The sequence below is a fragment of the Micromonospora sp. NPDC005806 genome, assembly GCF_042871425.1.
Taxonomy (GTDB): Bacteria; Actinomycetota; Actinomycetes; order Mycobacteriales; family Micromonosporaceae; genus Micromonospora.
Window position 1 is genome coordinate 113007 of record NZ_JBIAIL010000010.1, and the last position, 56639, is coordinate 169645.

A 56639-nucleotide genomic window follows, 5' to 3' on the forward strand; every position below is an offset into this window, starting at 1 on the left:
GACCGGCGGGGTGCCTCGGCGGCCGTGCCGGACGAGGTGGTCGACGCGCTGGTGCTGCACGGCTCGCCCGACGACTGTGTCGCGCAGGTCCGTCGGTACGCGGACAACGGGGTGGACGTACCCGTGCTGGCGGTGCTGCCCACCCCGGAGTTGGCCGCCGGCGGCGCAGCGGCGCTGGCCGCGTTGATTCCCAGGCTGGGTCCTGGCGGCGGGGAGGGGAACTGGGATGAACCTGACCGATCGGGTTGTCCTGATCACCGGCGGGGCGGGCGGCATCGGCGCGGCCCTCGGCCGCCGGTTCGCCGCCGAGGGCGCCGCCGCGGTCGTCCTCGGCGACCTGGACGCCGACGCGGCCCGCGCGGTGGCCGAGGGGATCGGGCCCGTCGCGCACGGGGTCGGCCTGGACGTCACCGACGAGGCGCAGGTCCGCGCGCTGGTCGACGAGACCGAGCGGCGGTACGGACGGATCGACCTGTTCTGCGCCAACGCCGGCGTGGCCACCGGCGGGGGAGTGGACGCCCCCGACGCCGACTGGGAGCGGGCCTGGCGGGTCAACGTGCTGGCCCACGTGCACACCGCCCGGGCCGCGCTGCCGGCGATGCTCCGGCGCGGCCAGGGCTACCTGCTCTTCACCTGCTCGGCGGCGGGCGTGCTCACCGCGGTCGGCGACGCCCCGTACACCGCGACCAAGCACGCGGCGGTCGGCTTCGCCGAGTGGCTCGCCATCACCTACCGCGACGCCGGCATCAAGGTCAGCGCGCTCTGCCCGCAGGGCGTGGACACCCCGATGCTCGCCGACGGCCTCGCCGCCGGCCACCTCGGCGCCCGGGTGATCGCCGCCTCCGGCGCGGTGCTCACCCCGGACCAGGTCGCCGACGCCACCGTCGCCGGGCTGGCCGAGGAGCGGTTCCTCATCCTGCCCCACCCGGAGGTCGCCACGTACGCGCGGCGCCGTGCCGAGGACCCGGACGGTTGGCAGGCCGGCCTGCGCAAACTGGTCCGCAAGCTGCGCGCCGCGGATCAGTAGGAGCTGCCGTGGCCCCCGCCGCCGTCGTGCCCGCCCCCGTGGCCGGCGGCGTCGCCGTACACGCTGTTCTCCAGGATCGCCCCGGAGTAGCGGTCCACGGGCGGGCCACCCCGCTCGAAGGTGTCCCGGTGCGGCCGGGGATCCGACCGTCGCAGCTCGCGCGCGGCTTTGCGGGCCGCCGCCAGCTTCTCCTCCCGGGACGGTTCGGCTCGGGTACGCAGCCGCCGCCGGCGGGCGACGACCAGGAGAACGCCGGTGAGGGCGGCGCAGGCCGCGGCGAGCGCGGCGACGACCGCCCAGGCAGGTGCGGACATGCCTCGACTGTAGGACCGCCTGGCAATCCGCACCGCCCGGAGCGCCGCGGAGCTGCGGTGGAGATGAGGATGGTGCCGCAGCGGTATCGCGCCGCATGATGGCTCAGACTGGTGCGGGCCAAAGGAAAATCGTCGGATGCCCATGCCCCGGGCTGAGAGACTGCGCTCCATGCTCCCCGGACGTGACCGGCCTCCGCCCTGGGCGGAGGCCGGCGTAGCCATGCGTCGCTTACCTGAACCGCTTGGGGTTCGAGTTACCCGGGTTGGCCAGGTTGTGGATCTCCCACCCGTATCCCGGGCTGTCGCTGTCGTGCGCCTGCTGGCGTACGTACTCGCCGCGACTGGTGCCGCCGGGGTAGCAGTCGGTCTGGTTGCAGGCCTTCACTTCCTGGCCCCAGTTGTCGGGCGGAGCGGCCAGGGCCGGGGCAGCGGCGGGCAGCCCCATTCCCACCGCGAACGTAGCGATGACGACTGCTCGCTTGACGGATCGCTTCAACGGTCCTCCTCGGATCCACCTGCATGGACTAGATGTTGTCCAGTCGAAAACATTCTCGGATCCAAACATGTCACCGCCCGCGGTCCGCCCAGACGCGCCGAGAAGCCGGCCGAGCGCTACGTGGGCTGCTACCCGAAGTGATTAGCGGCGCCAGCGCAGCGGGCCGGGGCGCACCGTCCACAGCAGTCGCCGCCACCGGGGTCGGGCGGCGCGCAGCGCTGAGACGTACCGGCCGGCCAGCGCCGCCGCCCGGTCCGCCTGGTCGGGGGTCGCCGTGCCTGGGGCGAACGCCACCTGGTTGAGCAGCCCGGCCAGCTCCTCGACCGCCCCGCCCGGTAGTCCGGCGGCCTCATCGCCGGACCCGGATGCGGCGTCGCCGTCCGCCGCGTCGTTCGGAACTACCGGACCGCTGTTGCCGGCCAGGGCCGCGCGAGCCTCGGCCAGGGTACGGCGGGCCTGCTCGGCCACCTCGGCCGCGGCCAGGTCGTCGCCGACCGGGCGCCCGGACAGCCGCAGCGCGTCGGTCAGCTCCCGCCAGGCGCCGGCGATCCGCTGGCCGGGGTCGCCCCGCTCGAGCCGGGCCCGGGTCAGGTTGCGGCGCAGCCCGGCCAGGGCCAGCAGCACCAGCCCGACCAGCAGCACCAGCCCGCCGGCACCGCCGCCGACCAGCAGCGGCGTACCCGGGCCACCCCGGCCGCCGGTCCGGCCGGGCGCGGCCGCCGCCGGCGGCGTCGGGGTGGGCTCCAGCGTCGGCTCCGGCACCTCCGACGGGGGCGGGTCGTCCGGCGTCGGGCGGAAGTCCTCCTCCACCGGGCGGGGTTCCTCGTTCGGCCGGGGCATCGGGTCGAACGGCACCCAACCGACGCGCTCGAAGAGCACCTCCGGCCAGGCGAACGCGTCCGCGGCGCGGACCGGGCCGTCGGTCCGGGGCACGAAGCCCACCACCACCCGGGTGGGCAGGCCGGCCAACCGGCCCAGCACCGCGAACGCCGCCGCGAACTGCTCCGAGGTGCCCCGCTGTCCGCCGCCGTTGCGCGGTCCGAACAGGAAGAACGCCAGGTTCGGGTACGCGTGCCCGCTCGGCGCGTCCGCGGTCACCCGGTAGTGCCCGGCCAGGAATTCCTCGATGGCCGCGGCCCGCGCGTACGGGGCGCCGTTCTCCTCGGCGAGCTGGGTGGCCAGCTTGCGCAGCTGCTCAGGCGCCCCGTCGGGCACCCGCAGCACCCGGGCCACCGCGTCCCCGGCCGGCACGTTCGCCATGGCGAGCAGGTTCGCGTCGGGGCGCTCCCGCACCGAGGTGACCGTGTACCGCAGCCCCGGGGCCAGCCCCTCCGGCCGGATCAGCGTTCCGGTCGCCGGGTCGTACGCCACCCGGGCGCCGGTCACCTCGCGCGGCGTCGGTACGGCCGGCAGCAGCCGCCCGGTCAGGTCGGCCACGGTGATCTCCTGCCGGACCGTCTCCGTGGTGGCCCCCGCGGCCGGCTCCGTCGCCGGCAGGATCCGCCCCGCGTTCCGGTACGTCGCTCCGACCCGCCAGGTCACCCCGTCGTAGTCGCTGAGCACCGCCAGCCGGATCCGGGTCCCGCCCTGCTCCGGCGCGCCCGTCTCGGTCCGCACGTCGAGAAGCTTCTGGTCCGGGTTCAGCGCCCAGCCGGAGATGCGGATCAGCGGGTTCTCGTCCAACGACTCCACCTGCGGCGGCTCGACGTACCGGCGCGGGTCGACCGGGCGGTCGTCGACCTGGCCCGCGACCACCGGGGCGAGCAGGGCGGCCAGTGCCACCACCACCGCCACCCCGGCTGCGCTCGCGGCGAGCAGTCGCAGCCGCACCGCCGCGCGTACCGCCGGGGCGAGACCGGCGACCGGGTCGCCGGTGGCCGGGGTGTTCCGCCGGGACGGCACCGTCAGGCCGGCGGCGGCGACCGCCGCGAACACCACGGTCGGCGCGATCGCCGGGCCGGCGTTCGGGCCGACCACGTAGACCGCGCCCGCGTAGAGCAGCACCGGCGGCAGGTAGCTGAGCAGCACCCGACCCGCCCGCAGCGCCACCTCGGCGGCGGCCAGCCCGGCCAGCCAGGCGGCGACCACCGGCACCAGCACGGTGTCCGGCGCCGGTTCGATCGGGATCATCGCGGTGAGCAGTCGGGGGATGGCGTTGCGGGCGGCGTCCGCCGCGACGTCGCCGAGGCTGCCCGGAAGCGCGGCGTGGCTCGCCGCCAGCCGCAGCGACAGCACCGTCCACCCGGTCAGGGCGGCCACCGACAGGGGCGCCACCAGCCAGGACGGCAACCGGCGGGCGGCGACGCTGACCAGCACGGAGCCGGCCGCCGCACCCATCATCAGGCGGGTCAGCAGCGGTCCGGCGTACACCCCGCCCAGCACCACGCCGGCCAGGGCGATCATCGTGATCAGTGCCAGCGGCACCGGTACGGCCCGCAGCGCTCGTCCGGTCGGGCCGCCCGTGGTCGGCCCGGGCGGCGCGTCGGCCGCCGGGCGCGGCGGCGTAAGGGTCACCATCGGCGGATCCCGTCCCACTCGGCGGCGAACCCCGCGCCGTCGGCCGCGTCCACCACGACCAGGCCCACCGCGCCGGCCGGTGTCGGCTCCGCCGCGCCGAACACGCCCACCACCACCGAGGGGTACGCACCGCGCAGTGCGCCGACGTGCCCCAGGTCGCCCCGCGCGCCCGGCCCGGTGAGGAAGACCAGCGTGTCGCCCGACCGCTCCTGCCGCAGCCGATTCATCGCGGTGCGCAGCACGTCCGCCCCGCCCTCGGCCAACTCCACCGCGGCGAGCCGGTCCAGCGGACCGACGGAGCCGACCGGGTCCTCCTCGGGCGGTGCGACCAGCAGCAGGCTCACCGGCAGCTCCTCCCGGACCGCGGCGGCCACCACCGACGCGGCCGCCTCGCACGCCGACTCGAAGGACTCGGCGACCCGGTCCACCCGCTCCGGGTGGGCGGTGGCCCGGTTGTCCAGCACCACCACGATCCGGGGCAGGCTGGTGTCCACGTTCTCCCGCACCATCAGCTCGCCCACCCGGGCGCTGGTCCGCCAGTGCACCCGGCGCAGCTCGTCGCCAACCACGTACTCGCGCAGCGAGTCGAAGGTGATCGAGCCGTGGGGCACGCTGTCGGTCCGCCCGTCCAGGCTGCGCCCGGCTCCGGTCGGTACCGCCGCCAGCGGGTGGATGCGGGGGTGCACCCAGACCGGCACCGGTTCTCCGTAGGAGCGGGCCAGCGCGACCAGCCCCAGCGGGTCACGTCGGGTCACCCGCAGCGGCCCGACCGGCACCACGCCCCGGCGGTGGGTCGGCACCTCGTAGCGGACCTCGGTGTCCCGACCGGGACGCAGCCGCAGCAGCGGGACCGGCACCAGCCGTCCGCCGCAGCGGTCCTCGGCGACCAGGTTCGCCGCGCGCAGCCGCCCGGTGTTGCGCACGGTCAGCGTCATGGCGGCTGGCTCGCCCCGGGCCACCCGGTCCGGGTCGGCCACCCGCTCGACCGTCAGCCGGGGCCGCCAGGCGGCGGTGACCAGGGCGTGCCCGACGGCCACGGCGGCCGCCGCGCCGAGCACGGTCAGCTCCGGGTACGCGAACCGGAAGCCGACGCCGAGCAGGGCGACGGCGGCGGCGAGCAACCCGACGCCCCGGGTGGTGATCCCCACGGTCCCGCCGACCGGGTCAGACCTGCGCCGGGGTGGGCTGCCCCGACGGCAGCGGCACCGGCACCGAGGCGACGGCCTGGCGCAGCACCTCGGCCGCGCTCACCCCGCGCACCTGGGCGTCCGGGGTGAGCAGCAGCCGGTGCGCGAAGACCGGCTCGGTCAGGGTCTTCAGGTCCTCCGGCATGATCCAGCCCCGCCCGTCGATCAGCGCGTACGCGCACGCCGCCCGGGTCAGCGCGATGACACCGCGCGGGCTGACCCCGACCCGCACCTGCGGGTGGTTGCGGGTGGCCGCGGCCAGCCGCACCGCGTACGCGTAGAGCGGCTCGGCGATGTGCACCCGCCGGGCCATCCGCACCATCTCCCCGATGGTGGCGGTGTCGGTGACCGCGCTGAGCGAGTCGGGGGAGCGGACGGCGGCCCCGCGCAGCACCTCGATCTCGACGGCCTCGTCCGGGTAGCCGACCGACAGCTTCACCAGGAACCGGTCGAGCTGAGCCTCGGGCAGCCGGTAGGTGCCGTCCATCTCCACCGGGTTCTGGGTGGCCACCACCAGGAACGGCTGCGGCACCGGGTGGCGTACGCCGTCCACGGTGACGGTCCGTTCCTCCATCACCTCCAGCAGCGCCGACTGGGTCTTCGGCGACGCCCGGTTGATCTCGTCGGCGATGACGATGTTGGCGAAGACCGGACCCGGGTGGAACTCGAAACCCCGGGTGGCCTGGTTGAAGATGGTCACCCCGGAGACGTCCGACGGGAGCAGGTCCGGGGTGAACTGGATGCGCCGCCACTGACCCTTGACCGTCGCCGCGATCGCCCGGGCCAGGGTGGTCTTGCCGACCCCGGGCACGTCCTCGAGGAGGACGTGCCCCTGGGCGAACAGCGCGGTCAGCGCCAGCCGGACCACCTGCGGCTTACCCAGCACGACCGCGTTGACGTTCTCGGCCAGCCGCGCGGCGAGGGCGGCGAAGCCCTGCACCTCCGGCTGGGTGAGCGGTTCGGGGGTGTTCACGTGCGCGAGTGCTCCTCGATCGGGTGGCGCGGTCAGCAGGTGGGCAGGAGGTTGATGTTGTCGCCGCCCTCCAGGTTCAGCCAGGCCCACGGGATGTAGTTGCGTCCCGAGTACTCGACCTGCACCCACCAGCTGCTCTGCTTCTGGTTGTTGTAGATCCAGGAGTCGACGTTCTCGCCCTGCCTCTTGCAGTACGCCCGCAGCCGGGTGCCGGGCTTCGCCCAGCCGACCTGCTTGGCGTTGAGCTGCTGCGGGACGGAGAAGATCTCGTTGCCGTTGCGACCGGACACGTCGGCGTCGCAGTAGGTGCGCTGGTCGCCGCTGGGCCCGTTGTTGCAGGTGGCGATCCCGTACAGCGGGTCGGTGCCCTGGGCCTTGGTGGCGGTGCCGTTGCCGGCCGCGTTGGTCGCGGTCACCGTCACCGTGTACGCCGTGCCCGGGGTCAGCCCGGTCACTCGCAGGCTGGAGCAGCTCCCGCTGGCGGTCTTCCCGCCGGTGGCAGCCGAGCAGGTGGCGTTGCCGCCGCCGGCGTCCACGGTGAACGACACCGTCACCGAGGTGGTGTCCGCCGACGAGCCGGTCACCGTGATCCGCGGCGCGGCAACTGTCCGGGCGGTGGTGCTGGCCTCCGGGCCGGGACCGGCCTCGTTGACCGCCTTCACCTTCACCGTGACGTTCTGCCCGTTGCCCAGACCGCCGACCGTGGTCCGGGTGTCGGTCACCTCGCTGGCCTTCCCGCCGACGTCCACCAGGTACCTGGTGACCGGGCGGCCATTGTCCACCGCCGGCGCCCACTGCACCGACACGGTGCCCGGCTGGTCGGCCACCGTGGCCGCCTTCAGCTCGGTGGGCGCGCCGGGAGCGGCGAACGGCACCACGGTGTTGCTCACGGGGGAGGCCTTCGAACCGGCGCCCTTGTCGTTCACCGAGACCACGGTGAAGGCGTACTGGGTGCCGTACTCCAGTTGGCCGGCCGGGACCACCAGCTCGGTCTTCCTCGACTCGCCGGCCGGGGCGGCGGCGCCGGCCGAGGTGGCGGTGATCGCGTACTTGGCGATGGTGTTGCCCTGGCCGTTGGCCGCCGGCCACCTCACCAGCACGGTGCCGTCGGGCCGCGCCTGTGCGGTGACGCTGGCCGGCGGGTCCGGCACGGCGGCCGTCGGGGTGACCGGGTTGCTCCTGCGGGACGGCCCGTCGCCCTTGGCGTTGACCGCGTGCACCTCGAACGTGTACGTCTCGCCGTTGGTCAGCCCGGTGATCTCCACGGCGCGCTGGTTGGCGCCCACCTCGTGGCGCTGGCCGGCGCCCTCGACCACGTACTTGGTGATCTGGGCGCCGTTGGCGGCCGCCGCCTGCCAGCTCACCCGCGCCGACGCGTTGCCGGCAGCGGCGGTGACGCCGCGCGGCGCGCCCGGCTTGCCCACCTTCGGCTTCTTCGGCGGGGGCGGCGGCACCGGAGCCGGCGGCGGATCACCGCCGAGCACGTCGTTGGCGTACTTGTTGACCTCGCGGACCTGGTTCCGGTCGTCCACCACCTGCGCGGTGGCCGAGTTCGGCGGGTTGATGAAGAGGTGGTTCTCGCGGACCTCCAGCTCCATCGGGCCGGGCCGCCCGGAGCCCTTGATGGTGTCCACCAGCTGCCCAGCGGCGTCGAACGAGTAGACGGTGCCGGTGCTCTCGTCGGCGCAGTAGAACCGGCCGGCCCAGGCCACCGCCGGGCTCAGCCGGTCACCGGCGCCGGGGACGGTGAACTGCCGCACGTCGGCCCCGTCGTGCACCACGTGCACCTTCCGCTCGCCGGGCACGGTCACCGGGACCTGCGGTCCACTGGTGCGGGGCGGGAGGCTGCCCGGGGCGGACATGGTGAGGCTGGCCCGCTTCGTCTGGCCGGCCTGCACGGTCACCAGAGAGGCGGAGGTGCGGTCCAGCACCGCGACCCCGTCGTCCAGGGTGGACACCACCAGCTCGTGGCTCGGCTCGGCGACCTCGTACGTCTCGACCTGCTTCGGGCTCAGCCCGGCGGGCGGCGCCTGGCCCGGCGTCTCCGGCAGCTCGGCGGCGGTGACCGCCGACACCGTGCCCTCGCTCGGCACGGCGACCCATAGCCGGCCCGCACCGTCGAAGGCCCCACCGGTGATGCCCGGCGGGTAGCGGACCGGCTCACCCACCGGGGTCAACGCGCGTGGGTCGAGCTGCCGCACGATGCCCTGCACGGCGTCCACCACGAACGCCGCGTCCTCGTGCAGCGCCACGCTCACCCCGAACCCCGGGGCGGTCGGCGTGGTCGCGGTGATCTGGAGGGTGGCCAGATCCAGCGAGCTGACCTGGCCGGTGTTCAGGTCGCGCAGGATCAACAGCCGGTCGGTCTGGGCCACCTGCATCTGGTGCCGGCGCCCCCCGGGAACCTCCATCCGGGTGTCCACCCGGGCGCTGACCCCGTTGATCCGCGCCATCTCGCTGCGGGTCGTGCTCCACAACCAGGAGCTGGCGTCGTAGTTGGCCACCGCGTTGTCGGCGGCGCCCAGCCCGAGCACGGTCAACCCCATCGCGGCCAGCAGCGCCGCCACGGTGCCGATGGTGACCAGTCCGCCCCGCATCCGCCGGGGGCGGGGCGCGGGCGCTTCCACCCCGGTGCTCGTGACGTCCTCGATGGTTGCCACAGCCGGCTGCCTCCCCATGTCGGTGGGGGAGGCACCGCGCACGAGTGGTCGACCCTCCCCAGAGCCGGGAGCCATCATAGGGGCCGACCGACGAGCGGGGAACCCGCACCGTCCCGCTGTGGACACCGAGCGTGTCGTGGGTGAAGGCCCGGTCAGTTGGGCGCCGTGCCACCCTCCCGGTCGGTGCAGACCTGCCCCGAGGTGGCGTAGGTGTCCGTCGAGTACACCGCCAGGACCGTGAAGCAGTAGTCCAGCTTCGGGCTCAGCCCGTTGACCGTGTACCTGGTCGTCCCCGGGTCCACCGTGGCCATCACGCCCAGCTTCTGGCCCGCGCGCCCGCCGGCCACCACGAACGGCACACCGCCGTCGGTCGGGTCGGTCCAGGTGACCGTGATCGTCGTGGTGCCGTCCTGGAGCCGCAGGTCACCCGGGGGAGGGCCGCTCACCTTCGGCCTCGCCGCGCTCTGCGCCGGTGTGGGCCCGGGCGCCGGCGCCGCGTCGCGGTTCAGCACCACCGCGCCCACGCCCACGGCGGCCGCCACCGCGACCACCGCGGCACCGACCACCACGGCCACCGTCGTCCGGCTCCGGCCACGCGGCTCCGGCTCCTGCGCCACCGGGTACGCGGGCGGCTGGTGGAACGGGGCCGGCACCGCCGGCCACCCACCCTGGTCGGGGTACGTCTCCGGGCCCGGCGTCGGGTGCGTCGGCTCGGGAAACTCGAGCAGTTCGTCGTAGACCGGCAGCGACCGCGCGCCACCCTCGTCCGCCGCCGGGCTGGCGGGCTCGGCCGGATCCGGCCGCGGTTGGTCGCCCTCATCGGTCGCCGGCTGCAGCCGCGGACCGGCCGGCCGCTCCACCGGCTGCGGCGGGGCGGCGCTGCTCCACGGCGGGGCGGTCAGCCCCCACGGCGGCACCGGGGACGCGCTCACTGGCGCGGCGGCCGGCGGCCCGCTCACCGGCGGCGGCGCGACCGGCGGGTACCCACGCCCCGGCGGTGCGCTCACCGGGTACCCAGGCCCCGGCGGTGCGCTCACCGGCGGCACCGGGGCGGTCGGCGGACCGCTTACCGGCGGAGGGTCGAACGGTGAGCCGTTCTGCGGTGGTCCGCTGACGGGCGGTGCGCTGAACGGTGCGGCGCTGACTGGCGGTGCGGCCAAGGGAGCAGCGCTGACCGGTGGAGTGCTGAACAGCGCCGCGCTCTGCGGTGGTCCGCTGACCGGCGGTGCGCCGAGCGGCGGTGAGCTGACCGGGTGCGCGCTGACGGGCGGGGCACTGACCTGGGGCGCGCTGACCGGCGACTCGGGCGGGCCGCTGACGGGCGGGCCGTCGACCGGAGCGGGCGCCGGGGGGTCGGCCGCCTTCGACGCCGCGTGCTCCGTCTCCTCCCGCAGCAGCGGCCCGATCTGCTGGACCTGCACGGTCGGCTTCGCCCAGCCCGGCGCGGGGGCGGCATCGCCGGACGGGCCGGACCCGGGCGTCTCGGCCTGCCGCCCGGGGGATGGCTGATCGGCCGTCTGCTGCGAGGGCATCACCGACCCTGCTGGCGGTGCCGAGGTGGGGGCGGGGAACAGCGGCCCGGAGGTCGGCGTGGTGACCGCAGCGGGTGGTGCCGGAATGGTCGGGGCCGGGGGAAGGACACCGGATGCCGACGGGGCGGAGGTGGGTGCCGGGACCTGTGGCGACGAAGGCACCGGCCCGGCTGCCGAGGGTACGGCTGCGGGACCCGGCGCGCCGGAGGTCGGCGTCGCCGGTGTGGGCGGGACCGGGATGACCGGTGCCGGCGGCAGGGGAGCCGACGGCGCGGCGACCGGCGGCGCCGGGCTCAGCGTGGGCGGCGCCGGGATCACCGGGGGTGGCGGCAGCGGGGTGGAGGCAGGAGCCGCGCTGGTCGGGGCCGGCGCGGGAACCATCGGCGGTGGCGGCAGCGGAGTGCGCGTGCGGTGGGCCGGTGGCTCCCAGGGCGACGGTCGCGCCGGACCGGGTGGCGGTGCCCACTCCGTACCGGTCGCGGGCGACGCGGCGCGCGGGGCGGCCGGGGGCACCGCGCGGGGAGGCGGCGGGACAGCTGGCCCGGGCGGGGCGGCCGAAGGCTGGTGCGGCACCCGCACGGCCGGCATCGAGACCGTGGGCCCGGACAGCGCGGCCGCGCCCGACTCGGGGGCGGGAGCGGCGGCGGAGCCGCCGAGGTACTGGCGGGCCGTGCGTACCGCGGGATGGTCCGGACCGAGCACCGCGGGCCCGGCGGTGGCCACGCGGGCGTAGTTGCGACGGGCCTCGTGCCGGTTGCCGAGTTCCTCCGCCACCCCGGCGAGGTCGAAGCTGAGCGCGAGCATCAGCGGGTCGGCCTCGCCGCGACGACGCTCGCCGGCCGCGTACGCCTCCTCCAGCACCCGCCGAGCGGCGGCCGGGTCGTCGGCCTCCCGGTGCAGCCGGGCGAGCAGGTGACCGGTGGTCAGCACGTCGGGGTGGTCCTCCCCGTATGCCGGCCGGGCTGCCGCGATCGCGTCGGTGAGGAGGCGGCGGGCGGTGGCCAGATCACCCGCCGAGCGCAGGGCGAGGGCCTGATGTTGAGCGGCGGTCAGGGGGGAGGGGTGGGACACGTGAGCAATGCTGCCCGGAAGGGGTGCCAGGGCGCTACCCGGCCCGACATACCCGGGATCGCCTTCCGTGGGATGTCTCTGGTCAAGCCTGCTGACCTGCGGAAACGCGGCACGCGGATGGCGATGTGCATGATCCATCTGCGCCGTGTACAGTAATCCCCCGTGCGGCCCACCGGGGCGGCCGACCGGTGAGAAGATCGCCTCGGCCGACAGGGTAGGCTGGACGAGCAAGTCCGGGTGGCGGAATGGCAGACGCGCTAGCTTGAGGTGCTAGTGCCCGTATAGGGCGTGGGGGTTCAAGTCCCCCCTCGGACACCAGCAGAACTCCGCATACAGAAGGCCGCTGACCAGGCGTTATTCAGGTCAGCGGCCTTGATCGTTTCTCGGGCAAGATCCGCCGTGGGAACACCGTGGGAACACCGGCTCTGAATCGCCCCGTCCGCGCCAGCGGCCGGCGCGATCTTGTGCCCGGCGAGCACGACGGTTACGGTCCCACTGTTGCGCATATAGGTGCGTCGGCGGTGGAGCCCGCAGGACACCGGGTCGAGGCCGCCTACGTTCACGTGGAGGAACGGTGGCGTCAGTCGAGAAGAGGACGACGAAGGACGGCAAGAGCAGCCGGTGGCGGGTGAAGTGGCGGAACGGCGGCCGTCGCGAGAACCCCTGGAGCAGCCGCACGTTCGACTACCAGACGGACGCGAGGCGGTTCAAGACGCTGGTCGAGGCGGCCGGCGAGCGGATGCCGAACCAGGACCAGCTGGCCGAGCACGGCTTCGCCCAGCTCGTCCCGGCGGGTGTGGTTATGGCGCCCGAGCCGGCCGAGGGGCAGCTGACGTTCCGGGCGTACGCCGAGGAGTGGCTGGGCCAGCTGGTGAAACCGCACCCGGAGACGGTCCGCAAGTACCGGGAGCGCCTGGAGAAGCACGTCTTCCCGCGGCTGGGCGACCGGCCGATCGTCGATATCACCCGGCGGGAGATGCGCGAGTGGCAGCAGGGCCTGCGCGACGCCGGCCTCTCGGCGAAGACGATCGCCAACATCCGGGGCGAGAGCGTGGTGCCGATCTTCAAGGCGGCGTGCCGGCCGGGCGAGGACGGCGAGCCCGCCGTGCGGACGTCGAACCCGATGGACGGCCTGGCGCTGCCCGAGGGCCCGCGCGCCGAGCGGGACATCCTGGAGAGCCCCGATGAGGCCCGGCTGTTCCTCGAGGCGGCGTACGCGGTCGACCCGGAGGCGGCGGACCTGCTGCTGTGCAAGCTGTCGACCGGGCTGCGCTGGGGCGAGGTGTCGGCGCTGCCGCCGAGGGCGGTGAGTGTCGCCCGGGGCACGGTGTCCATCGTGCAGGTCCTGCGGAAGGTGAACCGCCGGTGGGTGGTCGAGCCCAAGCCGAAGACGAAGCAGGGCTACCGGGAGGTGCCGCTGCCGGCGTCGGTGATGCGGATGGTCACCGACCGGGTGGCCGCCGCCAGCCGAGAGCCGGGGCGGCAGTTCGTGTTCGTGGCGCCGCGCGGCAACCACTGGCGGTACGAGGACTTCTACACGGACCGGTGGGTGAAAATCCGCGACCTGGCCCGTGAGCGGGGCCTGGCGCGGCGGATGACGATGCACGGACTGCGGCACTCGCTGCTGACGCTGCTGGCGACCGAAGGCGTCGACCTGGCGGCGCTGCGCACGATGGCCGGGCACGCGAGCGTGACCACGACGATGAACGTCTACGTGCACGCGACGCGGCGGCACCACGAGCCGGTGCGGCGGATCGTCGGGGACTTCCTCGGCGTCGATGCGCTGACCACGGGCTCACCCGTCGGATAGCGAGACCCCCGACAGGAAGCGGGCGGTGGGTCACCCGCCGCCCGCTCGGGCGTCATCGACCAGCGTGCTGCACTGGCATCGGGCAGGCAAAGGAGCGCCCATCTACCGACTCAAGGTTGCGGCAGTGGGGCATCATGCCCAGCGTGGAACCGTACCCCGAGGACAGCGACCGAAAGCAAGGGCTTGCGAAGTCCGCCGAGATGGCCATTTCGTTCGTGCCCGTCGCGGGCAGCGCCCTCCAGGTCGCCTTCAACGAACTCGCTGGCCGGCGCCTTGCCGACCGACGCACCCGATGGCTGAACGACCTCGCCGCGAAGGTGCACGAGCTCGAAGAGCAGGTCGGAGACTTCGCACGGCTCACCGGCGAAGACGCGTTCATGGACGCGCTGACCACGGCCGCGCAGATCGCCGACCGCACCTCACGGGCCGAGAAGCTCGAGGTGCTGCGCAACGCGGTCGTCAACTCCGTGATGCCCGACGCGCCCGACGTCGACACTCAGCAGCTCTTCTTCGACATGATCGACCGGTTCACCCCGACCCACGTGCGAATGCTGAAGCTCCTGTCCGACCCGCCTGGCTGGTTCGACCGCCACGGCATACCTCGGCCGAACACCTCCATGGGCCCGAAGACAGGCATCATCGAGGCCGGCATGCCGGAGCTTGCCGGCCGCCGCGATCTGATCGACCGGTACGCCGGTGCGCTTACCACTGCTGGCCTGATCAACCAGTCGCTCACCGGGATGATGACGGAGAACGGACTGTGGGCGCCGGCGACGACTCCGCTCGGTGTCGAGTTCCTGGCCTTCATCGCGGACCCCGAGAGCAAGGTCGACTAATCCTCGGGCCGCCGCGGGCCGGCCGCGGGTTCGTCGCGCGCGGCTATGGCCACTGCTGCTGAAGGATCGTGATCGGGCACGCCGCGCCGGGCCCGTGCAGGCGAGAGCATGGAGGAGACGCAGGTGACGAGTACGGCCTCGGACGGAGGGGCGGCGGAGGCGTCGATCGACCCATCGTGGTGGGCTCCCGCGGTGGTAGATGAGAACGGCCTCTCACGCGGGAACGAATGCCCCGAGGTGCTTTCGCTCGACCTCGCCCGCCTGAGGGCTGAAGCTCAGGTAGATGCAGGAGAGGACAGCCTCAGGACGCGCGTGCTGGACGTGCTGGCGAAGGCGGCGTCCCCCATGCTGGTTCCCGACAACTGGGCGGAGCCGTACGCGCCCGCCATGGAGATCGGGAATCGTCGATCGTTCGTCCCAGACGACTTGAGCAAGCCGGAGCTCGAGTTGCTGGCCCGCCTCGTGCCCCTCATCGAGGAGCCGGCCCTGAGGGCCAGGGTCGCTGACATCGCGTGGTCCTACGGCAACCGGGGCAACATGGACCTGCTGTCCGCTGCGGTGGATGCGTACCGCTCGGTGCCGCTGGAGCGCGACGCCTGGCTTGATGCGGGTCGTGACGGCTGGCGACGGGCGCTTGAGCTGTCGCTGCGCCGGGGCAAGGCCGGCCGCCAAATTGTCATGGAGATGACGACGGAGCTGGCCGAGTTTCTGCTTGCCAAGGATGGCTCTGCGGGTTTCATGCTGACCGAGATTTCGGACCTGCTGCGCAAAGTCAGGTCCGTTGATCAGGCACCTCGGGATCTGGCCGACCACTTCGTGTCGCTTGCCGCTACGGTCGCCGGGAACCATCGGCTCAGGCGCGCGTACGAGCGCCACGCCTGTACCTGGTTCTCGCGGGCGGGCGAGACAGACCTCGCCAATGAGTGCATCGAGCGCGTCGCCTTGGCGTACATCGACGAGGCGGACGAGCGACTAGCGCAGGACAGGGGCGCGCTCGTTGCCGGCATGTTCATCGAGAAGTCCATCGCGACCATACGTGGTCTTCCCCGGAAGTACCGCTCCGCACGCGGTCTCGACGGGCAACTCCAGCAGCTGCGGGACCGGCTCGCTGACATGCGAGAGCTCTCGCTAGAGGAGATGATGCTCATCCAGTCGGACCCGATCGACATCACTCCCTTTGTTGAGGATGCGCGCAAGAGGGTGTCTGGGAAGGAGCGACTCGAAGCACTCGTGAGTCTCGCAGGAATCGTGCCGCTGATCGACGCGACGAAGGCGATGGCCGCCGCGCGAGAGCGTATGCAGGGGAGCGTGTCGCATCTGTTCGGCAGCTCGACGTTCAGCACGGATGCACGGAAGGTCGCCACCCGGGCAGGGCTTGGCGTGGGCGAGCCGTCTGACGAGGCAGTCTTCGCCGAGGTGGTCCGGTCATTCACGTGGGGGATCGACCTCCACGTCAAGGCATTCATCTACCCTGCCCTCGAGGCGCTGATGCTCGAACACCGCTTCGACATCGGATTCCTCACAAACATCTGCTACGAATCGCCGGCCGTCCCCCCAGGGCACGTCGGCCTGTGGGCGCGTGGGCTCTGGCACGGGCTTTCCCGTGACTTCCCGTCGGCCATTTCGATGCTCGTGCCCCAGGTCGAGCAGCTGGTGCGCGTTCACCTGAAGGCCCACGGGATCTTCACACTCTTCGTGGACGAGAACGGCGTCGAGACGGAGAAGGGGCTCAACACCCTGCTTGAGATGCCGGAGTCGTTGCAGCTGCTGGGACCTGATCTCACCCTAGAACTGCGTGCCCTGCTGTGCGAACAGCTCGGCCCAAACCTGCGTAACGACCTGGCGCACGGGTTGCTCAACGACCCCAAGTCGTGGAGTGCTGCAGCGGTCTACGCGTGGTGGTTGTGCCTGCGACTGGTGGTCGTGCCCTACTACGGCATGCTCATGAAGGCGCAGGCAGAGAACGGTTCTGCGGGTGAGACAACGGACGTGGAGCGACCGAGCTGAGGGCCACTGCGGGAGCGTCAAGTCAAGGTGTCGCACGGACCACAGCAGCAGCACCTAGCAGCGCGGGCGGCGTGCCAGGTGCAGTGCTGGCCGCCCGCTTTGAAACCGATCCTCCTAGGACGGTCTAGGGGTGGTGCGGGGGGGCCACCGGGTGCCGGCATCTGACCGGCGAGAACCGATGAGTGCGATGTAGCGATCGCTGTGCCGGTGGCCCCCACGATCAGCGCCGGGCCGTAGCGGGCGCCGGCTTGTAGGCGGCGGCTAGGTCCTCGTCGGTGAACCGGACGAGCCGGCCGAGCCGATGGCAGGGGACGCGGCCCTTGGACACCCAGCGCCGCAGGGTGGTCTCCGCGATGCGCAGCTTCTCCGCGGCCTCGGCGTAGGTGTACTCCTGCACGACTCCTGCCTTCCATGGTCGGCACCTCTATACGGCCACAGTAAATCATTGCGGCCGTATAGAGCTACAAGGAGGAACGTGGAGGGAGTCATGGCTTCATCGGGGGCTTGCTCTCGTGTGGGCTCCGCCTGTTACCACGCCGCGATCTAGGAGTTGACGGCTGCCCGGCGGTTCCGCCAACGAGTCACGCTGACTAGAGTGACGGCATTGGAGGTGTGATCGTACGCACGTTCGATCGCGGCTCCCGGTTACGCCCGAACGGTTCGCTCGTTGCGCACTGCGGGTGGAGGTCGCGTCACGCACTGTGCGGGTCGTTGGTCAAAATTGAATCATCAGCGCGAAGGGGGACCAATGACATCTCGGCAACGAGGCCGTTGCCTCCCCTCCCGCTCTACCGCCCCATGCATGGAGAGGGCTGCAGAAGCCCTCGGATGGCTAGGCGTGGTCGTGCCCGACGTGTCGCTACTTGGCACCCACGTCTCGGTGGTCCTGGTCCCTGATGTCGCCGCGCACGAGTGGCGCTTGGAGAACCGGTGCGCCGAACCGCTGCTCGATCCTGACTCTTTGACCATGTGGGAGTGGCCGGAGGGCCGCGGGCTGTTTCCCCCATCTGCGGTCTCCATCCACGGAGTCCTCACCGGTGTAGGCAGGTCGGTCCGCAGCGCGCTTTCCGGCGCCCGGAAGTGGCGGGGTTTCGCCGCTACCGCCGTGGCGTTGCCATCTGGCGAAGCGGCAAGTGATGATCTCCTGCTGGAGTGCTCGTACTCAGGTATCGCCGTTGTCTGCGAGGACCAGGACGGGGCGAAGGTCATCCAACCTGGGCATGACGGCCGGCTAGCCACCGCCCGTCGAACAACCGTGGACCGCTGGATCGAGGAGAAACTATATGGACGCCTCTTGGCGGACGCGGACCTAGCGGACGCGCTCCTGTAGCGTCGCCGGCTCCAGCGCCTTGAGCCAGCCCGCCAGGAACGGGGGTGGTTCCCACTTGTCGGTGTTGTTCTCCACCTCGTAATGGCGGACCTGCGCGTTCCAGCACTTCGCGCGCCAGCTGTCCGTCCGCGCGGCCCTCGTCGATCCGTGAGGCAGGAGTTCGTCGCGAAGGTCAAGCAGCACCTCAAGGGAGTGCTCGAACGCCAGCCGCTCCTGCTCGGGCCATGGGTGGATGGCCAGCTGCCCCAAGGGCCGGGAGTGGCACGCCTCGCAGGTGCATTGCCAAAGTCCATCGTCAGGGTCCGCCTGTGCGGCAAGCGCGATCTTGTCGACGCTGATGTAGGCCAGGCACTCCTTCACCATCGCGGCAATCTGCGGATCGTGCCCACCTCCGCCGCCTCCGTCCTTCATTGGGTAGAGGTGACGAAGGCTGGTGGATGTGCCCACCGCGGCTGCAAGGGCGCCCATGCAGAGCGCCCCAAGGGCGGACACGTCGCAGCGGAGCAGCATCACCGGAACGGGGCAGTTCAACAACCGCAGCAGCGAGCGGACCATGTTCTTCAGGCCGAGCGGGTCCTTCTCGTGCTCCAGGACGACCGCGATGGGCACGCCCGCCTGCTCGACGGAGGAGAGAAGTGTGTCGAGCGCCGCCGGGGAACGTAGCCAGGAGATGTGAAGCGGCAGCAGGGCGATCGCATCCTTGAGGTCTGCTGCGCGACGAAGAATGTCTCGAAGTCCAGCTTCGTCGCCCTCGCCCACGTAGCCGGAGTCCGTGAGAACCGGAAGTCCGAGGTTCCGCTGATCTCTGATCCAGGTGTCGTTAAACGGGGCCCGCGCGGCCACGCGGTTGGCGCCGGCATATCGGGCGGCGTCGAGCAGCAGCGGCTGGCGGAAGCTGTTGTGCTCCCGCAGGTGTCGTGCGGCCTGGTAGACACGGGACACCGCGTCCGTGGCCCTGAAGTTGCCCTTTCTGGCGGTGATCACGAGACCCGCGTTATCCCGACGCGCCAGTCTGGCAACATCAAGCGCCTCGTCCGAGTAGCACTGGATGAGGAGCGCTTCCTGGAAGGGGTGCAGCGGAGCGGGCATCCGGCTGTCGCTGTGCTGGCGGGCGTTATCCAAGCTCACTGCCCCGTGCCTTCCTGGTGATTCGGCTCTGTGTCCGTTCGGTCCGTCAAGTAGTGGCGTGCGAAGGGGCCCGGCAGCATCAGGGCCGTCGACGCGACCTTGTCCAGTGTCCTGCCCAGACTGTCCAAATGGGCGTCGACGACTCGCGTCATCAGGTGCGGCCTTTCCTCGGCGACGGCGCCGGGTTCGACCTTCGCCCAGCCGAGCTGATTCAGCCTGATCCGCAAAATGCGGTGTGACTGGTCGTCGATGAGCCCGAGGCGGAAGGCTTGCTGGATCAGGGCGGCAATCGACATGCCCCAGGTGACCTTGAGGTCGAGCAGGCGTCCGAAGTCCCGTGCGGTCAGGCGGGAGAGGTCCTGACGGATCGCGGCAGAGGGCGCGATGAGTTCGCCGGCGAACTCGAACGCCTCCTGTTCGACCGCTTCTTCCCCAGTGGCGACCTGCCAGCCGTGTAGCACCAGATGGCCTAATTCGTGGGCGACGCTGAGCCGCTGACGGTCGCCGGGAAGGGCGGTGTTGACCACGATGATGGGCCGCCGCTCGGGCAGGTTGAGGCTCACTCCGTCCTGCGCATCGGTCCCGAGGTCTCGACGGATCACGGCAACCCCGAGTTGTTCGACCAAGCGAATCAGGTCGTCGATGGGCGCGTCGCCAACGCCAAGCAGCGCGCGCACGCGCCGAGCGGCCTCGGGCGGGGCGACCGCGCCCACTGGCAGCTCGGGCAGACCGATTTCTGGCCTGTGTGGTAGCTCCTCGATCAGTCGGGTCGCGGTCAGGCTGATCAGATGTGTCAGCCCCTCGATGCGCTTGGTGGCGAGGGCGGTGAGCTTGCTTCGACGTCGACGGTGATGGACGCAGGAGACGTTGGCACCGAGGCTCGGTTCGCGGACAGCGAGTAGTTCGCCGGGAACCTCGAGGACCTCGGCGAGCTGGGCAAGCTGTTCGCCCTCAAGCTCCAGCTGTCCGCTCTCGATCTTAGATACATAGCCTTGGGATACGCCGGCCTTGGTGGCGAGTTCGGCTTGCGTCCACGCCCGCGACTGGCGAACTACGGTCACGGCCGCTCCATTGCCTCGCATGTCGCCTCTCCTCCGTCGTGTGTGGCCACAGTAGCACGTTGGTGCATGAAATATTCCTGGGTCATTCCTAGATCATTCCGATGTGATCCCGGGGGCGAAGACCAGTACGGCTACAATGCCGTATTGCGTTCCCATACGCTCTGCGCTGGAAGTGCTGTTGGTGGCACACCGCCGTTCCACGGTGGAGGCCCAGGTTCGAGTCCTGGCCGGCGCTCAACGCCCGGCCACAGGGGAAGGTGGTGAGCGGCGTGTTCCACGGCAGCATCCCGGCGGACCTGCGCTCGATCATCTACGAGCACGCCGAGTCCTGGCCGGACACCGACCTGTACGTCGGCTGCTCGGGGAACTTCACGATCGAGCGGACGCTGCACAGCCGGCCCGGCGAGCGCCGGGCGATCCACGGCAACGACGTGCAGGCGTACAGCTCGGCGCTCGGCTGGTGGCTCGCCGGCCGGGAGCTGGACTACCGGCTGAAGGACGAGCACCGCGAGGAGCTGGCCTGGCTGGAGCCGTACCTGGCCACGTCGACGGACACCCTGGCCACGCTGATGCTCGGCACCCGGTTCCTCCAGTACGTCGGCCGGCAGGGCGTCTACTACGAGCGGATGGTCCGGGCGACCGTCGGGCAGTTCCCGACGATGCACGCCAAGACGGTGGCGAAGCTGAACGCGCTGACGCTGCGCCTGGCGGACTACTACTGCGGGGACGTGCGGGACTACCTGCGCGACGTCGTGCCGGCCGACGCACCCGTGGCCATGTTCCCGCCGTTCTACGCCGGCGACTACGAGGCGCAGTTCGCCGGCATCGACGAGTTCTTCGACTGGCCGGCGCCGAGCTACGACCTGCTGGACGAGGACGGCAAGGAGGAGATCATCGGGGCGGTGCTCGACCGGCCGCACTGGATCCTCGGCCTGCACATCGCCCGCGACGAGCTGCGCCCCTGGCTGCGCGGCGTCGTCCAGACCTCCAACCGCGGCATGCCGATCTACGTGTACGCCAGCTCGGGCGCGCGGCGCGTGGTCGCGCCCGCCCAGCAGGTCGCGCCGATCCTGCTGCCGAAGATCGGCCCCGACGAGGACCTGGGCGACCGCATGGCCATCCACGTGCTGACCGGCGGCCAGTTCTCGGCGGTGCGGTCGCAGTTCATGAGCAAGACGATCCTGCCCGGGTCCCCGCTGCTCGCGTGCGCGGTGTCCGTCGACCGGAAGCTGATCGGGGCGTTCGCGTACCTGCCGCCGAAGTTCGACCCGAGCACCGCGTACCTGATGAGCGACTTCCCGGTGTCGTGGAGTCGGTACCGGCGGCTGGCGAAGCTGATCGTGATGGCGGCCGCCAGCCGCGAGGCGCAGCTGCTGTTGCAGCGGTCCCTGTCGAAGCGGCTGACCGGCTGGTCGACCACGGCGTTCACCGACCGGCCGAACAGCGCGAAGTACGGCCGGGGCATCCCCGGCGTGAAGCTGCAGAAGCGCAGCGAGCCGGCCGCCGACGGCATCCACCGCTACCAGCTCCAGTACGGCGGCCCCCTGGGTGACTGGACCCTGCAAGAGGTGCTGGCGGAGTGGAAGCGCCGCCACGGGAAGGACGAGCGACGATGAGCGACGAGCACCGCGGCGACCCGCCGGCCGCCGAGCTGCCCGGCTGCCCGAAGACGCTGTGGGACGGGCTGACGCCCTACCAGTGCGACGAGGGCGCCGAGACGGGCGTGTGCCCGACCCACGGCCGGTTCCGGATGCCGCCGCCGTCGGCGGACCCGGACAAGCCGTGCGAGCACGTCGACCTGCACCTGGACGCCGACGTGCAGCGGCTGACCGCCTCCGACGACGACCCCACGGTGGTGGCGTACATCGTGGAGCTCTCGATCCGCTGCCTTGGCTGCCAGGAGCGGTTCCGCTGGACGGGCGTGCCCGCCGGACTGATGCCGAACCGGCCGGCCTGCTCGGCGGACGAGTTCGTGCTGCACGCGCCGATCCGGCCGGCGTCCGCCGACCCGGACTTCGGCCTCGGCATCCCCGGGTTCGCCATCCAGTACCGGGCGGGAGGTGGCCGGTGAGCGACGTCGACGAGCTGCCCCTGGACCCGCGGCTGATGACCGTCCGGCCGCAGGACCTGACGCTGCTGGAGGTCAACGCGCGGTACATGCGCAAGGAGCAGTACGACCGCCTGGTGGCGAACATCAAGCGGGACGGCTGCCTGACGAGCGTGCCGCTGGTGTGGCACGACGTCGAGAACGACCGGAAGGTGGTGCTGTCCGGCAACCACCGGGTCACCGCCTCGATCGACGCGGGCCTCACCGAGATCACGGTGATGGTGGTGCAGCAGAAGCTGTCGCGTGCCCGGCAGGTCGCGTTGCAGCTGTCGCACAACGCGATCGCCGGCGAGGACGACCCGGCCACGTTGAAGCAGCTGTACGAGGAGCTGGACGACGTGGACTGGCGGGCCTACTCGGGCCTGGACGACAAGCAGCTCGACCTGCTCGCGCAGGTCGACCTGGAGGGCCTGTCCGAGGCGAACCTGGACTTCGCCACGGTGCAGCTGGTGTTCCTGCCGCACGAACTCGAGGCGGCCCGCGCCAGCTTCGACGAGGCGCGGAGGCTCACCCAGGCGGACGCCCGCTGGCTCGCCGGGTACGGCGACTACGAGTCCACCCTGGACGCGCTCGCTACGGCCCACGGCGCCCACAACGTCGGCAACGTGGCCACCGCGCTCGGCCTCATCCTGGCGGTGTTCGAGCGGCACCTCGGCGAGCTGCGCGACGGCGTGTGGCTCGACGAGGAGAGCGGCGAGCCGATCGGCCATGCGCACCGCCTGGTGCCGATCGAGACGGTGCTGGAGACGCGCTCCATGCCGGCCGACGCGGCGGCGGTGCTGCACCGCGCCGTGGACAAGCTGGTCCGCTCCGGCGAGGTGCCCGCCGACCAGCGGTGGCGGGCGCTGGAGCTGCTGGCCGCCGACTACCTGGCCGGGTGACCGCCGTGCGCGTGCCGTACGCCCTGACGATCGCCGCCGTGGTGGTGGTCGTCGGCGGCCTGCTGGTCGGCTGCATCGCCCACTGGCCCGGCTGACCCGGGCACCCCGAGCCCCCCGGCCGGCAGCCCGCCGGACCGGAGATGCGGCCGCAGTACCCGACCGCGGCCCGACCCCCTGGAGGAAGAGATGACCGGACCCGCCCAGAGCGGCGAGGACCTGTACGCCGGCCTCGACGAGCGCCAGCGGTACGAGCTGGACCGGCGCTGCGACCACCACCCGCCGGTGAACCTGGAGCAGGCCGAGGCGCACGCCGCGTGGCGCCGAACGATCAAGGCGGCGATGGCGGCGGCAATGCGCGACCTGCCCGCTGGCCGGGAGACGTCGATGGTGCTGACCAGCCTGGACGACGCCCTGATGTACGGCAATGCGGCGATCGCCCGGCCACCCATGAGCGGAGGACGCCGAGGCGGGCACTGATCGGGGAGCGGCCCGGCCTGACCAGGGCCGGGCCGCCCGCAGCTGGAGGAGGTGACCATGAGCGAGCCGGAGCTCCTGGCGTGGGACCGGCAGCGCAGCGAGCCCGAGAAGGCGTACGGGTACTTCGCCCTGTACCGCGACCTCGGCCGCACACGCACCGTCGCCAAGGTCGCCGAGCAGGTCAACAAAAGCCGGGACTACCTCCACAAGCTGGCGACCCGCTGGAAGTGGGTGCAGCGGGCGTCGGCGTGGGACCGGGAAGAGGACCGGCTGTACGCCGAGGGCTTGGCCGAGCAGCGGCGCGACATGGCCCGGCGGCACGCCCGGATCGCGTCGGCGCTGCAGGGGAAGCTCGTCACCCGGTTGCAGAACCTCGACGCGTCGAAGCTGACCCCCGGCGACATAGCCCGGTGGCTGGAGGTGTCGACGCGGGTCGAGCGGCTGGCCCTGGGCCTGCCCGACTCCACGACGGCGCACACCGGGCCGGACGGCGGACCGATCCGCGCCGAGGTCGAGCAGATGACCGAGCAGCAGCGCGCCGACTTCTTCCGGGCGCTGATGGCCGAGGCGGCGGCCCGCGCCGGGCAGGCCGCGCCGGGCGCCGAGGAGCGCGACCCGGCCGGCGACGACGACGAGGACGAGGACGGGGAGGGGGCCGATGGGCCAGAGGGGCAAGGCTGACCAGCAGGCGTGGATCGCGGTGGAGATCCGCGCGCCGCGCTGGGCGGTGTGGTGCGTGTCGGTCGGCGCGCTGCTGGTCGGCATGTGCGGGGTGGCGCTGGTAGTGCTGCGATGGTGAGCGGCGGGCCCCGGTCGGCGCGGCTGCTGACCGGTCACCGGACGCCGGCCGCCGCCCCCGCGTACCGGCAGGGCGGCCCGGTGGTCGGCCCGCAGACGTGGGAGGCGCTGCGGCCGGCACCGCGGCTGAGCGTGCCGCCGCCGGCGCCGCTGACCCGCGAGCAGAAGCGAGCTCTTACCCGACGGGCGTGGGGCTGGCGGGCGCTGCTCGGCGCGTGGCTGCTGCTGATGGCGGCCGCCGCGTGGGCCGGGCTGCGGTGGGCCGGCCCGCGGTCGCTGGGCTGCCCGGCGGTGATGACGGCCGTGCTGGCGGGCCTGGCCTACGCCGGCTCGGCGGACGTGCGCGAGCACGAGCGCGAGCTGCGCGGCGAGGGCTGACCGATGCTGCTGGCGTACCCGGACCCGGCGCTGATGACCGACGCCGAGCTGGCGGCGTACCTGCGCGAGGTGTCGGAGGTCCAGGGCCTCGTCCGGTACGACTGGCGGCGGCACGCCCGGCCCGAGCAGATGGAGCCGGCGTACTACCGGATCTGGATGCTGCTGGCCGGTCGTGGCTTCGGCAAGACCCGCACCGGGGCGGAGACGGTGCGCGGCTGGGCGGGCACGCGGCCGGGCGGGCACTACGCGGTGATCGCGAAGACGCACCGCGAGGTGTACAACGTCTGCTTCACGGCGCGGCGTGCCGGCCTGCTGGCGGTGATCCCGCCGAAGGAGGTGCGGACGTTCAACAAGAGCGAGCCGTACCTGGAGCTGACCAACGGGGCGATCATCCGCGGGTTCGGCGCGCAGGACCCGGACACGCTGCGCGGCTACGACTTCGACGGCTGCTGGCTCGACGAGTACGCGGCCTGGCCGTTGCAGACGGCGCAGGGCGTGTTCGACATGCTGTGGTTCTGCATGCGTGAGGCGCCCGACCCGCGCATGGTCGTCAGCACGACGCCGAAGCCGCTGCCGCACGTGAAGAAGCTGCTGGCGCGGGCGAAGAAGCAGCGGGCCCGGTCCCGCCGGCCCCGGGTGGTCATCACCCGAGGGCGGACGCTGGACAACGCGGCGAACCTCAGCCCGGAGGCGCTGGAGGAGCTGCTGGAGCAGTACGGCGGCACCCGGCTGGGCCGGCAGGAGCTGGACGCCGAGCTGCTGTCCGACGTCGACGGAGCGCTGTGGAAGTCGGCGTGGATCGAAGCCGGCCGGGTCGACAAGGAGGACGTGCCGCCGCTGGTGCGCACCGTGGTGTCGGTCGACCCGGCGGACACGGTGTCGGAGACGAGCGACGAGACGGGCATCGTGGCGGTCGGCCGGGGCGAGGACGGCGAGCACTACGTGCTGGCGGACCGGAGCATGAAGATCGCCGGTATGGCGGCGGCCCGCCGGATCTGGCAGTGCTACCTGGACGTCGACGCGGACGTGGTCGTGTACGAGGGCTCGTCGGCGTGGCTGCGGGACATCCTGGTCGACGCCTGGGTGGCCATGCAGAAGGAGGGCCTGGTCGGCGGCGGTGACCCGCCGATCGACGTGGTGCAGGCCCGCCAGTCGAAGCGGGTGCGTGCCGAGCCGGTGGCCGCCCGCTACGAGGTCGACCCGCCCCGGGTGCATCACGTCGGGACGTTCCCGACGCTGGAGGACCAGCTGACGACCTGGACGCCGGAGTCCGGCGACAGCCCAGACCGGCTGGACGCCCTGGTGCATGGCGTGACGTACCTGCGGTCGAAGGAGTCCCGGCGCGCGGCGTTCGCGTCGCCGCTGCGGAGCAAAGCAGCAGGTCAGGGCGGCTCCTAATTGGACGGTGGATGATCTTGACTGATACAATGTTTATGTACGCCAAGCGGCGTATCTCCGTGTTCACGTGGAAGAGGAGAGACAGGAAGTGACAGCACCAACGAAGACGCGGCGCGCGAAGAAGAGCACGCCGTACCTCGCCCAGCTCGACCCTCGCGAGCTGGTCGCGCACCCGACCAACCTGCGCACCCAGCTCGGCGACCTGACCGAGCTGCGCGCCTCGATCGCCGCGAGCGGCGTGCTGCAGGCGCTGACCGTCGTCCCCGAGGACGGCGGCATGCGGATCGTCGCCGGGCACCGCCGCGCGGCGGCCGCCGCCGAGGCGATCGAGGCCGGCGAGTGGCCGGACGGGACGCCGCAGACCGTGCCGTGCCTGGTGCGGCCCGACCTGGAGGGCCTGGCCCCCGCCCAGGTCGTGGCCATGCTGATCGAGAACGACCAGCGCGCCGACCTGACCGAGAGCGAGCGGGCCAACGGCTACGCGCAGCTGGAGCTGTTCGGCCTGGACATCGCCGAGATCGCGCGGCGCACCGGCCGCAGCCAGAAGCACGTCAAGTCGGCGTTGAAGCTCAAGACGCTGGGCGACGTCGCCGCCGAGGCGGCCGACGCGGGCAAGCTGACGCTGGAGGACGTCGCCGCGCTGGAGGAGTTCGAGGACGACCCGAAGGCGATGGAGCGGATCCTCAAGGGCGTCGAGTCCGGCTGGGGCGTGCGGCACCGGGTCCAGGAGGAGAAGCGCAAGCGCGACGACAAGAGCGCCACCGAGCAGCTGACCGAGGAGCTGACGGCAGGCGGCGTCCGGGTGTTGAAGAAGCCGAAGGACTGGCCGTGGAACTGCGCGGCGACCAAGGTCGAGGACCTGGTGGACGCCGACGACCAGCCGCTCGACGTCGAGCAGGTCAAGACGCTGGAGGGCTTCGGCGCGATCATCGAGGGCTCGTACGGGAACATGCGGGCCGTCATCGTGTGCGAGGACCCCGACGCCCACGGGTACAAGCGCACGAAGTGGACGCAGTACAAGAGCCCCGCGGCGAAGGTGGCCGAGGAGCTGAAGAAGCGGGAGGCCGAGGAGCGGCGACAGAAGCTGCTCGACGCCGGCGAAGTGCGGCGGCGGTTCCTCGTCGAGACGTGGGGCAGCGCGAAGGCGGCGAAGGCCCTGCTGGTCGACGCGATGCGCGCCGCCGTGGTGATGCCCGGCTGCTACGACCGGGCCGAGACGGAGATGGTCGAGGCCCTGGCCGGCGGTGACGTGAGCGACGCGCAGACGGCCGGCATCGACCGGCTGAACCGGCTGCTGGTCGCCCGGTTCGTGGCCGCGCACGAGGCCAACACGTCGACCGTGGCGGCCGGGCGGTACTCCAACCGGGAGCACCTGGTGCTGCCGTGGCTGGACCGCCTGGTGGCCGAGGGCTACGAGCTGTCGGACGCCGAGAAGACCTGGCACGCCGAGCTGGTCGAGGAAGAGGCCGAGCGGCAGCGGGCGATGGAGGAGGAAGAGGCCGAGCGCGCGGCCGAGCTGGAGTACGACGAGGCCGAGGGCTACGTCGAGGACGCCGAGGGTGTGCGGCCGATCGAGGACGTGCACCTGCCCGAGGGCGACGACGAGCCGGCGGCCGAGCCGGACGCCGACGGCGACGCCGAGCCGGAGGCCGACGCCGAGCCGGAGCCGCAGGCCGAGGCGGACGAGGCCGAGCCGGACGCGAAGGGCGACGAGTGAGCGTGACCCCAGCGGGTCAGCCGGAGGCGCGTACCGACCTGGTGCGCGCCTCCGGCGCCGGCCCGACCGACAGCATGGAGGAGCTGCCGCGCGGCACCTGCCCGGCCTGCCAGGTGGCGATCGGCGAGGCGCACCGCGACGACTGCGACGTGGCCGAGTGCCTGGCCACCGGCCGGAAGCGCATGTGGTGCCGGGCGCAGCCCGACACCGCGGGCCACGACTGCGGCCCCGCGGACTGGACCGGCCGGTGGCCGGCGCACGCGGAGGCCCGCGAGTTCGGCTGGCACCTGCGGTGGGACGTGGAGGCGCGGCGGTTCGTGCGCTGCGCCCCCGACGTGGAGGGCTCCGGGCCGGACCTGACGCGGCTGTATGAGCACGCGCGGTGGGACCGGGAGGCGCGGCGGTGGGTGCGGCGCCGGGCAGTGCTGTTCTCCCGGGCGGTGCGCGGCGGCCGGGCCAAGCTGGAGGAGCTGACGAAGGCGGCGCAGCGGTACTGCGCGGAGCAGGGCTACGAGGTGGTCGGCGAGCACGTCGGCACCCGCGGCTGGCGGGAAGCCGTCGCCGACGTCGACGAGGGCAAGGCCGACGTGGTGGTGGTGCCGACGCTGGACCGGCTCGGCTTCGGCAAGCAGGTGTTCGAGCGGGTGGCGGCCGTGCGGCGTGCCGGCGGAGACGTCGCCGGCCCCGGTGTGCGGATCGACCGGGACGGCCGCATGGTCGCCGGTTCGACGAGCGAGACGTGAGGAAAGTTCACGACTGAGCGAGAGAAGCTAGTCGGCCACCCGGACTACCCGTGGGGCTAGTCCGTGAGGCGGACCAGCCGGGGCGGGTCACGGCGACGCCGTGGCCCGCCCCTTGGTCGTGTCGCAGCCGGCGGCGACCGGCGGGTCCACTGCTCGACCCGAGCTGCCCGCGTCGGGTGCCGACGGCTGCTCATGGTGCGGAAGGCCCCGTTCTTGGGGGTGAACGGGGCCTCCCTGTGCGCCACACGGGAACCCCGGGGGGCGAGGGGCATACCCGCTCCGGATGGTGGCCGCGCACCCCGACCTCTCAAACCGGTCACCGGCGCATCGGAGGAACATACTAGGCAGGCCTAGCGTCATGGTGCAGAGCGGGCATGCGTTTGAGGCAGCCGTAGCCAAGCCATGAAGGCGGTCCCACCCGACGCCCCATCACATGCAGTGGTCCTTCACCAGTTGTACGGTGCCCAGGTGAGCTGGCGTGGCCGCGTCGGGGGCGGTGGGGGCGATCCGGACGATGTCCGGGGCGTGGTGACTCTACTGTCGGACTCGATCACGGAGGTCGCGGTGACGCGGCTGCGGCACGCCGTCTCCGCGGCCGCCAGCGCGGCCGGTCTCGCTGGAGACGCGTTGGAGGACTTCGTCTTGGCCGTGCACGAGCTGGTCACCAATGTCGTGCGCCACGGCGGCGGCAGCGGACGGCTCCGCCTGCTGCGCGACGCGGTCTCCCTGTCGTGCCAGGTCATCGACTACGGTCCCGGAGCGGAGCGTGTTCCGATCGCGCTGCCGCGCCCCGGAACCCCGGGCAACCGGGGCCTGTGGCTGGCCCAGCAGCTCACTGACAGCCTGGTCATCGACAGCGGGCCGGACGGGACGACAGCAACGGTCACCGCCCGCCTCCCCGGCGTACGGTCGAGCGGGAAGGAGTGAGGTGCGGCGTGGAGCAGACGTGGCAGTCGGAGACGACGGTGAGCGACGGGACCGCCGTCGTGACGCTGTTCGGCGAACTCGACATCGCCGCAGCCAGCCCGCTGGGGGACGTCCTGCAGGCCGCGATCGCCCGCGCGCCCCGCGTCCAGGTCGACCTGGCGCGGGTCAGCTTCATCGACTCCACCGTGCTGAGCGCATTCGTCAACGCCCACGGCCGTGCCACCGATTCGGGCGTCAGCCTCGCCTTGGTCAATCCCACCGGCCATGTCCGGCGGGTGCTGTCGATGACCGGGATCCTGCCAACGCTCGGCACGCCCGACTCCGGCGACTAGTCCGTCAGGCGGACTAGCTGTCGGTGCGGCGCGGGGTGCAGTCGGCGCTGACGACCGGGTCCACCCGGACGTCCGGGCACATGCGGCAGCGCAGCACGAGGTGCCCGCCGCAGCGGCACGGCCACCAGTCACGCACCGCCCGGGTCGCCGACCCGCCGACGTAGCTGTGCCCGCGCCGGCAGCGGTCCGGCTCGGCGCCGACCAGCTCGCGTACCTGCCGATACGGGAAGGCGACGACGTGCCGGTCGGCGCGGGCCCGCGCGACCAGATGCCGCAGCTCGGCGGGGGAGTCCACGACGTGCTCGACCACGGTCACGCCGGCGGGCGAGTTGCCGGCCCGGTCCCACCGGATCGTGATGTGCCATCGGGTACGCCACTCCACGGAGAGCAGGCTACTAGAACACTTGTTCGATTGCGTCAGACCCGCCAGGAAGACTGGCTGGATGTCCGGACGAGATCCGGTATGCCGAGCGGGCCGGGTAGCAGAAGCAGAACCGATGTGTGAGGCGCTTTCCCCATGCATTCGTTGTGCCTGATCTGCACCCGGGGCCTGCTCCAGCTCCCCGACGATGGCGGGGGAGGGGCAAATATGAGTGGCGCTCACTATCTGGACGGATGGGGCTGGAGGGGGTGAGCCCGGCCTGGCGGTGGGAGACGTCGCCAGGTGGGCTGGTGCTACGCCGGCCTGTCGCCCCGATGCTGGCCGCGGCGGTTGATGCGGTGCCTGAGGGTCCGAACCTGGTGTATGAACCGAAGTGGGATGGGTGGCGGGCGCTGGCCTTCCGGGGAGCCTCGGACGTCTACTTGCAGTCGCGCGCCGGCAGGAATCTGACGCCGTACTTCCCGGACATCACACGGGCGGTCCGGGCTTTCGTTCCGCCCGGTGCGGTGCTCGACGGGGAACTGGTCGTCTGGGAGCGCGGGCGGACGAACTTCGCCCTGCTGCAGCGGCGGGTCACCGCCGGCCGACAGCTGCTGCGCGAAGCCCGGGAGCACCCGGCCTACTACGTCGCCTTCGACCTACTCGTCGACGTTGGTGGAGAGCCGGTGCTCGACGCGCCACTGGTCGAGCGGCGGGCACGGCTGCTGCGGCTGCTCGCCGGCGCCCCGCCGCAGCTGGCGGTCACTCCGCAGAGCGCCGACCTGTCCGAGGTCAGCGAGTGGCTGACCACCTGGACCGCGGCCGGCGTTGAGGGTGTGGTGATCAAACGCCTCGACAGTCGGTATGAGCCTGGCCGGCGAGGGTGGGCGAAGTTCAGGGTTCGTGCCACCACGGAGGCGATCATCGGCGGCGTCACCGGCAGCATCCGCAACCCTGAGACTGCTCTCCTCGGCCGCTTCGACCGGCGGGGTCGACTGCGATACACCGGCCGCACACACCCGCTGGCCGCGCCGCAGCGTCTGGAGCTGGCTTCGCTGCTGTCGCCGCCACGTCCGGCCGAGCGCCGTGTTGCCATTCACCCCTGGCCCGATCCGCTGCCCGCCACATGGTCGGGCCAGTTCGAGCGGCCCGAGCCGCTGCGCTACGTCCAGGTCGAGCCGACCGTCGTGGCCGAGATTGAGGTGGATACGGCCTACGAGCACCATCGGTGGCGTCACCGCGTGCGGTACGCGCGGCCCAGGCCGGACCTGTCGGTGTACGACGTGCCGCTGATCCTCGGCGAAGGCGAAGGCGAAGACCCCTTCTCCGACTACGCCAGGAGCGCCTGATTGACCGCGGCTGAAGTCCTGCTACAGCAAGGGCGTCGCAACGAATCGGGCCATGCAAGAGAGCGGCAGGCGCGGTGCCTTGATCGATGAGCAGCTACGGGACGGCCGGCTACAGCGGCCAGTCAGTAATCTCGGCGAACAGGGCTTCCGAGTCGATGTTGAAGTGTCCCCAGCCAAGGGCCAGCTCGTCGAGACCCTCGGCCACCATTCGGCGTTGTGAGGCTCGATTGAGTCCGAAGGGGCCCACGACCCGCAGCCCAGTCTCTGATCGGAATGCTTCCGACGTCTCCCCGAGGATCGAAAGATCAACGGCGTCTGTGAGGCTCAGTTGGCGATAGCCGCCACCACTGTCGGCGCGGGTGCCTGCTCGCAGGTGCATTTCGATGAACGGCGGTGCAGCCAGTGGCAGATCGTCGTAGGACACCGCTAGGGCAGTCGGCAGGACAAGCGCGGTCTTCCATGCCGAGGTCAACACCTCGATGACCTCCGGGAGTGAGAGCCTAATGTCCGCGTCCTCTGGTAGGGAAGCGCCCCCCTCCACGAGGGCATTACGCCACGCAGCCACATTGACACTCAGATCCACGCATCCGGTTACCGACGATGGGGAGCGAAGGGTGCCGAGTTGGAGGATCGCGTTTGCTGCCAGTGCTGAGGCACCATCAGGTGCAGCAAGGCGGGCGCGCATGTGCGAACTGGTGCCGGAGTGGTAGGTGTGTTGTCCGCCCGCCGGCTGCCAAGGCGGTGGGGCGATCCTGGCGCCACGACGCGCGGAAAGCGTTGACAGCACCTTTGCGAACCCGGTGCCAGGCAGCAAAGCTTGGTGGTCCGCCCGAACGGCCCTCGACAAGGAACGAGATCGCTGCGGATACCCTTGCCACGAGATGTCGAGAACGGCGCGGACGACGACGTCTACGTGACCGCCTTCGCGCCAATGGCTGTTGTAACTTATCTGGAAGTCAAGCTGCGGGGTGGGGCGCCAGGTCCACGGCTCGTGCGGCGATGAGCGGGTAAGGCGGCCTGCTCCCCAACTTCCGCCGTCGAGTTCCACTACCGTGGCATCACGGTCAATAATCAACGGTGTCCCGTCGGCTGGCGTCTTTGGCAACCCGATTTTGGTGATGCTCGATTCTTGATTCGCGTCGCCTCCGGCGCGGCACAAGCTCTCCCAGATCTGATCCGGCACGACCGCGCACTCGTGTCCGGGTAGCGCGGACAGGATTGCCGCGGGTTGCTCTCTGTTTCCGGAGAGTGGCTGTATGAAGCCGGGGCCACACGAGGTAACCGCGTCGGTCGGATGGCCAAGCACTGATTCACCGCCTGCTGCGGCATATGCGGTCTCGAACTTGCGCCTCACCGCGCCTGACCCAACGCCGACAAGCGGAACCTGTGGTTCCTTCCGCGTGGGTAGCGCTGAGGCGACGGCTTCGTGAAGTGCTCGGAGGATGTTCTCGCGCGGACCGTCCGACGCGTTCCAACCTGCCGAGAGCAGCTGGTGAAGGTTGCTGTGCGAGAGCCACTGCGTGGCGTCGCCGTCCCGAAAGGGGGCCGCCACAGCCGGTGCTCTCCTCCCATCGAAGATGTCCACAATAAACGGCTTGGCCGATTCGTGCTGACGCGGAACATCGATGACCAGGACGCCCCTGTCGCCATCGGTCGAGTAGAAGGTGATGTCGAGTCCTCTGACGTGCGGCTGGACCCGTTCCCGCGCCAGCTTGCGGTAGCGGTCAAGGTCCACGAGGCCGCTCGGCACCGGCCGAAGCTTCTCGATGATTTCGCGGCTGCCCTCGCGCCGGGTTGAAAACCCGACTATGAGTAGGCCACCGCCTCCGTTCGCGAACGCGGCAACGTCCTTGGCCAGTTCTGCTGCGCTTCCGGGATCATCGAGTCGGTAGGGCCCTGACTTGACATCAAGCCAGGCAGACTCGGGCAAGCCAACAAAGCGGGCCAGCTGCCCTGTCAACAGCCAAGTTCGAGCGGACTCAATCCCACCAGTCTCCACCGCACCAGTGTGAATGCTCGGCCCGGTTGACGGGTGCAAGGGGCCCAGGGGCGGGTAGCAGCGGCATGCGCGCCGCCGGTCGAGCGTCGTGCCAGGCTGGTGCGGCTGCTCGCTGGCGCCCGGCCGAAGCCGGCGGTCACCCCGCGAAGCGCCGACGGCGCCGAGGTCAGGGAATGGCCGACCACCTGGACCGCAACTGGTGTGGAAGGGGTGTGGTCAGGCGGCTCGACAGCCGGTATGAGCCTGGCCGGCGAGGATGGGCGAAGTTTCGAGCCCGGGCGACCACGGAGGCCATCATCGGCGGCGTCATTGGCAGCATCCGCAACCCCGAGACGGCTCTGCTCGGCCGGTTCGACCGGCGGGGTCGACTGACATCGAGTGATCGCTATCTACATCGAGCCTGCAGGACGATCTCCAATCGGACTAAAGCCGCAGACCAAACCAAAGATCTTCGAATCGCCCTCTCAGAAGCCCCTCGGCCGGCCGGCGTCGCTGCCCAGGATGCTTGAGAGCCTGATCTCGGAGGATTGGCGGGCGCTGTGGGCGAGTACGGGAAGCGGCGGTAGCTCAGAGGCCAATATTTCACCGAGTCTCGCCGATCTGCGTCGATCTTTAACGCTCCCTGTTGACCATGATACGTTCTTGTCGCGTCTGACGAGGGCGCGAGCGGGAGTCTGCCTCTACGCCCTGTGGGAGCCGGATAGTGCACGAGCATGAGCCCTGGGTATCGGTGGAGGAGGTCGGGAAGCACCTTGGCGTTGCCAAGGACACGGTCTACCGCTGGATCGAGTCAAAGTCCCTACCCGCGCACCGGGTGGGCCGTTTGTGGAAGTTCAAGGTCTCGCAGGTCGACGCTTGGATTGAGGCGGGTGGAGCGGCCGACTCGGACAACGAGAAGGTCGAGCCATGAGCATGTTCGATGTCGAGAACCTACCGACCGGGAGTGAACGAGCGCCGATTCCGATGTCGGACATCGACGCGGCGCTCACCTCCCAGCTCGTGGTGGCGTGGGCGGGCGAGACGGGGGAAGAACGCGGGCTTGGTTGGTGGCGCTCCGACCTCGTTTCCGAGTACGGGGGCGAGGATCTGTTCCGCCGGCTGTTGCCGGGCACCTGGCGCTGGGCTGTGCTTCAGGGCGCGAGAGAGGCTGCCCGACGGATGGACGCGGACTTGCGGCGCCAGGACCACGACCCCGACCGAATCGTCTCGCTCTTCAGTCTGGGTTTCGAGCTGGACGAGCGAATCGAGGAGCGCTTCCAGGATCTGAAGCGTTCGGGCCGCGCGCCGGACGAGGCGCTACCGGGCCTGGCGGTTGTCAGTGACGGCTGGTGCCGGGATCAATTCTGGGACTGGGTCGTCGGCCACGGTGATGCTGATGCGGCGGCTTCACCGGTCGGACGGCGACTCAAGGGGAACCCTCCGATCGCCTTGGATCAACGGGTGCGGAAGCTCGTCGCGGGGCTCGCCCCAGCGGCCGATACCTACCCGCTTCCCCACTACAGGAGAGCATCATGACGGGCCGCCCACGAGAGGCGACGGAACCGCACACGCGCCTCTCCAAGTGTGCCCTCGAGCTCGATGACTCGCGCGCCTTCTGGGCGCACGCCGACGAGACCACCAACGTGAACGCCCAGCGGGCCTTCGACGAGTACTGGTTTGGCGCTCGGAGTCTGGCGCGCGTCGAGGTGCTTCTCACCAACATGCGTGCCCGATTCAGTGCGTTTCCATCGGCGCTCGCCGTGCTCCACAGCTGGCAACACATGTCGCCGGACACGCGCAGAGCCATCTGCCACTGGCACCTGCAACTCACCGATCCTTTCTATCGGCGATTCACGGGTGGGTATCTGAACGAGCGTCGCTCTGGGCCTCGGCCCGAGGTGACTCGCGATCTCGTCGTCGCCTGGGTGGGACAGCAAGGGCCGGGCCGCTGGACGATGTCGATGCGAATCCAGTTCGCCAGCAAGTTGCTCTCCGCGGCGTACTCGGCTGGTTTGGTCGCCTCGAACCGCGACCCTCGCCCCATCGGTCTGCCGCGCGTGCCGGACGAAGCGCTCGAGTACCTCATGTACTTGCTGCGCGAGACGGAGTTCGAGGGAAGTCTCCTCGACAACCCGTACACGAGTTCGGTCGGCTTGGAGGGCGCCATCCTTGAGGAGCGCTTGCGTGGGCTCCCTGGGCTTGCTTTCAGGCGGCAGGGTGACCTCATCGACTTCGGCTGGAGGCAGCGCGACTTGCGGATGTGGGCCGACGTCAACCTCCGCAGTGACGAGTCGCGCCTGGCTGGAGCTGCACTGTGAGTCTTCCCCTGTTCACACAGACTCCTCTACAAGAGGCGTTCGCCGCGCTGCGCCGAGATCTCATCCATGAGGACGGCCCGCGCATCAGCACGATGCGCAACTATCGCTTCGCGATCATGCAGTACGACCCGCCCGATGAGTTCAAGCTCCGTGGCGAAGTGCAGCGCTTGACCGCAGACCTCGTCGCGAACGGCTGGATGGTCATTTCGATCAGCCTTCAGAAGCTTCTTCTCGACCGTGTCAGAGCGCAGGGCTTGGAGTGGGTCGACCGTGTCGTGCAGATGGAAGAGCGCATGGCCGGGATCGAACCGGAGCGCGGGTTGAACTACCTGAAGTCGAAGCTTTCGCCGCTCATCGAAGGGCCGGACGGGATCGCGGCGGACTGCAGCCGCCTGATCTGCGAGTACGCCGACAAGCACCCCGACACCGTTGACCGGACGGTGGCCCTCATCGGGCGCGCGGGCGCGCTGTACCCCTTCATTCGATCATCATCCCTTCTTCGTCACCTCGACGGCAGGACGCGAAATGTGCCGGTGGTCCTGCTCTATCCCGGCGAACGGCGAGGCCCGACAGGGCTTTCGTTCATGGGCATTCTCAATCCGGACAGCGACTACCGGCCTCGGATCTATCCATGAGGGACGACATGTTGATTCGCGACCTCTTTCTCTCTGACGTCACGCGGGATATCCCGCCGGTCGTGTATTTCCACGAGCAGGGCGCGGACAAGCTCGATGCCGAGGTTTCCGAGTACATCATCACCGGCGGCTGGCCCGAGGACCACCCGAACCATCGTCGTGTGCCGAGCGGCATCCACGAGCAGTACGTTCGGCTGCTCACGAACATCGCTGCGGAGCTGGATAAGGCAGGTGGGCCCGAACTCCCCAACGCCTGGATCTCAGGTTTCTACGGCTCCGGTAAGTCGAGCTTCGCCAAGCTACTCGGGCTCTCCCTCGATGGGGTCGCATTGCCGGACGGAGGCTCGCTCGCGGAGGCGTGGCTCCAGCGGGACACGTCGCCGAAGTCTGCCGAGCTCCGCGAGGCATGGCGTGTTCTTCGCCAGAAGATCGATCCGCTGGCCGTCGTGTTCGACATCGGAGGCATCGCGCGAGACAACGAGCACATCCACGCCGCGACCGTTCGGCAGGTCCAGCGACGGCTCGACTACTGCAGCACCGAGCCCCTCGTGGCGGACTTCGAGCTGCGCCTCGAGCGCGACGGCGAGTGGGCTCGCTTCGAGAAGACGGCCCAGGAGACACTCGGCACGCCATGGGCCGGCGTTAAGGACAAGGCGCTGGCCGAGGAGGACTTCTCGCTCGTCATGAGCGTGATGTATCCCAACCGGTATACCGACCCCATGAGCTGGTTCACCAGCCGCGGCGGCACCCATGCGCGCTCCGATTCGCCCGAGGAAGCCGTCGCGGCTATCCGCGACATGCTCCAGTTCCGCCGCCCGCGCGCGACGCTGTTCCTCGTTGTCGACGAGGTCTCCCAATACGTTCTATCCAACAAAGACCGCGTGGACCGACTGCGCGCCTTCGCGACCGCCATCGGCTCCACGCTCCGCGGCAAAGCCTGGCTGCTGGCGCTCGGGCAGCAGAAGCTCGACGAGGAGGCGGACGACTCCTTCCTGGTGTGGGCGAAAGATCGCTTCCCTCCAAAACTCCGCGTGCATCTGGCGGCCACGAACATCCGCGACGTCGTCCATAAGCGACTCCTGCAGAAGCGACCCGACGCCGAGGGACAGCTACGCGCGCTCTTCGAGAGTCACCGGCCCGACCTCAAGCTGTACGCCTACGGCTGTGAGGCGGTGACCCCCGAGGAGTTCGTCGAGGTCTACCCGATGCTCCCCGGGCAGATCGACCTGATCCTGCAGATCACCAGCGCCCTGCGCACACGCTCGGCCCGGGCCCAGGGCGATGACCAGGCCATCCGCGGCCTGCTCCAGCTGCTCGGTGAGCTGTTCCGCGACCAGAAGCTCGCCGAACAGCCGGTGGGCGCGCTCGTGACCCTCGACCGGATCTACGAAGTTCAGCACACTGCGCTCGACTCCGACGTGCAAGCGTCGATGGCCCGCGTGCTGAGCCAGTGCACCGATGATGCGGACGGGCTCATGGTACGCGCGGCCAAGGCGGTGGCACTGCTCGAGCTCATTCAGGACACCCGGGCCACCGATGCGAAACTCGTGGCCCAGTGCCTCTACGACCGAGTCGACCGCGGCAACCATGTGGCTGCCGTGACCGAGGCGCTCGAGGAGCTGCGCCGCAGGAACCTCCTCGGGTACTCGGAGAAGCACGGCTACAAGGTCCAGTCCTCAGCCGGCGAAGAGTGGGAGCGTGAGCGCCGCGACATCGGCGTCGTGCGCGAGGCCATCAGCGAGATCGTGCAGGACGGGCTCACCTTTCTCCTTGCCGCTCCGGACCGCCCTCGACTTCAAGGACGGCCATTCCCTTGGGCGGGGCAGTTCTCCGACGGCCGCCGCGCGGACGACGTCAACCTCGTCGACCCGCGCGACGACGCCGCCGCCCGTGTCGACTTTCGCTTCCTGGCCCACGAGGAGCGCACTGAGAGCACCTGGGTGAAGAAGAGCGGCGAGACAGCACTTCACGACCGCCTCGTCTGGCTGTGCGGCGACAGCGACAACGTGGACCACCACACGCGCGAGCTCTACCGCTCGCGAGCGATGGTCAAGAAGTACAAGCCGCGCCGCGAATCCTTGAATCCCGCCCGCAAGATCTTGCTCCAGCAGGAGGAGAACCGAGCCGAGGACCTCGAGAAGCTCGCACGGGACGCCATTGCGACGGCTTGGATGGCCGGAAAGATGTACTTTCGAGGTCGGAGCATCTCGCCCCAGGAACAAGGCGCGTCGTTCGCTGCAGCGCTCCACGCGACGGCCACCCGGGTGCTGCCAGACCTGTTCCCGCACTTCATCGCCACGCAGGTCCAACCCTCCGAACTGCTTCAGCTCGTCGAGGCCGAGCTCTCGGGGCCATCACCCAAGTTCCTCACAGGCGACCTCGGCATTCTAGAGCTCGACTCCGGACGCTACGTCCCCTCATGCAGCGGCGTCGTGGCAAACCGCATCCAGGAGCACATCGAATCCGAGGGGGGCCTGGGCGGGACGACGCTCCTCGCCCACTTCGGCGGCCCACCCTACGGCTACACGGCGAACGTCGTGAAGGCCTGTGTCGCAGGCCTGCTCCGCGCCGGCAAGGTGCGTCTGCAGCCCGATGGCGGCAATGAAATCACTGCCATTCGCGACGCAGGAGTGCGCGACCTCTTCGACAAGGACCGCGCCTTCCGACGTACAACAATTTTCCCGGCCGGCGAAGACGACATTGGCTTCCAGGCGCGGGCACGCATCTGCAGGTTCTTTGAAGAGCGCCTCAGGCACCGCATGGATCGCGAAGACCACGCCATCGCCGACGCGGTCGCCCAGCACTTCCCGCAGCTTGCCCAGAAGCTCCGCGACGTACAGGGCCGGCTCAATCAGCTCCCGGGCTCGCCTGAGGGGCCTGTTGTGTTTCGCAAGCTCGGCGAGGCGCTCGAGCAGTGCATCCGCACCTGCCGGCAGACCAAACCGACCGTGAAGCTGGTCAAGAAGCACCTCGACACGCTGCAAGACGGTGTCCAGCTCCTGCAGCTCTACGACGCGGAGCTGGCGGTCGATGCCATTCGGGCCGTCGCAGCCGCCCATGGTGTGCTCACGTACCAGGCAACTCAGCTTAAGGACCTCGGCGTCGAGCTCACCAAGGTTGAGGCAGCCGCGAAGCGCGTCGCCGCCCAGCTCGAGGCCGAGCGGCCCTGGCGCGACATCGGTGCGCTTGATGAGGACCTTGCCGAGATCCGCAACTGCTACCTCACCGAGAGGCAGCGGCTCCTCCAGTGGCAGGAGCAGCAGGCGGAGACGGCCCGTGCCCGCGTGAAGGCGCGGGACGGCTTCAGCACCCTCACGGGCGAGCAATCACACCGCGTGCTCCGGCCCTTCGCGCTGGCGGTGACCGACACCACCGCCGAGGCCATCGCACCACCGCTCGTCTCCCTGAAGGACCCGTTCGCGATCGCGCTGCAGCGTGCCGAGGACCAGGCGAACGACCTCCTCGACGAGATCTTGAGCGAGGGCGAAAAGCCTCTCATTGCCCGGGTCGACCTGCACTTGCGCAATCGAGAGGTGGCGACGGAGGCCGACGTGCAGGCGCTCGTCGACGAGATCAAGAAGCGCCTGCTCGAGCAGGTCCGCGCCGGTGCGCGCGTGCGGCTGCTGTGACCGGAGGACGACGAATATGCCCATGACCTCCGACGCCAAGCGCGCGCTCTCGATAACGATCCGGTCCCTGCGCACTCGCCTCCTCGACGACCTCCACGCCGCCACCGAGACGGCCTACCGGCTCTCGGTGCGTGCCCGCGACGCAGGGCTGGACGAGGCTGCGCGCGCCCGGCGAGGCCGGCTGGAGGCGTGGGTGGCCGAGCAGCTGCGAGCACAGGGCGCCGTCAAGGCCAAGGGAGGCAGGTCCGCGGAGGACTTCCGCCGCGAGGCCGAAAAGCAGGCGGCTTACACCCTGCTGAATCGCCTGGTGATGCTACGGCTCATGGAGGCGTCGGGACCCTCGGGTCAGCCGCTTCGCGCGCCCGCCGTGGTTACCGGCGGCTGGGAGAGCCGCGCCTACAAAGATTTCCGGCAGCTTGCGCCGGGGCTGGTGCGTGGCGATGAGACCGAAGGCTACGCCTTCCTCTTGCACCTGACCTTCGAGGATCTCGCCACCGAGCTGCCCGGCCTCTACGGGCCGGCAGGGGTGGCCGACCTCGTACCGGTTCCGGCTGCGACGCTCCGGCATGTCGTTGACGCTCTCAACACCGAGGCGCTCGAGAGCTGCTGGACCGACGACATGACACTTGGCTGGGTCTACCAGTACTGGAACGATCCCGAGCGCGAGGCGCTCGACGACAAGCTCAACGGCGGCGGCAAGGTCGAACCGCACGAGATCGCCAGCAAGACCCAGATGTTCACCGAGCGCTATATGGTGGACTGGCTTCTCCAGAACAGCCTGGGACCGATGTGGCTGGCCATGTGCCGGAAGCACGGGTGGACGCCCGAGGTTCAGGCCGACGGCACGTTGGACCTTCTGGAGAAGCGGCGGGCGGAGTGGCGGGCCAAGCGCGCGTCGGGCGAAGTCGCGCTCACCGACCTGATGCCGCTGCACGCCGAGGCCGAGCGCCGCTGGGCCTACTACGTGCCGCAGCCGATCCCGGAAGACGCCGTGGCGCAGGCGCCCGAGACCGTGCGCGAGCTGAAGTTGCTCGACCCTGCTGCCGGCTCGGGGCACTTCCTGGTCGTGGCGCTCGACCTATTGTTGGCGCTCTACCGCGAGGAAGCGCGGCATCGGGGCGAGGCTGGTGAGGAGCGCTGGTCCGACCAGGCCATCGTCGAACGCATCTTGTCCCACAACCTGCACGGCATCGACCTAGACACGCGGGCCGTACAAATCGCGGCGGCAGCCCTGTGGCTCAAGGCCCGGCAGGTGGCCCCCGACGCGCGGCCCGAACGGCTGAATCTGGTCGCGTCGCACCTACGCCTCGCGAGCCTGGCAGACGACGACCCGGCGCTAGTCGAGCTGCGCCGCGAGGTGGAGCGCGAGACAGGCATCCCCGGCGGACTGACCGACACGCTGATCCACGCCCTGCGCGGCGCCGACCATTTGGGCAGCCTGCTCAAAGTGGACACGGCGGTGGATGAGGCTTTGGAGCGGCATGAGGCCGTGCTGGGACGGGCCAAGCCGGAGCAGGGCGACCTCTTCGCCGGCTTCAGGCCACAGCCGGAGCGCGTCCCCATCGGTCGCGACGAGGCCAAGGCCACCCTGCTCGATCGGCTGGAAGGCTTTCTGGCGAAGCACACTGGCGGCGACGACCTCGGTCTACGGCTGCGCGGCGAGCAGCTCGCGGCGGGCGTGCGCTTCGTGCGGCTGGTGAGGGAGGGCGCCTACGACCTGGTGGTGGCGAACCCGCCGTACCAGGGCACGAGCAAGATGGCGGACGCGAAGTACGTCGAGAAGACATACCCGCTTGGTAAGGCCGACCTGTATGCGGCTTTTCTCTTGCGAGGGCTGGAGCTGGTACGCGATGGGGGAATTGCCGCGCAAGTATCCATGAACGGGTGGATGTTCCTCAAGCAGTATGCCGGACTGCGGAAGCTCGTGCTGACCGAACACTCTGTCCGGTCTATGGTCGACCTCCTCTGGGGCGCATTCGAGCAAATGCGCGATTACACCGTAGCGATGTATTGCCTGATGCGGGGAACAGCGGAAGGCGCCCAGTCTGCGGGGCTCGTTCCGACACCGCGGGACGAGCAACGCGATAGGTCGATCTCGGCGTTGAACCGCAAGCGCGCCGCCATCCTCTGCCACGAGGGCTGCTGCACCTTCGACCCGGCCGCGCTGAAGGTCGTGCCAGAGTGGCCGCTAGTGTATTGGTGGGAATCTTCCTTTCTTTCACTGTACTCTGGCGCACCGAAGCTCGCGGAAGCTGCGCAGGTCAAGAACGGTCTTCAAACGAACGATAATGTTCGGTACTTGCGTCGGCCCTGGGAAATTCCTGTCGCTGACACCGGTTCGTTGCCAACAAGGTCGAGTGAGTGCTCAGACCCGGTAATCTGGGTCCCGTATGTCAAGGGCGCAGCTGGAGCCAAGTGGAAACACTCCCACGATTCGTGCGTGAATTGGGGCCGAAACGGTCTCGACGTCAAGATTCTTAACGAGTGGGTATACGGAAGCGCAAGTAGGTCCGTCCGCAGCGAAGACCTGTACCTCCGCCCGGGTGTCGCAATGACGTCCAAGGGAACTGATTTTGGCGCTAGAGCATTCGATCGCCCGAGTATCTTTGACGTTGAAGGTCGGTCGGTGTTCGGGCTCGACAGCGACGAGGCTGTAGTGCTGTTGAACGGTCGAACCGCACGCAGCGTAATGTCCGCGCTCAATCCAACCGTGCACTTCACCGCAGGCGATGCTCTTCGAATTCCAGTCTTTCGCGACGCTGCGGCCTCAGCCGTCTGGGGCGAGATCTGTGCCGCCTTTGATCTTCACGAATCCCACCGTGAACCCTCCGTCGAGTTTCGCAGTCCCGGCCCCTCCCCATGGCGCCACGCCCAGGACTGGGCCCAAGCCGCCGTCGACCGTCCCGACGGCGCGCCGCTCCCGGAGTATGTCGAGCAGCTAAGCCCCGAGCCCTCCACTGACCACCTGAGCTTCGCCCTCGGCGTCGCTCTCGGCCGCTTCGGCCCTGCCGGCAGCGCCGCGGAGGGCATCCTCAACCCGGCGACCGCGGACCTTTCGCACGCGCTCCCACACGGCATCCTCTTCCTCGACACCACGCTCGAGGCTGGGGATCGCCGCGACGGCCTCGGCCACCCCGCGGCCGCGCCGCTGCACGCTGCCTGGACCGAGTACAGCCCGGCCATCGGCACGAAGCGAGGCCTGCGCGAGTGGCTCGCCCTCGAGTTCTTCAAGGACGTCCACAAGGGCATGTACGAGAACCGGCCTATCCACTGGCCGCTCTCCTCATCGGGCAAGACCTTCGTTGCCTGGGTGAACATCCACCGCATGAACGAGCAGACGCTACGGGTACTGCTCGCCGACCACCTCGTGCCGACGCTCGCACGCCTCGACGGCGAGCTCTCCGACCTGCGCGCCGCCCGCGCCGGCGTTGACAAGAAGGCCGCCCGCGCCGCAGAGAGGCAGTACGATCGGGTGCTCAAGGCCGTGGACGAGCTGCAGGTCTTCATCGCCGACGTCGAGGCCTGCGCCGACCGGGGCGCGCCGCCGACCGACAACAAGTGCCCGCCCCGCGAGCAGGACGCCCGCTACGCGCCCGACCTCGACGACGGCGTGATGATCAACTGCGCCACACTGTGGCCGCTGCTCGACCCCCAATGGAAAGACCCGAAGAGGTGGTGGAAAGAGCTCGCGACCGCGAGCGGCCGCAAGGACTACGACTGGGCCCACCTGACGATGCACTACTGGCCGTCCCGAGTTGACAAGAAGTGCAACGGGGACCCGAGCCTCGGCGTCGCCCACGGCTGCTTCTGGCGCTACCACCCGGCGCGCGCCTGGGCCTGGGAGCTCCGGCTTCAGGACGAGATCGGCCCTAAATTCAAGATTAGGGAGGCGCCCTATCGCCCGGGCGGCCGCGACCTCGGCGACGGCGGTGACGGCCACCACCGCGACGCCTTCTTGCGCGACCACCCCGCAGCGGCCCTCGCCGCCATCGAGAAGGAAGCCACGCGCCGCATGGGCCGCGGCAAGGGCCGAAAACTTGTCCCCGAGATGCTCGTGCTCGAGCGCGGTCTGTGGACCGACTACCCAGGCGAGCTGTGGGAGATGGAGCTGCGCCTGACCGAGAAGCAGGGCGTCGAACTCCGCATCCTCGCTCCCGATGAGCCCGAGGCCCGCGCGGCGTTCGAAAGGCAGCACCCCAAGAAGGTGCGCGAGCGCCAGGCCTTCCTCGCCAACCTCGTCCCGCCCGCCGACCTACTTGAGGACGACGATCAGGACGCAGACGCCTTCGACGACGCTGAGGAGAGCGAGGAGGGCGAAAAATGACGACGGCAGCAGCACCCCATCCATCGGCGGCGGGGCTCGGTGGCCCCGTGTCCGCGAGCCTCGAGGCGGACCTGCGCTCGTGGGTGCGCCGGCAGGGCGTGGTCGTGTGGCTTGACCACGCCGGGCACTACGGAGGGTTTGTCGACCGCCTCAGGGCACTACGTGCCTCCGGTGCACTGCCCTACGAGGTCCACGCCTTCCGAGGCAGCCACTTGTCGCTGATGATGGCGCTTGACGGGGTCGCTGCCGGAACCGAGAAGGTGCCGCTGGTCATCCACCTGCCGGGCTTCACCGAGGAGACCGTGCGCAGCACGCCGCTCTACGAGCTATACGCGGCCGGGGTGCGGTACCGGAAGGCGCTCGACACCCTCATTACCGAGGCCGCCGCGGGACGGGTGCGCCCCGATCAGATCGCCTCGTTCAAGGCGCAGCCCGACATGACGCTCGCGGGGGCCGACGCCTGGCTGAGTGCACTCCTGGACGACGCCGAAGGCGGCATCGCAGCACAGCTCCGGACGATGAGACCAACGGCCGTGTTCGACGATCTGCTCACCGGGGGATTCGTCGCGGAACGCATCGGCCAACTCGACGACGAGGATGCCCTCTGGGAACGTCTCGCGGCGTGGGTCGGCCTCCCGGGCTACTGGCGCGATACCACGCTTCCGCCCTCACGGCCGCGCGCCGAGGATGTGGCGTTCGCCGCCGCGAGCTGGGCGCTCTGCGTGGAGTATGTGGACGACCTGAGACGTGCGCCCGTTGGCACACATCTCGCTCACGCCGCAGACCTGCCGCGGCCGGTCATCGAGACCTGCCGCGCCGTGGCGGCCCATCTCCGGGAGCGCCACGCGGGCTTCTACCAGCGGACGGCCGACGAGACAGAGGCCCTGCTCGCCGACGAGGTTGAGGCGGCCCGGGCCGAAGACCTCGGCAAGGTCGACACGTTCCGGTTCGAAGAGGACAAAGTCCTCAAGGCTGCGTTGGCAGCCCTCGAGCGCGCGAACTATGACCTCGCTACTGAGTGGGCCGAGCTGCGCGTGGACACCAAGCCCACAAGCGCCTCGTTCTGGCTTCGAGACGATCCCACGAGGCAGTCCGCCTGGCAACTCGTCCGCGACGCGGCCCGTCTCGGCCAGACCATCGCGCATGCCGGCGAACGACTGGGGGTCGGCGCGAGTGATGGCCTGGAAGCCGCCGTGAGCGCCTACGTGGAGCGCGGCGCCGTCGTCGATCAGGCGCATCGGCAGCTCGAGCAACGGCGGGTGGCCTTGCTCTACCCGCAACTGCCCGAGTTCGAGACCCTGCGGACGCGCCTCGACGGGATGCGCCGCGCCTGGCGCGTGTGGGCCGATGCCTGGGCGCGCGAGTTCAATGCGCTCTGCAAGGCACATGGCTTCCTCGCAGGCGCTTCGCAACAGCAGCGGACGCTCTTCGACGAGGTGGTCAAGCCGCTGACCCAGGAAGCCGGAACGACCGCATACTTCGTCGTCGACGCCCTGCGGTTCGAGATGGGCGAGGAGCTCTACCGCCAGATGGAAGGCACCCCGGCCACCACCGTGCTGCTCAAACCCCGGCTTGCCGAGCTCCCCACCGTGACCGAGGTGGGCATGAACGTGCTCGCGCCCGTCGAGAAGAACGGGCGTCTGCAGATTTCGATGGCGAGCGACACCGGAGGGGTTCAGGGCTTTCAGACAGGCGAGTTTCGTGTGTCTGACCCTGAAACCCGCAAGCGTGCCATGCACGACCGGGTCGGCGGTGGCACGTGTCCATGGCTCACCCTCGAAGAGGTGGTCAGCCGCGACAGCACCTCGCTCAAGCGCTCGGTCGCCCAGGCACGACTTGTCGTCGTCCACAGCCAGGAGATCGACAACGCCGGCGAGAAAGGTGTCGGCCCCGCCGTGTTCGACCACGTCATGCAGAAGCTGCGCGCCGCTTGGCGTCTGCTTCGAGACGCGGGCGTGCGTCGTTTCGTCTTCACCAGCGACCACGGCTTCCTCCTGCTGGACGACAGTGCCGCATCCGCCCAAGCCCATGGTCGTCGCATCGATCCGAAACGAAGGCATGTCTTCTCGCCGGTGGCGGCGGATCACGCGGGAGAGGTCAGGGTCGCGCTGGCGGACCTCCGCTACGAGGGGGTGAACGGGCACGTGATGTTCCCGGAGACCACGGCGGTCTTCGATACCGGCCGGCGGTCCATGAGTTTTGTCCACGGCGGCAACAGCCTGCAGGAGCGCGTCATCCCGGTGCTGACCGTGGTGCATCGCACGGCGGCCGGCGGGAGCAGCGTGCAGTACGGCATACGGGCCGAGGCCAGCGAGGGCGTGGCTGGGATGCACTGCATCGAGGCCAAGGTCGAGGTCCTCGCGCAGCGGTCGTTGGACTTCGGAAGCCCAAGGGATGTCGAGCTCACGCTGCGGGTCCCTGACGTCGAGGGCGTGCAGGTCGAGCTTTGCCAGACACGCGGCAAGGCGCGGATCGCGGGCGGCGTGGTCGTCGCGACCGTCGGTGAACGCTTCGAGCTCTTCTTCCGACTCTCCGGAGCCGTCGACGCGCGTGCGCTCATCGAGATCCACCATCCGAGCGCTGTGGCGGACGTGGTGCCGTGCGTACCGGATGCGCGCTTCGCGGTCACGGCGACGCGGGGGCCATCGTCACCACCGCCCGCACCAGCAGCGAGCGTCGGGGCGAGCAGTGGGAGCTGGCTCGAGCAGTTCCCCGAGTCGGGGGCCCGGCAGGTGTTCGAGCACTTGGCGGCGCACGGCACGGTCACGGAGAACGAGGCCGCCGCGATGCTGGGCGGCCCGCGTGGCCTGCGGCGCTTCGCCCTCCAGTTCGAGGCGTATGCCCAGAAGGCCCCGTTCGACGTGCGCATCGCCGTCGTGGCCGGAGTGAAGCGATACGTACGTGAGGGAAGCGGATGAGCACACTGACCCAGAAGGACGTCGAGCACGTCTTCGAGTCGCTACGCAAAGGCCTCGTGCCCGAGCGGGGAATCGACGCGTTCGCCGTCGGCATCGAGAAGCAACGCGGAGAGCTGCATCGACAGCTGGAGCTCGCGAGGAGCGGCGAGGGCACCGTCAAGTTCCTCCGCGGCGGCTACGGTTGCGGCAAAACCTTCATGGCGCGCCTTGCATTGCTTGATGCGCAGGCTCGGGGGTTCGCGACCAGCTTCGTCGTGGCATCCGACAATGATCTCAAGTTTCATCGATTCGACGATGTGTATCGCAAGGTGCTGACCGAGCTCGGCACGGCGTCGTGCTCACGGGGAGCCCTGAGCGACGTCCTCGACCGGTGGATTGGCCGCGTGGAGGAAAGCCTCGTCGCGGCCGGAGAGGACGACTCGGACCCCGCCTTCGACGCCAAGGTGCAGAAGCGCCTCGACGAAGACCTCGCGGCCATGACGGGCGGTCAAGCGCCCCAGGACTTCGTTCGCGTCATTCAGACCATCTTCGAGCTGAAGCAGAAGGGAGATGTCGCGGAGGCAGGAGCCCTCATCTCCTGGCTGTGCGGCAGCGGCAACGTCGCCGCATCGGCCAAGAAGGCCGCCGGCATCAAGGGGGACATTGAGAGCCGCGATGCCCTCGACTACCTGCGGGGAGTGCTCGAGATCGTGAAGGCTGCGGGTTACGCGGGGCTCATCATCGTCATTGACGAGGCCGAAACCATCCTCCGCATGCGTTCGGATTCGCGGCACAAGTCGTTGAACGGGATTCGGCAGATTGCTGACGCAGCTGGCAGCTATCCGGGCATGGCGTGGGTGTTCACGGGCACGCCGGAATTCTTCGACACGCGGCATGGCGTTGCTGGCCTCGCCCCGCTTCACGACCGGATCCGTTTCCTGAAGCAGGGCCGCTTCGCTAGCTTGCGACAGGCCCAGCTCGAGCTTGTCCCCTTCGACGCCGATCGGCTTCGGTCGGTCGCACTTCGTCTTCGCGAGCTGTTCCCCACGTCGGACCGTGGCCGCCTCGACCAGAAGATCAGCACGGCCTTCGTGGAGCGGCTGGTGGCGGAGGTAACCGCGGGCTTCAAGGGTGACGTCGGCGTGGTGCCGCGCCAGTTCCTGCGCGAGTTCGTCACCCAGCTCGACTTGGTCGAGGAACATGCGGACTACGAGCCCATGTCGGAGTACGGGTTTCAGGCCAAGGAGCTCAGCACTGAGGAGCAGTATGTCCTTTCCGGCGCTCGACTCGTCGACCTCGATGACGAGGCGGACGGGTTGGTGCCGACCGAGGATGTGTGGTGAGCGTCTTCGCCCGCTTCGCACCGCGCCTGCAACAGGCGATCGTTTCCCGGCTCGGTTGGTCGAGCCTGCGTCCGGTGCAGGAAGAGGCGGGCGAGGCACTGCTTGCTGGCGACAACGCGGTCATCTTGGCCCCCACCGCCGGCGGCAAGACCGAAGCGTCGATGTTCCCGACCCTTTCTCAAATGGTCGAGAACGAGCCGGAAGGGGTAGGCGCACTCTACGTCGCGCCCATCAAGGCGCTGCTGAACAACCAGGCTGACCGACTCGGGCTCTACACCGAGATGGTCGGCCTACGGCGCTTCGTGTGGCACGGCGACACGCCGGACTATCCCCGCCGTCAGTTTCTCAGGGATCCTGCCGAGCTCCTGATGACGACGCCGGAATCGCTCGAAGTGATGCTGGTGTCGCCGCGTGTGGACGAGAGCAAGCTCTTCGCCGGTCTGCGGACCGTGGTCATCGATGAGGTCCACGCGTTGGCCGGTTCCGACCGGGGCGCCCACTTGATGAGCGTGCTCGAACGCCTGGCGCGCATCTCCAAGCACGACGTCCAGCGCGTGGGGCTGTCCGCGACGGTTGGCAACCCAGAGGCGATTCTCACATGGCTTCAGGGCACATCGAATCGGCCGGGACGCGTGGTCAGCCCTCCGAAGCAACCGGGGCGTCGGCAGATCCTGGTTGCCCACCGCCAGAATCTCGCAGAGCTTTCCCGTGACGCAGCGCGCGTCGCGACGGGGCAGAAGACCCTATTCTTCTGCCAGTCTCGCTCCACCACGGAGGCGGTCGCCGAGTACATGAGGCGCGACGGCACCGCCGTGTTCGTTCACCACAGCGCAGTTTCTCGAGAAGAGCGCCAGCTCGCTGAGGAGCGCTTTCATCACGGCAGCGACGCCTGCATCGTGTGCACCTCCACCTTGGAGCTGGGCATCGACGTCGGCGACCTCGATCGGGTCCTGCAGGCGGAAGCGCCTGACACCGTGAGTTCGTTCCTGCAGCGCATGGGGCGAACGGGCCGGCGAGCGGGGCAAGCAGCCAACACCACGTTCTTCTGTCAGACGACAGAGGGCGTACTGCAGGCCATCGCCTTGGTCGAGCTGGCCAAGGCCGGCTGGGTCGAAGCGGTCGAGGTAGAGCGCCGCTGCTGGCCGGTGCTTATCCACCAGCTGCTTGCTATGGCGCTGGCGAGTGACGGGATCGCCGCCGACGACGCCTGGGAGCACCTGGCGCGCGTACCGGACTTCCAAGGCATTCATCGGGCCGAATACGACCGTCTACTGAAATGGATGGTACGGGACGGCGCATTGCGGCTCGTAGGCGGCCGGCTGGTCCTCGGTCCGAAAGCGGAACGCCGTTTCGGGCGCAAGAACTTCATGGAGCTCTTCGCGGTCTTCTCAAGCCCGCAAACCTACACGGTTCAAACCGCTGGCGGCCAGCCTCTCGGCTCGTTGAACCAGGCCTTCGTCGACCGACTCGTCGATGGCGTCAGCAGCTTCCTGCTCGGGGGACGCGCATGGGCTGTCCTTCAAGTGCGGCACGAGGATCGCCGCGTGGTCGTCGAATCGGCTCCCCGTGGACGCCAGCCGACGTGGGGGGGCTTTCTCCCGCAGTTTCTCAGCTTCGACGTCTGTCAGCGCATTCTGTCGGTGCTCCTTAGCGATGAGCGCTTTCCCTACATCGACGACGCGGCATGGGCGGTGCTCGCCGAGCATCGCGATTCCGTGCGCGAGGTCATCGACTCCCCGCGTGGAGGTGTGGAGTTCGATGATGGGGAGATTCGCTGGTGGACCTTCGCGGGAGGACGCATCAACGCGACGCTTCGGTACGCGCTTGAAACGGTCGGGGGAGATTGGAAGGTCATCCCTGACAACTTCTCGATCAAGGTGCGGGGTGACGATATTGATAGACGTCGGTTCCGCGATGCGCTCACCAGTCTTGCCGAGCCCGAGTTCTGGGAGAACGACCGCCTCTGGTCAGACGTTGCCGAATCGCTCCCGAGCTATCGCCTCAGCAAGTTCCAACCGCTGATGCCGCCGTGGGTCGAGCGCGAGGTGGTCGCCGGTTACCTGCTCGACGTCGGCGGTGCCTGGAGATGGCTTTCGGGGACGGACACCGGTCTACCTCGCTTGCCTGATGGCGTTCGGACTCTGACCCGCGGCGAGGCAGAGCACGTCGCCCAGCTCGAGGGGACCCCGGCGGAGCTGCCCCTCCTGCGTCGAGAGAATGATCGACCGGTGATCTGGGTGCGGACGCTGCCGCAGCTCAAGGCAGCGGTCGCCGCGTTGGTGTCCGAACCCGTCGTCGGCCTCGACGTCGAAACCACACTCGCGAAGCGCACGCTCTGCCTGATTCAGGTGGCGGGTCGGGAGGCGACCTACCTCATCGACGCGCTCGAGCTTCCCGATCTGGAGCCTCTCGGCCGGCTGCTCGCGAGCGCCGAAACGACGAAGCTGATCCACTACGCCTCATTCGAACGCGAGGTCCTCGGCCGGCACGGCTTCGCCCTGGACGCCGTGCTGGATACACGCGACGTGTCGCGCCGACTCCGCCCCGCCGCTAGGGGCCACAGCCTTCGCGAAGTCTGCGCGCGTGAACTCGGCATAGAGCTCGATAAGAGGGAACAGGCCGGGGATTGGACCCGGCGACCTCTCACCGAGAGCCAGGTGACCTACGCCGCCCTCGACGCCGAGGTGCTGCTTCGTGTGCACGCGCACTTCGAGGAGGTTGCACGCAGTCCTGCAGCTCCTCGCCCTGCAGCGGCTGTTGCTAATCAAGCAGGCCGCGGTGCCCCGCCTGGGTCGCCCCTCGCACCCGTCCCGTACGACGGCGAGGTCGACAGGGGCTGACAGCACCTTGGCGGGAGCTGACGGCGACGGCGGTCCGGGGACGGCAGCAGGGTCTGCCGGGTCGCAATGGCTCCGCTTATGCTCATAACCGTGACGGGGCTGATCGAGATCGTGGTGGTGCTGCTCTTCGTCGCGCGGGTGACCCGGCTGATCGTCGCCGACGAGATCACCCGGCGACCCCGGGAAGCCATTGTCAGCCGGCTGCCTGAGGGCAGCCCGCTGGCGTACCTGCTGTTCTGCCGCTGGTGCCTGTCTGTGTGGATCGCCGTGCCGGCCGCTGCCGGCTGGTGGCACCTGTCCGACGTCTCCCGCTGGTCCGGGCTGTGGTGGGTCGACGTGCCCACCGTCGCGCTGGCTCTGTCGTACGCGACCGGCCTGCTGGTGCGCGCCGAGCCGGGGGAGTAGCGCATGGGGTGGTGGGGCACGAAGCCTAACGTCGACAGCGCGGTCGGCCAAGCGACCGCTGTCGTCGCGTCGGCGGCGAAGATGCGCTACGACTCCAGCGGCAGCCTTCGCAAGGTCACCAAGCAGCAGTGGCAGGACGAGGCGTGGCGGCACTACGAGGAGTGCGGCGAGTTCGCGTTCCTGGTCGACCTGATCGCCAAGGCGATGGGCCGGACCCGGCTGTACATCACGCAGGTCGACGACGAGGGCCGTCCGATGGAGACGCCCGACCAGGCGCCGGCCGGCGTCAACGAGACGTTCCTCGGCGGCCCCAGCACCCAGGCCGAGCTGCTGCGCGACGCCGGCATCCAGCTCGGCGTGCCCGGCGAGTGCTACCTGATCGGCGAGCCCGAGCGCGACGCCGAAGGCAAGGCCACCGACCGGGAGCGGTGGTTCATCGCGTCGGTGGAGGAGCTGACCGAGCGGGCCGGGAAGTACGTGCTCGACCAGGGCGACGGGGCGCGCGAGCTGGAGTCCGACGAGACGGTCATCGTGCGGATCTGGGTGCCGAGCCCCCGCAAGCACGCGCTGCCGTCCAGCCAGGTGCAGTCCAACCGGCGTGTGCTGCGGCTGATTGAGCGGCTGACGCAGTACGTGCAGTCGCAGATCGACTCCCGGCTGGCCGGGGCGGGCATTCTGCTGCTACCCAACGAGCTGAGCTTCGTCGCGCCCGAGCAGGAGGAGGACGCTGAGGACGGGGTGTCGTCGTTCCTGTCGACGCTAACCGAGGCAATGACCACCGCGGTGAAGGACCGCGACAGCGTGGCCGCCCTCGTTCCGATCGTGGTGCAGGGCCCCGCCGAGCACCTGGAGAAGGCGCGGCTGCTCAGCTTCGCCACGGAGCTGAGCAGCGCGGTGCCGGCAATGCTGGACGGCGCGATCCGGCGGCTCGCGCTGGGCTTGGACGCCCCGCCGGAGATGCTGCTGGGCATGACCCAGGCGAACCATTGGGGCGCCTGGATGACCGACGAGGCGACGATCAAGTACCACGTCGAGTCGAAGCTGGAGCTGTTCTGCGCGGCGCTGACCGAGCAGATGCTGTGGCCGGCGCTGGAAGGCGCGCAGGGTGTGGCCGACCCGCGCCGGTGGATCGTCTGGTACGACACCAGCGAGCTGACGCAGACGCCGGACAAGGGCGCCGACGCGAAGGACCTGTACGGGCTGGGTGAGCTGTCGGGGGATGCGCTGCGCCGGGAGACGGGTTTCGGTGACGGCGACAAGCCGACCGACGAGGAGCGGGAGCTGCGGCGGCTGCTGGAGATCATCCGCACGATGCCGGCGGCCGGGCCGCTGCTGGTGACCCGGCTGCTGGAGGTCGCCGGGGTGAGCGTGCAGCTCGACCCGGAGGCGTTGAAGCCGCAGCCGACCCCGGCCGAGCTGCCCGGCGGAGGTGAGCCGCCCGCCGACGAGGAGCCGACGACGGAGCCGCCGCCCGGCGATACCGAGGACCGCGGCCCGCCCGAGCAGAACGCGATCGCCGCCGCGGCGGCCGGGCCGATGAGCGCACCGTTCGTCGCCGCGTGCGAGGTCCTGGCGCTGCGGGCGCTGGAGATCGCCGGCAAGCGGGTGCTTGGCCGGGAGAGGTACCGGCACCAGGGGTTGAAGGCGTGGGAGTACCACACGGTGCGCCAGTCCACGCCGACGTCCGTGCCGAGGCTGCTGGACGGCGCGTGGGCGGCGGTGCCGGCCGTCGCGACGAAGCTCGGCGTCGACGCGGAGCGGCTGACCGCCTCGCTGACCGCGTACGTCGGCGGGCTGCTGGTGACCGGCGCGCGGCACGACGTCGCCGAGCTGCGCGAGCACCTGGCCGCCACGGTCGCCGGGGAGCTGGTGCCGGCATGAGCGCGACGATCCTGGCGCCGGACCTGGTGCCCGCCCACGGGTACGCCTGCCAGCGGTTCAGGCGCAAGGACGGCTGCGAGCGGCTGCGGTGGACGATCTGCCGCACCTGCGGGTGGTGGGGCGACCTCTGGGAGGGCGACCAGCCACCGCTGACCGACGCCGGCCACGTGTGCGACCCGGAGGCGGTGGCGCGGCGCAACGAGGCGAGGAGGAGAGCCGATGACTGACCCGGACAGCGTGACCCTGGCCCAGCTGGCTGACCCGGCGACCGTGACCCTGAGCCAGCTGCGCGACTGTTTCGCGGCGGTGGGCATCGACCTCGGGAACGACTTCGTGAAGCTGGAGCTGCACGACGACGTGCTGATCGTGGAGCGGCTGATCCGCAGCCCGGCCGGGCTGCCGGTGTCCCGCCCGGACGGCGGTGTGCAGGTCTCGGGCGTGCAGATCGCCGTGGTCGCCGACCCGCCGCCGGCGGGAGGCTGAGCCGTGGCCGAGCAGGACCCGTGGCTGCCGCTGCGCCTCGACCATGAGGCGCGGGTGGTGGCCGCCGAGCGGCGGATGCTCCGGGCCGCCCGGGCGGCGCTGCGCGCCTGGCTGGCCGACGCGCGGGCGACGACCCTGCCGGTCACCGCGGCCGCCCTGCCGCCCGACCCGTCGGCGCTGGCCGGCGCCGGGCAGGCGTGGTTCGAGGCGATGACGGTGCACCTGGTGCCGGCCGCCGAGAAGACGTTCCTGGCGGGCGTGGCCGACGCGGGCGGCGACGTCGACCTGCTGCGGGTCGCGCAGATGAAGGACGAGTACCTGGCGGCGCTGCCGAACCGGCTGGCCGGCGTGCCCGACAGCGCGTGGCAGCTGGTGACGGCGGCCGTCGCCGAGCTCACCGCCGAGGGTGCGAGCGTGCCGCGCATCCGCGATGCGATCGAGGGGATCCTGGGCGAGCGGTCGTGGGAGGACCGGGCGGTGACGATCGCCCGGACCGAGACGATCGGCGCGTACAACGCGGGGACGCTGACCGCCTGGCTGACCGCCGAGCAGGTGCTCGACGAGAAGCTGGACAAGGTGTGGGTGGCCACGCACGACGAGCGGACCCGGGACGACCACCGGGACGCCGACGGGCAGCGGGTCGCCCTGGACGGCGTGTTCATGGTCGGCGGGGTGCCGATGCGGTACCCGGGCGATCCGGCCGCGCCGCCTGGGCAGACGGTGAACTGCCGCTGCACGATGATCGAGGTGGAGGCCGACGAGCCCCTGCCTGTGGTCCCGAAGCACCCGTGGCCCCGGCGCGACGGGGCCACCGGGTTGGACATCACGGTGACGGCGGCGGCAGCCGCGAAGGGTGGCAAGCAGATGGCGACGTGGAAGGGGACGCTGGCGCCGCTGGGTGCCAGGTCGGGTGACCGGCGGATCTTCGCGGCGGACGGCGAGTGGTCGTTCCGCGACCTGCCGCTGGCGCTGCGGTGGGCGCGCGAGGACGCCCCCGGGCACGAGGGCGCGGTGACGATCGGCCGGATCACGACCGGCGAGGTGCAGAAGAGCAAGCTGGTCGGCGCGGGCGACTTCATCGACGCGGTGCCGGAGCTGGGTGAGGCCCTGGAGCTGCTGCGCCAGGGTGTGCTGTTCCCCAGCGTGGACCTGGACGACTTCGAGTTCGTGTTCACCGACGGGGACGGCAAGCCGATTGAGGAGATGTCCGACGAGGAGTGGGACGCCTTCATGGAGGCCGGCGAGGAGCCGTACATCACGGTGACGAAGGGCCGGGTGATGGCGGTGACGCTGGTCGGCACGCAGGCGTTCATGGAGGCGCAGCTGGAGCTGGTCGACGACGAGCAGCCGGCCGAGGGGGAGCCTTCCGACGAGGCGGAGAAAGAGGAAGAGCCGGTCACCGCGGCCGGCGCGGCGGCCACGAAGAAGCAGGTCGCGCCGCTGTACCCGCCGCGTGCCTGGTTCGACGACCCGGGCCTGGGCGAGCTGACGCCGATCACGGTGACGGCCGATGGGCGCGTGTTCGGGCACCTGGCGGACAACGACTGCCACCTGTCGTTCCTCAGCGGCGGGCAGTGCGTGCTGCCGCCCGCCGAGGGCGGGATGGACTGGTTCCACCGGCCGGAGATCCAGACGGCCGAGGGGGACCTGGTGGCGGTCGGGCACATCACGGCCGGCACCGGGCACGCAGACCTGCAGGCGAGCGCGGCGTCCGCCGTGGCGCACTACGACGACACCGGCACGCAGGTGGCGGTGGTCCGGGCCGGGCGCGACGCCCACGGCACGTGGGTCGCCGGGTCGCTGGTGCCGGAGGCCACGGAGGAGCAGGTGCAGCTGCTGCGCCGGTCGCCGCTGTCGGGGGACTGGCGGTGGATCGGCGGGGCGCGGCAGCTCGTCGCGGCGCTGTGCGTCAACGTCGGCGGGTTCCCGGTGGTGCGGGGCCGCTCGGCGGGCGGGCGGGCGTACGCGATGGTCGCCTCCGGCTGGGCCGGCTGGAAGCCGTCGGAGGCGGGCGGCCGCCCGGACCGGGCGCTGTCGCCGGCCTCGTTCGAGGCGGCGGTGCGCCGCGCCGTGGCGGCCGGCTTCGCGGCCGAGCGCCAGCGGGTGGCCACCGCGGCGCAGGCCGAGCGGATCGCCGCGTCGATCGGGCGGGACCGCAAGACGCTCGTGGCGGCGCTGACCGCCACGGTGCACGGCGAGTAGGGGAGAAAGCGATGGGCTGCAACTGCGGCGGGAAGCGACGGACCAGCACGGTGTTCGTGCTGTCCTACGGGGACGGCCGCCAGGGCGGCGAGTATGGGTCGAAGACGGACGCGGAGATCGCCGACGTGCGCAAGGGCGGCGGCGGCGTGATCCGGATGGTGCAGAAGTAGAGGGGCGGGGGGGGGGGGGGGTGGGCCCCCCCCCCCCCCCCGGGGGTGGCCGGGGGCCCCCCCCCCCCCGGGGGGGGGGGGGGCGGCGCGGCGTCGGGGCGGGAGATGCGCGGCGGG

The 56639-nt window shown here is 70.4% G+C and carries 45 protein-coding genes, 2 tRNA genes and 1 pseudogene (1 of these 48 only partly in view); 36 read left to right on the forward strand and 12 right to left on the reverse strand.

Translation table 11 applies throughout. From position 1 onward, the window contains the following. Nucleotides 1-216, forward strand: a pseudogene (locus tag ACFYOS_RS13660) (LLM class F420-dependent oxidoreductase) (its annotated part extends 756 nt beyond the left edge of the window); the annotation flags it as partial. Nucleotides 217-226: 10 nt separating this feature from the next. After that, nucleotides 227-1027, forward strand: a complete 801-nt coding sequence (locus ACFYOS_RS13665; RefSeq protein WP_387139902.1) for an SDR family oxidoreductase — start codon at nucleotides 227-229, stop codon at nucleotides 1025-1027. On the opposite strand, the gene ACFYOS_RS13670 is transcribed toward ACFYOS_RS13665, so the two are convergent. From ACFYOS_RS13670 to ACFYOS_RS13700, 7 genes are all read right to left on the reverse strand, one after another. Continuing rightward, a complete protein-coding gene (locus ACFYOS_RS13670; protein ID WP_387139905.1) occupies nucleotides 1021-1341 on the reverse strand; it encodes a hypothetical protein in 321 nt (106 codons plus the stop codon). The genes ACFYOS_RS13665 and ACFYOS_RS13670 overlap by 7 nt on opposite strands. 229 nt (nucleotides 1342-1570) lie before the next feature. Further along, nucleotides 1571-1837 carry a hypothetical protein gene (locus tag ACFYOS_RS13675; protein ID WP_387139908.1) on the reverse strand — a complete coding sequence of 89 codons (267 nt, stop codon included), beginning with the start codon at nucleotides 1835-1837 and terminating at the stop codon, nucleotides 1571-1573. Between the two features lie 141 nt (nucleotides 1838-1978). Continuing rightward, a complete protein-coding gene (locus tag ACFYOS_RS13680; protein WP_387139910.1) occupies nucleotides 1979-4354 on the reverse strand; it encodes a transglutaminaseTgpA domain-containing protein in 2376 nt (791 codons plus the stop codon). Further along, nucleotides 4348-5502, reverse strand: coding sequence for a DUF58 domain-containing protein (locus ACFYOS_RS13685; RefSeq protein WP_387139913.1), 1155 nt, complete (start codon nucleotides 5500-5502; stop codon nucleotides 4348-4350). The genes ACFYOS_RS13680 and ACFYOS_RS13685 overlap by 7 nt, the downstream gene beginning before the upstream one ends. 16 nt (nucleotides 5503-5518) lie before the next feature. Next, entirely contained in the window at nucleotides 5519-6514 is a 996-nt protein-coding gene (locus ACFYOS_RS13690; RefSeq protein WP_387139916.1) for an AAA family ATPase, read from the reverse strand. Nucleotides 6515-6546: 32 nt separating this feature from the next. After that, nucleotides 6547-9174, reverse strand: coding sequence for a fibronectin type III domain-containing protein (locus ACFYOS_RS13695; protein WP_387139919.1), 2628 nt, complete (start codon nucleotides 9172-9174; stop codon nucleotides 6547-6549). 152 nt (nucleotides 9175-9326) lie between these two features. Then, nucleotides 9327-11777 (reverse strand): tetratricopeptide repeat protein, encoded by a 2451-nt coding sequence (locus ACFYOS_RS13700; protein ID WP_387139922.1) that lies wholly within the window; start codon nucleotides 11775-11777, stop codon nucleotides 9327-9329. Nucleotides 11778-12008: 231 nt separating this feature from the next. Here ACFYOS_RS13700 and ACFYOS_RS13705 point away from each other — a divergent pair. From ACFYOS_RS13705 to ACFYOS_RS13720, 4 genes are all read left to right on the forward strand, one after another. Continuing rightward, nucleotides 12009-12095 (forward strand) — tRNA-Leu (locus ACFYOS_RS13705). Between the two features lie 256 nt (nucleotides 12096-12351). Next, on the forward strand, nucleotides 12352-13587 hold the full coding sequence (locus tag ACFYOS_RS13710) for a tyrosine-type recombinase/integrase (protein ID WP_387139924.1): 1236 nt from the start codon (nucleotides 12352-12354) through the stop codon (nucleotides 13585-13587). A gap of 143 nt (nucleotides 13588-13730) precedes the next feature. Further along, nucleotides 13731-14423 (forward strand): hypothetical protein, encoded by a 693-nt coding sequence (locus ACFYOS_RS13715; protein WP_387139926.1) that lies wholly within the window; start codon nucleotides 13731-13733, stop codon nucleotides 14421-14423. A 108-nt stretch (nucleotides 14424-14531) separates the two neighbouring features. Beyond that, nucleotides 14532-16430, forward strand: a complete 1899-nt coding sequence (locus tag ACFYOS_RS13720) for a DUF4209 domain-containing protein (protein WP_387139929.1) — start codon at nucleotides 14532-14534, stop codon at nucleotides 16428-16430. A 220-nt stretch (nucleotides 16431-16650) separates the two neighbouring features. On the opposite strand, the gene ACFYOS_RS13725 is transcribed toward ACFYOS_RS13720, so the two are convergent. Continuing rightward, on the reverse strand, nucleotides 16651-16827 hold the full coding sequence (locus tag ACFYOS_RS13725; RefSeq protein ID WP_387139932.1) for a helix-turn-helix domain-containing protein: 177 nt from the start codon (nucleotides 16825-16827) through the stop codon (nucleotides 16651-16653). Nucleotides 16828-17232: 405 nt separating this feature from the next. On the opposite strand from ACFYOS_RS13725, the gene ACFYOS_RS13730 reads away from it, so the two are divergent. Next, entirely contained in the window at nucleotides 17233-17760 is a 528-nt protein-coding gene (locus ACFYOS_RS13730) for a hypothetical protein (RefSeq protein WP_387139934.1), read from the forward strand. Here ACFYOS_RS13730 and ACFYOS_RS13735 read toward each other — a convergent pair. Both ACFYOS_RS13735 and ACFYOS_RS13740 read right to left on the reverse strand, forming a co-directional pair. After that, the gene (locus ACFYOS_RS13735) at nucleotides 17740-18882 is read right to left on the reverse strand and encodes a hypothetical protein (protein WP_387139937.1); all 1143 of its coding nucleotides are present in this window, start codon (nucleotides 18880-18882) and stop codon (nucleotides 17740-17742) included. The two genes, ACFYOS_RS13730 and ACFYOS_RS13735, sit on opposite strands and share 21 nt — an antisense overlap. Nucleotides 18883-18884: 2 nt before the next feature. Then, the gene (locus ACFYOS_RS13740) at nucleotides 18885-19949 is read right to left on the reverse strand and encodes a helix-turn-helix domain-containing protein (protein WP_387139939.1); all 1065 of its coding nucleotides are present in this window, start codon (nucleotides 19947-19949) and stop codon (nucleotides 18885-18887) included. Nucleotides 19950-20112: 163 nt separating this feature from the next. Here ACFYOS_RS13740 and ACFYOS_RS13745 point away from each other — a divergent pair. The 13 genes from ACFYOS_RS13745 to ACFYOS_RS13805 all read left to right on the forward strand — a co-directional run bounded on the left by ACFYOS_RS13745 (nucleotide 20113) and on the right by ACFYOS_RS13805 (nucleotide 29707). Then, nucleotides 20113-20184, forward strand: a tRNA-Gly gene (locus tag ACFYOS_RS13745). Between the two features lie 25 nt (nucleotides 20185-20209). Then, entirely contained in the window at nucleotides 20210-21565 is a 1356-nt protein-coding gene (locus tag ACFYOS_RS13750) for a hypothetical protein (RefSeq protein ID WP_387139942.1), read from the forward strand. Next, entirely contained in the window at nucleotides 21562-22020 is a 459-nt protein-coding gene (locus ACFYOS_RS13755; RefSeq protein WP_387139945.1) for a hypothetical protein, read from the forward strand. The genes ACFYOS_RS13750 and ACFYOS_RS13755 overlap by 4 nt, the downstream gene beginning before the upstream one ends. After that, nucleotides 22017-22937, forward strand: a complete 921-nt coding sequence (locus ACFYOS_RS13760; RefSeq protein ID WP_387139947.1) for a ParB N-terminal domain-containing protein — start codon at nucleotides 22017-22019, stop codon at nucleotides 22935-22937. Before ACFYOS_RS13755 ends, ACFYOS_RS13760 begins: the two co-directional genes overlap by 4 nt. A gap of 186 nt (nucleotides 22938-23123) precedes the next feature. Next, nucleotides 23124-23414, forward strand: coding sequence for a hypothetical protein (locus ACFYOS_RS13765; protein ID WP_187690891.1), 291 nt, complete (start codon nucleotides 23124-23126; stop codon nucleotides 23412-23414). A 57-nt stretch (nucleotides 23415-23471) separates the two neighbouring features. Continuing rightward, a complete protein-coding gene (locus ACFYOS_RS13770) occupies nucleotides 23472-24095 on the forward strand; it encodes a hypothetical protein (protein WP_387139950.1) in 624 nt (207 codons plus the stop codon). Beyond that, nucleotides 24073-24213 (forward strand): hypothetical protein, encoded by a 141-nt coding sequence (locus ACFYOS_RS13775; protein WP_387139953.1) that lies wholly within the window; start codon nucleotides 24073-24075, stop codon nucleotides 24211-24213. The genes ACFYOS_RS13770 and ACFYOS_RS13775 overlap by 23 nt, the downstream gene beginning before the upstream one ends. Next, complete coding sequence (locus ACFYOS_RS13780) at nucleotides 24207-24590, forward strand: hypothetical protein (protein ID WP_387139956.1); 384 nt, start codon at nucleotides 24207-24209, stop codon at nucleotides 24588-24590. The genes ACFYOS_RS13775 and ACFYOS_RS13780 overlap by 7 nt, the downstream gene beginning before the upstream one ends. A 3-nt stretch (nucleotides 24591-24593) precedes the next feature. Next, nucleotides 24594-25988, forward strand: coding sequence for a terminase large subunit domain-containing protein (locus tag ACFYOS_RS13785; RefSeq protein ID WP_387139959.1), 1395 nt, complete (start codon nucleotides 24594-24596; stop codon nucleotides 25986-25988). A gap of 88 nt (nucleotides 25989-26076) precedes the next feature. Next, entirely contained in the window at nucleotides 26077-27705 is a 1629-nt protein-coding gene (locus tag ACFYOS_RS13790; RefSeq protein WP_387139962.1) for a ParB/RepB/Spo0J family partition protein, read from the forward strand. Nucleotides 27706-27707: 2 nt separating this feature from the next. After that, the gene (locus tag ACFYOS_RS13795) at nucleotides 27708-28448 is read left to right on the forward strand and encodes a recombinase family protein (protein ID WP_387139965.1); all 741 of its coding nucleotides are present in this window, start codon (nucleotides 27708-27710) and stop codon (nucleotides 28446-28448) included. 468 nt (nucleotides 28449-28916) lie between these two features. Next, the gene (locus ACFYOS_RS13800; protein ID WP_387139967.1) at nucleotides 28917-29375 is read left to right on the forward strand and encodes an ATP-binding protein; all 459 of its coding nucleotides are present in this window, start codon (nucleotides 28917-28919) and stop codon (nucleotides 29373-29375) included. An 8-nt stretch (nucleotides 29376-29383) separates the two neighbouring features. Continuing rightward, nucleotides 29384-29707, forward strand: coding sequence for an STAS domain-containing protein (locus ACFYOS_RS13805; protein ID WP_387139970.1), 324 nt, complete (start codon nucleotides 29384-29386; stop codon nucleotides 29705-29707). 13 nt (nucleotides 29708-29720) lie between these two features. On the opposite strand, the gene ACFYOS_RS13810 is transcribed toward ACFYOS_RS13805, so the two are convergent. Continuing rightward, entirely contained in the window at nucleotides 29721-30089 is a 369-nt protein-coding gene (locus ACFYOS_RS13810; protein WP_387139973.1) for a hypothetical protein, read from the reverse strand. A 314-nt stretch (nucleotides 30090-30403) separates the two neighbouring features. Here ACFYOS_RS13810 and ACFYOS_RS13815 point away from each other — a divergent pair, with 314 nt between their 5' ends. Then, nucleotides 30404-31417, forward strand: coding sequence for an ATP-dependent DNA ligase (locus ACFYOS_RS13815; RefSeq protein WP_387139976.1), 1014 nt, complete (start codon nucleotides 30404-30406; stop codon nucleotides 31415-31417). Nucleotides 31418-31526: 109 nt separating this feature from the next. Here the strand turns inward: ACFYOS_RS13815 and ACFYOS_RS13820 are convergent, their stop codons facing one another. Beyond that, nucleotides 31527-33416, reverse strand: coding sequence for a helix-turn-helix domain-containing protein (locus ACFYOS_RS13820; protein WP_387139979.1), 1890 nt, complete (start codon nucleotides 33414-33416; stop codon nucleotides 31527-31529). A 703-nt stretch (nucleotides 33417-34119) separates the two neighbouring features. Between ACFYOS_RS13820 and ACFYOS_RS13825 the strand changes: the two genes are divergently transcribed. The 15 genes from ACFYOS_RS13825 (at nucleotide 34120) to ACFYOS_RS13895 (ending at nucleotide 56522) form a co-directional block, all read left to right on the forward strand. Beyond that, on the forward strand, nucleotides 34120-34326 hold the full coding sequence (locus ACFYOS_RS13825) for a helix-turn-helix domain-containing protein (protein ID WP_387139982.1): 207 nt from the start codon (nucleotides 34120-34122) through the stop codon (nucleotides 34324-34326). Further along, nucleotides 34323-34931, forward strand: a complete 609-nt coding sequence (brxE, locus tag ACFYOS_RS13830; RefSeq protein WP_387139985.1) for a BREX-6 system BrxE protein — start codon at nucleotides 34323-34325, stop codon at nucleotides 34929-34931. The genes ACFYOS_RS13825 and brxE overlap by 4 nt, the downstream gene beginning before the upstream one ends. Beyond that, the gene (locus ACFYOS_RS13835; protein WP_387139988.1) at nucleotides 34928-35713 is read left to right on the forward strand and encodes a hypothetical protein; all 786 of its coding nucleotides are present in this window, start codon (nucleotides 34928-34930) and stop codon (nucleotides 35711-35713) included. The genes brxE and ACFYOS_RS13835 overlap by 4 nt, the downstream gene beginning before the upstream one ends. After that, on the forward strand, nucleotides 35710-36348 hold the full coding sequence (locus tag ACFYOS_RS13840) for a DUF1788 domain-containing protein (protein ID WP_387139991.1): 639 nt from the start codon (nucleotides 35710-35712) through the stop codon (nucleotides 36346-36348). The genes ACFYOS_RS13835 and ACFYOS_RS13840 overlap by 4 nt, the downstream gene beginning before the upstream one ends. Further along, nucleotides 36345-39977 (forward strand): BREX system P-loop protein BrxC, encoded by a 3633-nt coding sequence (brxC, locus tag ACFYOS_RS13845; protein ID WP_387139994.1) that lies wholly within the window; start codon nucleotides 36345-36347, stop codon nucleotides 39975-39977. The genes ACFYOS_RS13840 and brxC overlap by 4 nt, the downstream gene beginning before the upstream one ends. A 22-nt stretch (nucleotides 39978-39999) precedes the next feature. Then, nucleotides 40000-44301, forward strand: a complete 4302-nt coding sequence (gene pglX / locus ACFYOS_RS13850; RefSeq protein WP_387139997.1) for a BREX-6 system adenine-specific DNA-methyltransferase PglX — start codon at nucleotides 40000-40002, stop codon at nucleotides 44299-44301. Then, on the forward strand, nucleotides 44298-47219 hold the full coding sequence (gene pglZ, locus ACFYOS_RS13855; RefSeq protein WP_387140000.1) for a BREX-6 system phosphatase PglZ: 2922 nt from the start codon (nucleotides 44298-44300) through the stop codon (nucleotides 47217-47219). Before pglX ends, pglZ begins: the two co-directional genes overlap by 4 nt. Further along, entirely contained in the window at nucleotides 47216-48541 is a 1326-nt protein-coding gene (gene brxD / locus ACFYOS_RS13860) for a BREX system ATP-binding protein BrxD (RefSeq protein ID WP_387140003.1), read from the forward strand. Before pglZ ends, brxD begins: the two co-directional genes overlap by 4 nt. Further along, the gene (locus tag ACFYOS_RS13865) at nucleotides 48538-51381 is read left to right on the forward strand and encodes a DEAD/DEAH box helicase (RefSeq protein ID WP_387140006.1); all 2844 of its coding nucleotides are present in this window, start codon (nucleotides 48538-48540) and stop codon (nucleotides 51379-51381) included. Before brxD ends, ACFYOS_RS13865 begins: the two co-directional genes overlap by 4 nt. Nucleotides 51382-51471: 90 nt before the next feature. Further along, nucleotides 51472-51786: a hypothetical protein gene (locus tag ACFYOS_RS13870; RefSeq protein WP_387140009.1), complete on the forward strand. Its 315-nt coding sequence runs from the start codon at nucleotides 51472-51474 to the stop codon at nucleotides 51784-51786. Nucleotides 51787-51789: 3 nt separating this feature from the next. Further along, entirely contained in the window at nucleotides 51790-53667 is a 1878-nt protein-coding gene (locus ACFYOS_RS13875; protein WP_387140012.1) for a hypothetical protein, read from the forward strand. After that, nucleotides 53664-53894 carry a hypothetical protein gene (locus tag ACFYOS_RS13880; protein WP_387140015.1) on the forward strand — a complete coding sequence of 77 codons (231 nt, stop codon included), beginning with the start codon at nucleotides 53664-53666 and terminating at the stop codon, nucleotides 53892-53894. Before ACFYOS_RS13875 ends, ACFYOS_RS13880 begins: the two co-directional genes overlap by 4 nt. Next, nucleotides 53887-54150: a hypothetical protein gene (locus ACFYOS_RS13885; RefSeq protein WP_387140018.1), complete on the forward strand. Its 264-nt coding sequence runs from the start codon at nucleotides 53887-53889 to the stop codon at nucleotides 54148-54150. Before ACFYOS_RS13880 ends, ACFYOS_RS13885 begins: the two co-directional genes overlap by 8 nt. 3 nt (nucleotides 54151-54153) lie before the next feature. After that, on the forward strand, nucleotides 54154-56352 hold the full coding sequence (locus ACFYOS_RS13890) for a phage minor head protein (protein ID WP_387140021.1): 2199 nt from the start codon (nucleotides 54154-54156) through the stop codon (nucleotides 56350-56352). Between the two features lie 11 nt (nucleotides 56353-56363). Next, complete coding sequence (locus tag ACFYOS_RS13895; RefSeq protein ID WP_387140024.1) at nucleotides 56364-56522, forward strand: hypothetical protein; 159 nt, start codon at nucleotides 56364-56366, stop codon at nucleotides 56520-56522. The last annotated feature ends 117 nt before the right edge of the window (nucleotides 56523-56639 follow it).

What these genes read in the sequence shown, in the direction of transcription:
- ACFYOS_RS13665 (WP_387139902.1), top strand. Translation starts at nt 227, where the DNA reads ATGAACCTGACCGATCGGGTTGTCCTGATCACCGGCGGGGCGGGCGGC.
- ACFYOS_RS13670 (WP_387139905.1), bottom strand. Translation starts at nt 1,341, where the DNA reads ATGTCCGCACCTGCCTGGGCGGTCGTCGCCGCGCTCGCCGCGGCCTGC.
- ACFYOS_RS13680 (WP_387139910.1), bottom strand. Translation starts at nt 4,354, where the DNA reads ATGGTGACCCTTACGCCGCCGCGCCCGGCGGCCGACGCGCCGCCCGGG.
- ACFYOS_RS13720 (WP_387139929.1), top strand. Translation starts at nt 14,532, where the DNA reads ATGGAGGAGACGCAGGTGACGAGTACGGCCTCGGACGGAGGGGCGGCG.
- ACFYOS_RS13730 (WP_387139934.1), top strand. Translation starts at nt 17,233, where the DNA reads ATGGAGAGGGCTGCAGAAGCCCTCGGATGGCTAGGCGTGGTCGTGCCC.
- ACFYOS_RS13755 (WP_387139945.1), top strand. Translation starts at nt 21,562, where the DNA reads ATGAGCGACGAGCACCGCGGCGACCCGCCGGCCGCCGAGCTGCCCGGC.
- ACFYOS_RS13765 (WP_187690891.1), top strand. Translation starts at nt 23,124, where the DNA reads ATGACCGGACCCGCCCAGAGCGGCGAGGACCTGTACGCCGGCCTCGAC.
- ACFYOS_RS13770 (WP_387139950.1), top strand. Translation starts at nt 23,472, where the DNA reads ATGAGCGAGCCGGAGCTCCTGGCGTGGGACCGGCAGCGCAGCGAGCCC.
- ACFYOS_RS13775 (WP_387139953.1), top strand. Translation starts at nt 24,073, where the DNA reads ATGGGCCAGAGGGGCAAGGCTGACCAGCAGGCGTGGATCGCGGTGGAG.
- ACFYOS_RS13780 (WP_387139956.1), top strand. Translation starts at nt 24,207, where the DNA reads ATGGTGAGCGGCGGGCCCCGGTCGGCGCGGCTGCTGACCGGTCACCGG.
- ACFYOS_RS13785 (WP_387139959.1), top strand. Translation starts at nt 24,594, where the DNA reads ATGCTGCTGGCGTACCCGGACCCGGCGCTGATGACCGACGCCGAGCTG.
- ACFYOS_RS13815 (WP_387139976.1), top strand. Translation starts at nt 30,404, where the DNA reads ATGCTGGCCGCGGCGGTTGATGCGGTGCCTGAGGGTCCGAACCTGGTG.
- brxE (WP_387139985.1), top strand. Translation starts at nt 34,323, where the DNA reads ATGAGCATGTTCGATGTCGAGAACCTACCGACCGGGAGTGAACGAGCG.
- ACFYOS_RS13835 (WP_387139988.1), top strand. Translation starts at nt 34,928, where the DNA reads ATGACGGGCCGCCCACGAGAGGCGACGGAACCGCACACGCGCCTCTCC.
- brxC (WP_387139994.1), top strand. Translation starts at nt 36,345, where the DNA reads ATGAGGGACGACATGTTGATTCGCGACCTCTTTCTCTCTGACGTCACG.
- pglX (WP_387139997.1), top strand. Translation starts at nt 40,000, where the DNA reads ATGACCTCCGACGCCAAGCGCGCGCTCTCGATAACGATCCGGTCCCTG.
- pglZ (WP_387140000.1), top strand. Translation starts at nt 44,298, where the DNA reads ATGACGACGGCAGCAGCACCCCATCCATCGGCGGCGGGGCTCGGTGGC.
- brxD (WP_387140003.1), top strand. Translation starts at nt 47,216, where the DNA reads ATGAGCACACTGACCCAGAAGGACGTCGAGCACGTCTTCGAGTCGCTA.
- ACFYOS_RS13875 (WP_387140012.1), top strand. Translation starts at nt 51,790, where the DNA reads ATGGGGTGGTGGGGCACGAAGCCTAACGTCGACAGCGCGGTCGGCCAA.
- ACFYOS_RS13880 (WP_387140015.1), top strand. Translation starts at nt 53,664, where the DNA reads ATGAGCGCGACGATCCTGGCGCCGGACCTGGTGCCCGCCCACGGGTAC.
- ACFYOS_RS13885 (WP_387140018.1), top strand. Translation starts at nt 53,887, where the DNA reads ATGACTGACCCGGACAGCGTGACCCTGGCCCAGCTGGCTGACCCGGCG.
- ACFYOS_RS13895 (WP_387140024.1), top strand. Translation starts at nt 56,364, where the DNA reads ATGGGCTGCAACTGCGGCGGGAAGCGACGGACCAGCACGGTGTTCGTG.